Below are 57671 nucleotides of genomic sequence, written 5' to 3'. Positions count from 1 at the left end.
GAACGGCACGGCGTCGCTGCGGCTGCCATGCACCAGCAGGCCGGCCAGCGCGCCCACCAGCGGCTGATGGGTGACCAGCAGCAGGTTCTGCTCGTTGCGGCCGTCGAGGAAGCGCAGCACGTCCTTCGGATCGTCGTCCGGGGTCAGCCAGGGCGCGGTGCCGACGGCTCCCTCGAAACCCAGCGCCTCGCGGACCAGTTCGGCGGTTTCCTGGGCGCGCACGTAGGGGCTGGCGAGGATGCCGTCCAGCGGCTGGCCGGCGAGCTGGGCAGCACTTTTCAGCACTTCCTTGACGCCGTGTGCCGTCAGCCGGCGCTCGGAGTCGCGGCGGGCCTGGGGTTCGGCTTCACCATGACGGAGCAGCCAGAGCTTCAAAGCTTGGGCTCCTCGTCGCGCACCGGGTGCGGCGCCGGCGGCACATCGTGCGGGGCCTCGCCTTCGGGCGTATGGGCGGTCGGCCAGTCGGCGAACGGCCAGGGCTTCTCTTCGGTCTGGAAGGTGCCGAAGCGGCCGATCTGCGCGAAGTACTGGCTCAGGCTGTCACCGAAGCCCATCAGGCTGCCGCTGGGAGCGCCGTAGATGATGCGGTAGATCAGTTGGATGATCACCACGGCGCCGAGGATCATCTCGGCGACGAACCAGACCAGCGCGAAGACCAGCATCCAGACGACGCGCAGGACCAGGGATTCCTTTTCCTGACGTTGAGCGGACGGATGTTCAGCGGACATGAGCGATACCTCCTCAGAAACCGGTGGTGGGAATGAAATCGACGTCGGTCTTCGGCTCGCCGCTCATCAGCGCGCCGATGACCTGCTCCAGGGTGCGGCCACCGAACAGGATGGCGTTGAGGCCGGCCACCAGTGGCATGTAGACCTGCAGCTCGTCGGCCTTGGCCTTGAGCACCTTGAGGGTGTTCACGCCCTCGGCGGTCTCGCCCATGCGCGCCACGGCGTCTTCCAGGGTCAGGCCTTCGCCCAGGGCGAAACCCACCTGATAGTTACGGCTCTTGGGTGACGAACAGGTGACGATCAAATCGCCCACGCCGGCCAGGCCGAGGAAGGTCATGGGGTTGGCGCCGAGCTGGACGGCGAAGCGGGTCATCTCCGCCAGGGCGCGGGTAATCAGCATGCCCTTGGTGTTCTCTCCCATGCCCAGCGCGGCGGCCATGCCGGCAATAATGGCGTAGACGTTCTTCAGCGCGCCGCCCAGTTCGACGCCGAAGCGGTCGCCGCTGGCGTAGACGCGGAAGGTGCGGCCGTGCAGCGCATCCTGCACCTGGGCGCAGAGGTCTTCGTCCTCGCTGGCGACCACAGTGGCGGTCAGCTCATGCTCGGCGATCTCGCGCGCCAGGTTCGGACCGGAGATTACCGCGATGCGGGATTTCGGCGCGATCTCTTCGAGCACCTGGCTCATCAGCTTGAAGCTCTGCGCCTCGATCCCCTTGGTCAGGCTGACCAGCATCTTGCCCGCCAGCTCCTCGCTTCGGCCGTCGAGCACCTTGCGCAGGGCGCTGGAAGGCACCGCGACGAAGATCATCTCGCACTCTGCCAGAGTCGCGGCGAGGTCCGTGGTCGGCTCCACGCCGTCATGAATGCGCACGCCCTTGAGGTAGTTGGGGTTCTCCCGGCGGGAGCGGATCGCCTCGGCCTGTTCCTCGTCGCGCATCCACTGGCGAACGCGCTGTCCGTTTTCTGCCAGCAGGTTGGCGAAGGCGGTGCCGAAACTGCCACCACCGAGGACGGCGATCGGTTGCTGCTGTGTCATGTCTGTTCCATTGGTGACCGCTTAGGGGCGGCGATTGGGGCATTATAAGGCCGCATCGGCGACCGGCCAGTGCGGATCGCGGGACTGGCAATCAGCGCTGCCTCGTTTAACATCCGTCCTGTGGAAAACGTCTAGCCGTAGACATTGACCGAACCCATAAGAACCGAGAACAAGGTCGTTCCGTGCATCGTCCCGTCCGCGCTCCCCTGCCGCTTTCCCTGCTTGCCGCCTTGCTGGCAGGCGAGGCCGTGGCGGGCGACCTGTTCGTGGACAGTCTCGACGTCCCTGAAGTTCTGACTGCAACGCGGCTCAAACAATCCCCCGCCGAAGTCCCTGGCAGCATGACGGTGCTCGACCGCGACCTGATCAAGGCCTCCGGCGCCCGTGACATTCCCGAACTGATGCGCCTGGTGCCGGGCATGATGGTTGGCTACCTGTCGGGCAACCAGGCGACGGTGAACTACCACGGCACCAACGTCACCGAGGCGCGGCGCCTGCAGGTACTGGTGGACGGCCGCTCCGTGTACCGCCCAGGCCTGGCCACGGTGGACTGGAGCGACATCCCGGTGGCCATCGAGGACATCGACCGCATCGAGGTCTTCCGCGGCCCCAACGCCGTGAGCTACGGCGCCAATGCGCTGATGGGCGTGATCAACATCCTCACCCGCCACCCGGCCGACAGCCAGGGCACGCGACTGAAGTACACCGCCGGGCAGAACGGCGTGCGCGACTGGTACGCCAGCCAGGGCATCCATGACCGCTCCGGCGACTACCGGCTGTCACTCTCCGGGCAGGAAGACGACGGCTTCGACCACGACCAGTTTGGCCGCGACTACCGCGACGGCCGCCGCCTGAGTCGCTTCAACCTGACTGCCAGCCACAACCTCGACCTGCGCAACAGCCTGGACTGGCAGCTTGCGGCGAAGGAAGGCAGCAACCAGCGCCCCTACGACTACGAGCCGATCTTCGGCAACATCGCCGCCGGCGACGACAACTCCGACCTGACCGCGCGCGACTACGCCGGCTCCCTGCGCTGGACCTTCGACATCAACCCCGAGCACAGCCTCTACGTACAGGGTTATGCCGAACACTGGGAGCGCCTGCAGGACTTCGGCGCCTGCGAGGCACAGATCGCCTTCAGCCCGCAGCTCGCGCAGCTGTGGGATATGAATCCGAAGTACGTGCAGAACTTCGCCGACACCTTGCCGCGCATTCCCCGCGGCACCGCGCAGGAGCAGGCACTGGCCCGGCAGGTGGTCCAGCAACTGGCGGCCGGTGCCTACCTGCCGGTCTGCGGGCAGGTGAACCAGAACATCCGCGAAACCCGCTACGACCTCGAAGTCCAGGACACGCTGAGCCTCGCCGACGGCGTGCGGCTGGTCAGCGGCATGAGCTACCGCCACGACCAGGCCACCTCGGAAACCTACTTCGACGGCACGGTGAACAACGACATCTGGCGCCTGTTCAGTCAGCTGGAGTGGCACCTGACGCCGCACTGGCTGCTACAGGGCGGCGCAATGGTGGAGGACGACCAGCTCTCCGGCAGCTCGGTCAGCCCGCGCCTCGCCCTCAACTACCTGATCACCCCGCGCCACAGCCTGCGCGCGGTGTACTCCGAGGCGGTGCGCTCGCCGGACATGTACGAGAACGACGTGAACTGGAGCTACCGGGTGCGCAACCTCTCGGCGCCAGTCTACGGCCAGTCCAGCGCCTACTACTTCGCCCGCGCCCACGGTCCCGGCGATCTCGACCAGGAGCGCATGCGCTCGCGGGAAATCGGCTACAACGGCCAGTTCGACGAACTCGGGCTCGCGGTCGACATCAAAGCCTACTACGACGAAATCCACGGGCTGATCAGCGATCCCTTGAAGGTCTCCGACTTCGAACCGACCAACGACAACGACATCCGCTTCAGTGGCACGGAAGCCCAACTCGACTGGCGGCTGACGCGGCAGGACCGCGTGCGCCTGACCTACGCCTACGTCGACTACGACGCCAGCAGCCGCTACGACCAGCGCCTTACCGCGCGCAACAGCGGCTCGGCCGGCTGGATGCGCGACTGGGGGCGCGGCTGGTCGAGTTCGGTCTTCTACTACGGCGACGATGCACTGAACGAGCACCGCTTCGAGCGCGTCGACCTGCGCGTGGCCAAGCGCATTCCCCTGGGCCGTGCGGCGCTGGAACTGGCCGGCGTGCTGCAGCAGCGCCTGGACGACGAGCCGCTGACCTGGCCGGAAAACCGCTACGACAGCCGCCACCTGCTCTACTTCAGCGCCGAGGTGGACTTCTAGCATGTCTGCCCGCCGCTCATGGACGAGCCCCGGCCCCCTACTCAGCGCCCTGCTCCTCGGGCTGGCCTGCCTGTTCGTACTGCCGGCCCAGGCCCGTGACATCCTGCTGGTCAGCACCGAACAGAGCCAGGCCCTGCAGGACTTCGCCGAGGCCCTGGCGCAACGCCGCCCGCACGACCAGGTGCGCCTGGAATCCCCGGAGAACCTGCCGCCCGCCACCAGTCTCGATGGCGAAACCCGCCTGCTGCTGCTCGGCAGCGGCGCGCTGAACTGGCGCCTGGCCAGTGACGATGCACCGCCGGCGCTGACCCTGCTGGTCAGCCGTGTCGAGGCCCGGCAAGTGCTGGGCGAGCGCGAGCCGCCACACCTGAGCCTGCTATGGAGCGACCCGCCACCGGCACGCCAGCTGCAACTGGCGCTGCAACTCAGCCCACGTCCGCAACGCATTGGCGTGCTGATCGGCCCCAGCAGCGAGTTCCTCCTGGAAGAGCTTCAGCGCAGCGCGGATCAACTCGGCGTCGAACTGGTCAGCGAGCTGCAAACCCGCACCGAAGACAGCCGCCCGCTGCGAGAACTGCTCGGTCGCAGTGACCTGTTGCTCGGGTTGGACGACAAACAGCTTTATAACGCACAGACCATCAAGGGCATCCTCCTCAGCGCCTACGCCGAGAACCGGGCGCTGATCGGCCCCACCGCTGCCTTCGTCAAGGCCGGCAGCCTGGCCAGCACCTACAGCGACCAGAGCGACTGGCTGGAGACCCTCGACACCCTGCTCGACGAGCCGGCGGAGCAATGGCCCCGCAGCCTCTACCCCGAACGCTTCAAGGTGCAGAGCAACCGCCAGGTGGCGCGCTCGCTCGGCATCGACCTGCAAGGCGACGCGGAACTTGCGCGGCGCCTTGCCGAAGGAGAGAAACCATGAGCTCCCGCAAGAGCTGGAACATCCAGACGCGCATGCTGGCCATCAGCCTCGGCCCGGCGCTGCTGCTCACCGTCCTGCTGACCGCCTACTTCACGTATTCGCGTCTGCAGGACCTGCGCCTGGAGTCCAACCACACCGGCCAACTGATCGCCAACCAACTTGCCCCGGCGGCGGAATACGGAGTGATCTCCGGCAACCTGCCGGTGCTGCAGAGCCTGCTGCGGGCGACCTTGAGCACCGCCCACGTGCGCTTCATCGAAGTGCGCGATCGCGGCGATAACATCCTCGTCTATGTCGAGCACGCCGCCGATCCCGCGCAGGCGAGCACCAAGGTGGAAATCTTCCACGCCTCGATCCAGCGCGAGAACATCGCCCTCGACGGCAGCGACCTGGCCAGCTCCAACGACATGCTGCCGACCGCCGCACCGCCCAGCGGGGATTACCTCGGCCGCGTGGTAGTCGGGATGGCCAGCGACGCCTTCAGCGAACGGCAACAGGAGATCCTCCTCAAGGCCAGCCTGCTTGCGCTGTTCGCGCTGATCCTCACCTACCTGCTGGCGCGTCGCCTCGCCCGCCGCCTGGCCGCACCGATCCGCACCATGGGCCGCGCGGTGCAGGCGATCCAGACCGGCGACTACCACACCACCCTGCCGGTGCCGGATGACGGCGAAGTCGGCGACCTCGCCCGGCACATCAACAACCTGGCCCGTGGCCTGCAGCAAGCCAGCCTGGAACAGGAACGCAGCATCGCCCAACTGGTGGCGGCGCGGGAGGAGGCCGAAGAGGCCAACCGCGCCAAGTCCGATTTCCTTGCGATGATGAGCCACGAGCTGCGCACCCCGATGAACGGCGTGCTGGGCATGCTGCAGCTGCTGGAAACCACCGAGCTGAACCAGGAGCAGGCCGAGTACAGCGCGCTGGCCACCGAATCCACCGAGCACCTGCTCAAGGTGATCAACGACATCCTCGACTTCTCCCGCGTCGAGCGCGGCGCACTGGAACTGGAGCGCATCCCGTTCAACCTGCTGGAGCTGATCCAGAGCTCGATCCAGGTCTTCCAGCACAGCGCCCAGCAACGCGGCCTGGAACTGGCAATGAACGTGCAGGACGGCCTCGACAACCTCGAGGTGCAGGGCGACCCGACGCGCATCCGGCAGATCCTGGTCAACCTGCTGGGCAACGCCCTGAAGTTCACCGAGGAAGGCGGCGTGCGCCTGGAAGCCACCTGGCAGGCGCTGGACGACGAAGTGCTGTGGCTCAGCTGCTCGGTGCAGGACAGCGGCATCGGCATCTCCCGCGAGCGCCTGGAGCACATGTTCGAGGCCTTCCAGCAGGCCGACTCGTCGACCTCGCGGCGCTACGGCGGCACGGGGCTGGGGCTGTCAATTGCACGCACCCTGGCCGAACGGATGGGCGGCACCCTGGGTGCGGTCAGCGAAGAAGGGGGCGGCTCGACCTTCACTCTGGAGATTCCCCTGCCCTTCCGGGAGCGTCAGAGTGCCGCAGACGACGGGACGAACGGCGGCGACGCGCTTGCCACTGGTCAGTCCGTGCTGCTGGTGGAGGACAACCCGGTGAATCAAACGGTCATAGAAGCTATGTTGCGCAGCCTGGGTTATCGCGTCACGCTGGTGGGTGACGGCGCCCAGGCAGTGCGTACCTCGGAGCGCAGCGAGTTCGCGGCGATCCTGATGGATTGCCGCCTGCCGGTGCTCAACGGCTACGAAGCCACCCGGCAGATTCGTGCGAAACCGGGTGGCGAACAGGTACCGATCATCGCCCTCACCGCCAACGCGCTGCAGGGCGACCGCGAGGCTTGCCTTGAAGCAGGTATGAACGACTACCTCGCCAAGCCGTTCAAACGCGCGGAGCTGCAGCGGATTCTGCAGCGCTGGGTTGCTCCAGGTCGTTGATCGACGGAGCGCTTGCCCGCAAACTGCGGACCGGCCCGGGGCCTGCGTCCCGACGGGGAAACCTGGCATCGGCGAAAAGTGAACAAGCGTTCGCCGATTGCTGTGACTTTCACTTAAAGGCAATAGTCTATGACTAGGCTGCCGCATGACACCGTGACAAGAACAACGGAACGCGGCGCCGCAGGCACAAGCCAAACAACGCCTGCTATCCAGGATTTTTGAGGAGCTCGCATGACCAAACAAAACGCCTTCACCCGAGAAGACCTGCTGCGCTGCAGCCGCGGCGAGCTCTTCGGCCCGGGTAATGCGCAACTGCCCGCCCCGAACATGCTGATGATCGACCGCATCACCCACATCAGTGATGTCGGCGGCAAGTATGGCAAGGGCGAACTGGTCGCCGAGCTGGATATCAACCCGGACCTGTGGTTCTTCGCCTGCCACTTCGAGGGCGACCCTGTCATGCCGGGCTGCCTCGGCCTCGATGCCATGTGGCAGCTGGTAGGCTTCCACCTCGGCTGGCAGGGCAACCCCGGCCGCGGCCGCGCCCTGGGTTCGGGCGAAGTGAAGTTCTTCGGCCAGGTCCTGCCGACCGCCAAGAAAGTCACCTACAACATTCACATCAAGCGTACGATCAATCGTTCGCTGATCCTGGCCATCGCCGACGGCACCGTCAGCGTCGATGGCCGCGAAATCTACAGCGCCGAAGGCCTCCGCGTCGGCCTGTTCACTTCCACTGACAGCTTCTAAGGGTATCCGCATGCGTCGCGTCGTGATCACCGGTCTGGGCATCGTTTCCTGCCTGGGCAATGACAAAGACACCGTCTCCGCCAACCTGCGTGCAGGCCGTGCTGGCATCCGCCACAACCCCAGCTACGCCGAGATGGGCCTGCGCAGCCACGTTTCCGGTTCGGTCAACCTGAACCTGGAAGAGCTGATTGACCGCAAGGTCTTCCGCTTCATGGGCGACGCCGCCGCTTATGCCTACCTCGCAATGGAACAGGCGATCAAGGACTCCGGCCTCACCCCCGAGCAGATCTCCAACCCGCGCACCGGCCTGATCGCCGGCTCCGGCGGTGCTTCCACCCTGAACCAGATGGAAGCCATCGACACCCTGCGCGAGAAGGGCGTCAAGCGCATCGGCCCATACCGCGTCACCCGCACCATGGGCAGCACCGTTTCCGCGTGCCTGGCCACGCCCTTCCAGATCAAGGGCGTGAACTACTCCATTTCCTCGGCCTGCGCCACCAGCGCGCATTGCATCGGCCAGGCCATGGAGCAAATCCAGTTGGGCAAGCAGGACGTCGTCTTCGCTGGCGGCGGCGAGGAAGAACACTGGAGCCAGAGCTGCCTGTTCGACGCCATGGGCGCCCTCTCCACCCAGTACAACGACACCCCGGAAAAGGCCTCCCGCGCCTACGACGCCAAGCGTGACGGTTTCGTCATCGCCGGCGGCGGCGGCATGGTCGTGGTCGAAGAGCTGGAACACGCCCTCAAGCGTGGCGCCAAGATCTACGCCGAAATCGTTGGCTACGGTGCGACTTCCGATGGCTACGACATGGTTGCCCCGAGCGGCGAAGGCGCCATCCGCTGCATGCAGCAGGCCCTGTCGACCGTGGATACCCCGATCGACTACCTGAACACCCACGGCACCTCCACCCCGGTCGGCGACGTCGCTGAAATCCGCGGCGTGCGTGCAGTGTTCGGCGACAAGGCCCCGGCCATCAGCTCCACCAAGAGCCTGTCCGGCCACTCCCTGGGCGCCGCTGGCGTTCACGAAGCGATCTACTGCCTGCTGATGATGGAAGGCAACTTCATCGCCGGTTCGGCAAACATCGACGAGCTGGACCCGGAAGTCGCTGACCTGCCGATCCTGCGCGAGACCCGCGAAAACGCGAAGATCGACACCGTCATGAGCAACAGCTTCGGCTTCGGCGGCACCAACGCCACCCTGGTCCTGAAACGCCACAACGGCTGATCGTGACCCAGACAAGAAAGGCGCCCCAGGGCGCCTTTTTTGTTGCCTGCGATTCCGCCCTACCCTCGCGCTGCCTATGCCGTCAGGATGAGCAGGCGGATAAAAGGGAGCGCAGAGATGGAATTGACGATCAGACAAGCCCGCAGCGACGACGCCACGGCCATCAGCCAGGTGATCGTCGCGGCCGTCAGGGAAAGCAACGGCCAGGACTATCCAGCGAGTGTCATCGAATTGGTGGTGGCGAACTTCACGCCTGGGCGGGTGATTGAGCTGCTGGAGCAACGTCTGGTCTTCGTTGCCTTGCTGGGGAGCGAGATCGTCGGGACAGGCGCCCTGGATGGCAATACCGTGCGCAGCCTCTTCATAGCACCTCAGCAGCAGCGCAAGGGCATCGGCCAGGCGCTGATGCGGCGAGTCGAGAAAACTGCCCTGCAGCGCGGGATAGAAGTCCTGCTGGTCCCCTCGTCCCTCACCGCCGAAAGCTTCTACGCCCGCCTCGGCTATCGCCTGCTGCGCGAACAACTCCACGGCGAAGAGCGCACCCTCATCATGAACAAGCCCCTCACTCCCCTGTAGGAGCGGGCCATGCCCGCGAACCGCATCCCTCACGGACCTCCGGCAAACACCGGTCGTAGGGCGCATAACGCCTCAAGCGTTATCCGCCATCGCAACGAATAACCCGTCTCGGGTTACTCGCCCTGTATAGGGCTCCCGCATTGGCTTTTTCCGCCCCAAAAACAAAACCCCCGACCAGCTCTCGCTGATCAGGGGCTTTGGAATTGGAAGCTTGACGATGACCTACTCTCACATGGAGAAACTCCACACTACCATCGGCGATGCATCGTTTCACTACTGAGTTCGGGATGGGATCAGGTGGTTCCAATGCTCTATGGTCGTCAAGCAATTCGGCTGGATGCTCGCCTTGGCGCTCATCCGAATTCGGGTTGCTTACACTAATAAGCAAAACCCCCGGCCAGCGATGCTGACCAGGGGCTTTGGGATAGGAGCTTGACGATGACCTACTCTCACATGGAGAAACTCCACACTACCATCGGCGATGCGTCGTTTCACTACTGAGTTCGGGATGGGATCAGGTGGTTCCAACGCTCTATAGTCGTCAAGCAATTCTTTATGGACGCTCGTGGCAAGTGCACACGTTCATCCAGATTCGGGTATGTGACAGGTATTTGCGGTTCACACGAACTTTCGGTTCGTTACGTCTTCACCGTACAACACGCAAATTGTTTGGGTGTTATATGGTCAAGCCTCACGGGCAATTAGTATCGGTTAGCTCAACGCCTCACAGCGCTTACACACCCGACCTATCAACGTCGTAGTCTTCGACGGCCCTTCAGGGGAATCAAGTTCCCAGTGAGATCTCATCTTGAGGCTAGTTTCCCGCTTAGATGCTTTCAGCGGTTATCTATTCCGAACATAGCTACCCGGCAATGCCACTGGCGTGACAACCGGAACACCAGAGGTTCGTCCACTCCGGTCCTCTCGTACTAGGAGCAGCCCCTCTCAAATCTCAAACGTCCACGGCAGATAGGGACCGAACTGTCTCACGACGTTCTAAACCCAGCTCGCGTACCACTTTAAATGGCGAACAGCCATACCCTTGGGACCGGCTTCAGCCCCAGGATGTGATGAGCCGACATCGAGGTGCCAAACACCGCCGTCGATATGAACTCTTGGGCGGTATCAGCCTGTTATCCCCGGAGTACCTTTTATCCGTTGAGCGATGGCCCTTCCATACAGAACCACCGGATCACTAAGACCTACTTTCGTACCTGCTCGACGTGTCTGTCTCGCAGTCAAGCGCGCTTTTGCCTTTATACTCTACGACCGATTTCCGACCGGTCTGAGCGCACCTTCGTACTCCTCCGTTACTCTTTAGGAGGAGACCGCCCCAGTCAAACTGCCCACCATACACTGTCCTCGATCCGGATAACGGACCAGAGTTAGAACCTCAAGCATGCCAGGGTGGTATTTCAAGGATGGCTCCACGCAGACTGGCGTCCACGCTTCAAAGCCTCCCACCTATCCTACACAAGCAGGCTCAAAGTCCAGTGCAAAGCTACAGTAAAGGTTCACGGGGTCTTTCCGTCTAGCCGCGGATACACTGCATCTTCACAGCGATTTCAATTTCACTGAGTCTCGGGTGGAGACAGCGCCGCCATCGTTACGCCATTCGTGCAGGTCGGAACTTACCCGACAAGGAATTTCGCTACCTTAGGACCGTTATAGTTACGGCCGCCGTTTACCGGGGCTTCGATCAAGAGCTTCGCTTTCGCTAACCCCATCAATTAACCTTCCGGCACCGGGCAGGCGTCACACCCTATACGTCCACTTTCGTGTTTGCAGAGTGCTGTGTTTTTAATAAACAGTCGCAGCGGCCTGGTATCTTCGACCGGCATGGGCTTACGGAGTAAATCCTTAACCCTCGCCGGCGCACCTTCTCCCGAAGTTACGGTGCCATTTTGCCTAGTTCCTTCACCCGAGTTCTCTCAAGCGCCTTGGTATTCTCTACCCAACCACCTGTGTCGGTTTGGGGTACGGTTCCTAGTTACCTGAAGCTTAGAAGCTTTTCCTGGAAGCATGGCATCAACCACTTCATCATCTAAAAGATGACTCGTCATCAGCTCTCGGCATTAAGACCCCGGATTTACCTAAGATCTCTGCCTACCACCTTAAACTTGGACAACCAACGCCAAGCTGGCCTAGCCTTCTCCGTCCCTCCATCGCAGTAACTAGAAGTACAGGAATATTAACCTGTTTCCCATCGACTACGCTCTTCAGCCTCGCCTTAGGGACCGACTAACCCTGCGTCGATTAACGTTGCGCAGGAACCCTTGGTCTTTCGGCGTGGGAGTTTTTCACTCCCATTGTCGTTACTCATGTCAGCATTCGCACTTCTGATACCTCCAGCAAGCTTCTCAACTCACCTTCACAGGCTTACAGAACGCTCCTCTACCGCGCATCTTGCGATGCACCCGTAGCTTCGGTGTATGGTTTGAGCCCCGTTACATCTTCCGCGCAGGCCGACTCGACTAGTGAGCTATTACGCTTTCTTTAAAGGGTGGCTGCTTCTAAGCCAACCTCCTAGCTGTCTAAGCCTTCCCACATCGTTTACCACTTAACCATAACTTTGGGACCTTAGCTGACGGTCTGGGTTGTTTCCCTTTTCACGACGGACGTTAGCACCCGCCGTGTGTCTCCCACGCTGACACTTCCAGGTATTCGGAGTTTGCATCGGTTTGGTAAGTCGGGATGACCCCCTAGCCGAAACAGTGCTCTACCCCCTGGAGTGATACGTGAGGCGCTACCTAAATAGCTTTCGAGGAGAACCAGCTATCTCCGAGCTTGATTAGCCTTTCACTCCGATCCACAAGTCATCCCCTACCTTTTCAACGGGAGTGGGTTCGGTCCTCCAGTCAGTGTTACCTAACCTTCAACCTGCTCATGGATAGATCGCCCGGTTTCGGGTCTATACCCAGCGACTAAAACGCCCTATTAAGACTCGCTTTCGCTACGCCTTCCCTATACGGTTAAGCTCGCCACTGAATATAAGTCGCTGACCCATTATACAAAAGGTACGCAGTCACCTAACAAAGTAGGCTCCCACTGCTTGTACGCATACGGTTTCAGGTTCTATTTCACTCCCCTCTCCGGGGTTCTTTTCGCCTTTCCCTCACGGTACTGGTTCACTATCGGTCAGTCAGTAGTATTTAGCCTTGGAGGATGGTCCCCCCATATTCAGACAAAGTTTCTCGTGCTCCGTCCTACTCGATTTCACTTCAAAGAACCTTTCACATACGGGGCTATCACCCACTATGGCCGCACTTTCCAGAGCGTTCTGTTAGATTCAAAGAAGCTTAAGGGCTAATCCCCGTTCGCTCGCCACTACTAAGGGAATCTCGGTTGATTTCTTTTCCTCAGGGTACTTAGATGTTTCAGTTCCCCTGGTTCGCCTCTTACACCTATGTATTCAGTGCAAGATACCTAACTTATGCTAGGTGGGTTTCCCCATTCAGAGATCTCCGGATCAAAGTCTGTTTGCCGACTCCCCGAAGCTTATCGCAGGCTACCACGTCTTTCATCGCCTCTGACTGCCAAGGCATCCACCGTATGCGCTTCTTCACTTGACCATATAACCCCAAGCAATCTGGTTATTGTCTCGAACGTGAAGACGACATTCGCCGAAAATTCGCGCTTGAACTCGCAAATTTTACCTTGACTTGAATAATCACCAGTGAAAGAGATTATTCAGTCTACTTCTATCACATACCCAAATTTTTAAAGAACAGTTCTGGCACAAAGACCAGACATCAATGTTCGTTCATCCTGAACATTCATGTCTGAGCTTTCGACGATTAATGGTGGAGCCAAGGAGGATCGAACTCCTGACCTCCTGCGTGCAAAGCAGGCGCTCTCCCAGCTGAGCTATGGCCCCATTCGGATCAGCAGCACACCACAACAATTGGTGGGTCTGGGCAGATTCGAACTGCCGACCTCACCCTTATCAGGGGTGCGCTCTAACCAACTGAGCTACAGACCCAATCGTCTAACCAGTGAATCAAGCAATTCGTGTGGGAGCTTATGAAGAAGCTGAGATCTTCGATTAAGGAGGTGATCCAGCCGCAGGTTCCCCTACGGCTACCTTGTTACGACTTCACCCCAGTCATGAATCACTCCGTGGTAACCGTCCCCCTTGCGGTTAGACTAGCTACTTCTGGAGCAACCCACTCCCATGGTGTGACGGGCGGTGTGTACAAGGCCCGGGAACGTATTCACCGTGACATTCTGATTCACGATTACTAGCGATTCCGACTTCACGCAGTCGAGTTGCAGACTGCGATCCGGACTACGATCGGTTTTATGGGATTAGCTCCACCTCGCGGCTTGGCAACCCTCTGTACCGACCATTGTAGCACGTGTGTAGCCCTGGCCGTAAGGGCCATGATGACTTGACGTCATCCCCACCTTCCTCCGGTTTGTCACCGGCAGTCTCCTTAGAGTGCCCACCATAACGTGCTGGTAACTAAGGACAAGGGTTGCGCTCGTTACGGGACTTAACCCAACATCTCACGACACGAGCTGACGACAGCCATGCAGCACCTGTGTTCCGATTCCCGAAGGCACTCTCGCATCTCTGCAAGATTCCGGACATGTCAAGGCCAGGTAAGGTTCTTCGCGTTGCTTCGAATTAAACCACATGCTCCACCGCTTGTGCGGGCCCCCGTCAATTCATTTGAGTTTTAACCTTGCGGCCGTACTCCCCAGGCGGTCGACTTATCGCGTTAGCTGCGCCACTAAGATCTCAAGGATCCCAACGGCTAGTCGACATCGTTTACGGCGTGGACTACCAGGGTATCTAATCCTGTTTGCTCCCCACGCTTTCGCACCTCAGTGTCAGTATCAGTCCAGGTGGTCGCCTTCGCCACTGGTGTTCCTTCCTATATCTACGCATTTCACCGCTACACAGGAAATTCCACCACCCTCTACCGTACTCTAGTCAGGCAGTTATGGATGCAGTTCCCAGGTTGAGCCCGGGGATTTCACATCCATCTTACCAAACCACCTACGCGCGCTTTACGCCCAGTAATTCCGATTAACGCTTGCACCCTTCGTATTACCGCGGCTGCTGGCACGAAGTTAGCCGGTGCTTATTCTGTTGGTAACGTCAAAACAGCAAGGTATTAACTTACTGCCCTTCCTCCCAACTTAAAGTGCTTTACAATCCGAAGACCTTCTTCACACACGCGGCATGGCTGGATCAGGCTTTCGCCCATTGTCCAATATTCCCCACTGCTGCCTCCCGTAGGAGTCTGGACCGTGTCTCAGTTCCAGTGTGACTGATCATCCTCTCAGACCAGTTACGGATCGTCGCCTTGGTAGGCCTTTACCCCACCAACTAGCTAATCCGACCTAGGCTCATCTGATAGCGCAAGGCCCGAAGGTCCCCTGCTTTCTCCCGTAGGACGTATGCGGTATTAGCGTTCCTTTCGAAACGTTGTCCCCCACTACCAGGCAGATTCCTAGGCATTACTCACCCGTCCGCCGCTGAATCCGGGAGCAAGCCCCCATCATCCGCTCGACTTGCATGTGTTAGGCCTGCCGCCAGCGTTCAATCTGAGCCATGATCAAACTCTTCAGTTCAATACTGCTTGGGTTTTGAGAAAACCCTAAACTTGGCTCAGCAATCGCATGCTCTATTTAAAGAGCTAAAACTCTCGAATTCACGAGTGTTACTTGCGCTGCTGATAATCAGTCGATCATCAGTCTTACATCACAAGCACCCACACGAATTGCTTGATTCAACTTGTTAAAGAACGTTTGGCTGAGGCTTTCGTCTCAACCGAGGCGCGCATTCTACGCTAACCTCATCTTTCGTCAAGCTTTATTTTTCGAAAATTTCTTTTCTACTCAATCGCTTGTGCTTCAGCGAAGGAAACCCTCTCATCAGCGGGAGGCGCATTCTACAGCGATCAAACTCGCTGTCAACCACCTCGGCAATCTTCTTTTCAGCTCGCTGCCGGAGCAGCTAATGAAGAGCGGCAAGTGAATCACCTGCCTGACCACCACCCTCAACTTCGAATCTCTGTAAGTACTTGATTTTCAAGTTCTTTCAGCGCTTCGTCGCTGGGAGTGGTGCGCATTATAGGGAGTTTAAATCGGCCGTCAACGACTTTTTGCAGAAAGATGACAAAGGGCCTCTCCCCTCCTCCTGCCTATAGAAGCAGCACCTTCCTGCCCCACCACACCGGCGCATCAGCAGCGTCCTGCCGCCTATATAAAGAAGGCACCGCTGAACCTCACCTCCCCACTTCCCGGATCCTTACGCGCTTTGCAGGTTGCCGCCCCGGAAAACCCTCCGCCATCCTCCTCCCGTCACGGTCAATCCCGTGACCTGGCTTGACGACCGGAACAGAGATGGCGCGAAAGCGCTGAAAGCGTATGCGGGAAACGACGATGGTTTCCTGTAGGTCCTTTCATGCCTGTAGTATTTGCCACTGGCTCTATGGCGGATCGCGCGGGAGACCCTCGGGTCTGCCGGTTCCATCTCCCGGTTCGTCAACCCTGCGCGGTCCGCCACCCTTCGCTTGATGACGACGCGTGGCGACTCCTCAACCTCGTAGATGGAGTTCCACCATGCAAAACACCTATCGGCCAGTCGTTTTCCAACGCCACTCCCACCTATTACGCGCCGTCCTGATCAACGCCCACCACCCCTACCGCCCCCCCCAGCGCATGGACCCGGAACAGAAACGTGCCGTCATCCTGGAATACGCCAGCGGCCTGCGCGAAGAAGTCGAAGCCATCAGCGAATCCCGCGCCTATAAAGCCCTCTACCGTTTCTGGCGCCCCGCACACCGCAACATCACCCGCTGGCTCAGCGCCGAAGTCCTCCCCACCCTCCACGACGCCCAACACACCCCGAACACCCATCCGCACCGCGCCTTCATGACCTGGGCCAACCAGCGCATCGGCGTCATCAAATGGCAAGGCGAAATCTGGATAGCGCGACGGGACCTGCCGACTTTCCTGGCAGCGCATGATGATTGGGCAATGAGGGATGCGCCGAACTGACGATCGATCTAGGTAATCCTTGCGGAAAGAGAAATGCAAAAAGGCCGGTTCATTGCTGAACCGGCCTTTTCAAATTTGGTCGGAACGGAGTGATTCGAACACTCTACCCCTTGCACCCCATGCAGCGGCTCACCAAATCACAACCTATTGATTCAAAAAGGATAACTAGGTGATCAGGTGAGTCAAAAGGCTGCGCGATTCGGGGTTTCGCAAAGCGTAGCCATGCGGGTTCTAGGAGTGGTTTTGCGCAGCCAATCGTGTGGGATCTATCAGCTATCAGTCCCTACTGAGTAGCTCCAATGGCCGGCGCGCTTGCCTTGAAGAAATTCAGAGCATCGATGAACCTCTCAGCCTTCACTCGGTTAGTCAGATAGAAGTCGCGGTACTTGTACCCCTCTGTATTACGCACCTGCACGATGTAACGCTGTCGCTTTGTCCAGAGCTGAATTGTGCCGATTGAGTTGAAGTAGATGCGGTCACTCAACTCCTTGGTGATCACCCTAGTGCTGCCGGCACCTATAGCGGTAGTTGGGGTGATTGCGACGGCAGATCCAAAGCTGTCGGCATCAGATCGGACGCCATTGCCGTAGCCAATGAAGTCATCCGTCACGATTACCTGCTGCGGCCGGACCGACTGAGGCTGCTCCATAGATACCTGCTCGATCACAGCTACCGCCGTACGCTTGTCGATGGGCTGAGCCTGGTATTGAACCGGGGTTGAGTGACAGCCGATTAGAAGAAGGCTGAGCACCGCAAGAATCATCCAACGCATTTTTCCCTCCTGTAAGCGGCTGGGCGCGCCGAGCGCACCGCCAATTCTAACCATCACCTTGCCAGCACGCTGCACTCGCAGCGCGGCGGCGTTCGACCTGGAGAAAGCCATGACAATCCCCGCTCTAACCTGCTCCGACCTGACAGCAGAAGCCTATGCCGGCGCTCTCTTGCAGTTGCCTCGTCGAATCATGGGAGGGAGCGCCAGCCTTGGGGCTGAGCTGGACAACCAGAAAGGCGTGCGCCTCATCGAGGAGAAGACCAAGCCGCCGACGATATTGGGAGGCTCATTGTGATTCGCTGCCTAGTCCCCCTCAGCGGTGGGAAGGACTCTCAAGCCACACTGAAACTTGCCCTGGAGCGGTTCCATCGAAACGAAATCCTTGGGCTGTTCTGCGATACGCAATTTGAACACCCTAAAACCTACGCCCACGTTGCTTGGATGGCGCAGTTCTACAGAGTGAAGATCGAGACAATCTGCGCTGGCGACGTGCTGGAGAAGTCCAGAAAGCACAAGCGGTTCCCCGGAGGCGGCGCGCGCCACTGCACAGAGGAGCTAAAGATCGTTCCTACCAAGAAGTTCTGCAAAGCCCTGGCGGAGCAGCAAGGCGCTGGTTTCGAGGTTTACTACGGGATGCGCATTCAGGAGAGCGCTGACAGAGCCAAGCGATATCGTTTCAAGGTAAGTGAAGAGCTTTACGCCCCCCACGAGGTCATGCCCTCAAAGTACCCGAAGTATCTGGCAAAGCTTGGAGTGATGTTCAGGATGGCTGTGCTGGAGTGGAGCACGCAGGAGGTGGTCGAGTACGTCGGGTGGGACAATCTAAACCCGCTGTACCACGATGATTTCGATCGAGTCGGTTGCTTTCCCTGTCTTGCTGCCGGGGACAAGCACAAAGAAAAAGCATTCAACTACGACGATTTTGGCCAACTCCAGCTAATCCGAGTTCGCCAAGTCGCCGATGAGATAGCCAAGACAATATTTACCAGCAAAGGCGGTAGAGAGAGAAACGGAGAGGCACCGCCATGTGCTGTATGCGCCATCTGACACAGGTCTCCGCAGAGATTCCTTAAGAATGCCCCTGCAAGACCGCAAATGGATCTTCTGTAAGAACTCGGCCAGCTAGGCCGCCGCCATCCTTGCCCAATGCAGGCAACCTCGCTGACCGAACCCCGGCCTGCAGGATAACGCAGCCCTGCCAAGGGCAATTCACTCAACTACTCGATGCCGGTACTCACTGGCGGCGCCGCCGTGCGCCCGAAAAAGGAGGTTCCTCTAATGGAACGACGTAAGACGTCAACACCTACTCAGCTCCACGTCGGCGCCGCTCGTGCCGCCGAGGTCGCGACCAGAGCTACATCGGTGGCCTATCACACCAAACGGCAGTGCAAGCCAACTGACTTCATCAGGGCTCTGATCGATCGCTATGCCGCTCGCCTGGAGACTGAGATGGTCATTGAAGCGACGAACCCTTCGCAGTCTGACCAGACCGCCCAGGCTCCACAGCCAGAGCATCAACCCGAGGACTGACATGGCACTTGCTACCAGCGCCTTTTTGGCTCTGGCCGCGCAATGCGCCCCTGCTGTCGCCCCCCTCACTCTCCATCGTCTCGCTTCGCATGAATCTGCCTTGAACCCCTACGCCATTGCGGTCGTGGGTCAGGTTCTGCCGCGCCAGCCGCAGAGCTTGGATGAGGCATTGGTGATCGCAAAGCGGCTTGCGAAGGAGGGAGTGAGCTTCAGCGTGGGACTCGGCCAAATCAACAGCCAGCACTTCAAGGCCAAAGACCCTAACGAGCTGCAACGACTCTTCGAGCCGTGCAAGAACCTACAGCTCACTGAGTACTACCTGCAGGACTGCTATTCGCGTGCGCTGGACGTTGATCCAGATCCTCAAGGAGCCCTACGCAAAGCTCTGTCCTGCTACTACAGCGGAAATTTCACCCGCGGCCTCAGGCCGGAAGCCGAATTTGGCAACACGAGTTATGTCGAGCGAGTGCTAGCCCAGTCCGACGGACCTGTCGTTCCCGCTCCAGCAAGCGCCTCTGTCCCGCTTCGGGCATCAACGCCACCTCCCTCACAACCACAACCGACCTACGAGCGCTGGGACGTATTGCGCCAGTTCCCGCGCTTCCACTCGGCTTCGCAGCCGACGGCGCAGACCCTACCCAATGGTGTCCTGGCTCATCTTCGACCTGGACCACGCGAATGCTTTGATCTGGGAAGAGGCAGGTCTGCCTCCTCCCAACCTGGTCGTGCGCAATCGCAAGAACGGACACTCGCACGTCTATTACGCGATCGTTCCCGTGTGCACCACTGAGAACGGGCGCTCTGCGCCCATCAGCTACATGAAGGCCGTTTACGAAGCATTTGCTCTACAGCTAAAAGCTGACATCGAGTATGGCGGTGGTCCGGTAGCCAAAACGCCTGGCCATCCTTGGTGGGACACGAGCGAGTACCACGACCACGTTTACGACCTGGGGGAGCTGGCGGAGACGGTTGAATTGCCTCAGGCGAAGCCTTGGAGCAGGGGCCCACGGCTTGATGATGCGGCACATTCGCGCCACTGCATTTTGTTTGAGCGGTTGCGCTACTACGCGTACTCGATCGTGAACGAGGAACGCGCTGCCGGCACGTTCCAGCACTTCGTTCGTCGCCTTGAGGCCTTCGCCTTCAACAACAACGATTTCAAAGCGTATGGCTTTGCCGAGAGCCTGCCGCTCTCGTCTCTGAGGGCAACCGTTAAATCCATCTCACGCTGGACCTGGGACCGTTATAGGGGCAGTGCTCGCTGCCATCGAGGAGCGATGGTTCTGCCGGCAGAAATGCCGCTCCACGAGAAGCAGCGCCTCGCCGCGCTTCGTACCCATGGCATACGCCAGAAATCCACCGAGTCCAAGGTACGCGCCGCTTGCCGACGTATGGTTGCAGCAGGCGAACAACTGCGCGCAACCGCTCTTGCCCGCATGGCAGGTATCACCAGGCAAACCATTGCTGCCTACAAACATGTCATGCATGAGGTGCTGGGTGCCGCGGTAGCAAGCTCAGCCAGCGCCGCGAAACTGGATGTCAAATATGGTGTACATCAGATACCTGCGGCGCTTAGCGTCTGTATCGCTGCTATGAAGCGCACAGGGCAGACCATCTCAACAAACATCAAACTTTGCGTGGCCCGATCGCAAAGTCAGTCTCATGCTCCAAAGAATGAAGCGTCGCCAACCAAGATGCCGGACAGACTGCGCTAGTCCACCATCTTCGCTGGCCCAATCAATGACGGCTATGCAAGTCGGACCGTTTGATGTCAGCTACCTGCGCGGCGCTAAACTCGCAGTAACTCTTGACAACCTCTCCACCAGATCCACGATATCTAAGTACCGCCTGATGATTAAAGACCCGCCCGATTCAAGCGGGTTCTCTGCTGCGCTCCTTGGTGTTTCGGCTCGCAGTCAGCATTTTCTGGCCACGAAAGGCTGCTATTGAGCTCATTCCATCTGTAGGATTCCTTTGCATAATCGTGCATGAAATTACCGACATGGCTTCCTTCTGAAAAAGACCTCCCTCTATGGCGCCAGTGAAATCATCTAGCAAGCTAGAACTCCGCATTCAGCGCACCTTCCGGGATCTTTCTCAAAAGGACGTCGCCGATCATGAGCAGGCATTGATACTGACCCGGATGGGCTGGGCAGGCGCTATCGGTTGGGACAAATTACTCGAATCGCTGCGTGTTCTTATCATTTCGGAAGCCGGTGCAGGAAAAACCTATGAGTGCCGAGCCCAACAACAAGCTCTGTGGAATCTAGGTGACCCTGCCTTCTACCTCGAATTGGCTCAGCTTTCGACACAGAACCTGCGGGACTTACTTTCAGCAGATGAGGAGACAAGACTAGACAAATGGCTAGCAGCCCAGTCCGATATCGCTACCTTTTTTCTCGATTCGATTGATGAGCTCAAGCTAACCCTTGGCTCCTTTGAGGCCGCCCTCAAACGCTTGAGCAAAGCTATTGCCGGCCAGCTCAGCCGCGTAAGAATTATCATAACGACGCGCCCGATCGCTGTTGATCAGCAACTCATTCAACAGCATTTGCCAGTACCAGAACCACTTGAGCTAATCGCAAGTGGAGACTCCTTTGCCGACATCGCAATGGGCCGTCAGAGAAAGAGCTCTGGACAGCGAGAGAAGGAAGCAGCGCCCGTCTGGCGCAACGTAGCCTTAATGCCCTTGTCCGACGAGCAAATCCGGGAGATGGCAACAATTGAAGGTATCGACGATGCCGACGCGCTGCTCTCTGATATTCGTACACGCAACGCGGAAGATTTCGCACGCCGTCCCCAGGACCTCATAGAGCTTTGTGCAGACTGGCGTGAACATCGTCGAGTTCGTACTCACTACGATCAGGTGGCAAACAATATTCGTGTCAAGCTAAAGCCGCGTACCGACAGGCAGGAACCTGCCCAGTTGTCGTCCGACAAGGCATTTGAGGGAGCAAGTCGTCTAGCACTCGCCTCCCTGCTGACCCGCAAACTGACTATTCGGCTCAGCGTGGAGGCCGACCGGAATGGTGAGCCGGGAACTGTCCTCGATCCAGCGTTAGTACTGCATGATTGGACGCCCAAGGAGCGCGAAACCTTACTTGAGCGTGCCTTGTTTGGGTTCGCGAGTTATGGCCGTATTCGGTTCCATCATCGCTCAGTCATCGAATTCCTCGCCGCGCAATGCCTGAAGGATCGATTGGGGCAAGGGATGCCGATCAAGGCGGTGAAGCGGTTGCTGTTTGCCGAGCTTCCGCAGGGTGGCAGAGTAATGCGACCAACGATGCGTCCGGTTGCGGCCTGGCTGGCAGCATCGCAGACAAGCATTTTTGCAGAAATTCGTGACCATGAACCCGAAGTGTTGCTTGACCATGCAGACCCAGAATCGCTTCCGCTCCCGCAACGCGTCGACGCGTTGCAGTTCTACGTGCAGCGTTATGGCCAAGGTGGATGGCGTGGGCTACATGTCCCCCGGGTTCAGGTGTACCGCTTCGCGTCGCAGGATCTGGAAGGCCACGTACAGAACTTGTGGCAGACAGGTATTGAGAATCATGAAGTTCGCGGGCTGTTACTCCAACTAATCGGCGCAGGACAGATGTCCACATGTGCAGATATTGCTCATCGCGTTGCGATCGATATGACAGCAAAACACAGAGAGCGCCTTGATGCGATTGAGGCGCTGGTCGAACTCAACGATCAGCGGCTCGAGCCACTGACAATGGCGATGGCGGACACACCGGCACTCTGGCCAGATACTCTTGTGCGTGGCGCCATCATCCGACTATTCCCTCACCACATAGCACCTGATCAGTTCTGCGGGATCCTGAAGCGTATCCAGGAAACGGAAAACACAATCGACGAGCTTAGATGGATGTTGCCTCGCAACATTATCGCTGAACCAAGGTTCGCTCCGGGGTACCTGGAAGCGCTGCGCTCGGGTTTGACGGACTTGATTACCAATGGCCTCGTCTGGAAGAAGGAATGGCCGCATCTCGTGAGTTGCTGTTCTCACCTTATTCCGATGTTGGCCGCAGTCTGCCTCAGACTGATTCATGGGCGCGAAATGGAAGCAGCTATCCTGCGCTCTACAGTAATAGCGCTGCGCCTCGAACACGAAAATCACGGCCGTGATGACCCTGTGCAGAGCCTACGCTCTGCGCTAGCCAATCTGTCGTCGCAACTGCGCGAGGCAATCTTCTGGGCCGACGATGCATTCAGCCAAAGCCTGCATCTAGAAGACGACCCTTGGCGACGGCTACACCAGGCATCGTTCAACGGCCCGCTCAATCTAAATGGCGCACAGGACGGCATTTGGGTACAGCGTACTCTTGCCGATATAGACCGTCCGCTTACTGAGCGGACTATGATGCTCTATGCCTCGCTGCATGGCATTAGGGATGACACCAGCGATCCAAGCAATCATATTGAAGGCCTCAAACAATTTGTGGCCGACCAACCAGAGTTGTTCAACCTGCTCGAGCGCCACCTCGCTCCACCATCTGTAGATCCCGAAACGGCAAAGCTTAACGCTAGGATCGAGCAGCAGCGCGTGGCCAGCGAAAAACGCGAAGCAAAGCGTCACAAAGACTGGGTGAAGTTCTGGCAAGAGGTTGCCGACCATCCCGAGACCGCCTTCAGCCCAGACCACGAAGGTAGCACCACCTGGAACCTTTGGCAGGTAATGCAACTCTCCGGCAACGAAAGCCGCTCGTCGGGCTGGGATCGCCGCTTTATCGAAAACTATTTCGGTAAAGAGATTGCCGATCAGTTACGCGTCAGCATGCGTTCGATCTGGCGCAACGATCGTCCAACACTTCGCTACGAGAGGCCTGCAGATAAAAGAGGAACATTTCTAATTCGTTGGCAACTCGGTCTGGCCGCAATTGCAGCTGAAGCTGAAGACCCCGGTTGGGCAAGCAAGCTATCCGTCGAAGAAGCCGAGCTTGCTGCGCGCTATGCGCCGATTGAGTCGAGCGGCTTTCCGACGTGGCTCGAAGCACTCGCCCGTGAGCATTCTGTATCAATCGAACGGACGCTCGGACCTGATCTTACTGCCGAACTTGAAGAGATCGCGGCGCCGCGCACATTTGCCATCATGCTTCAGAATGTTAGCCATGCGCCCGCCACGGTCGCACAGCTGTTCCTGCCTCGTCTGCGCGCCTGGCTAGATGCCCATACATGCAGTCTGCGCGGCAACGAGGACGAAGTGACTGCAGCCGGGCGGCTTGAGCGAGTACTCAAAATCCTCCTTGAGCATGCCGATGATGGAACAGCGAACCACGTATGCCTCAAAGCTGAAGACCAGCTGAAGGCCAGTACGCCGAATGCGTTTACACAGACGTGGCTGACGACGCTAATGCGATGCGATCCGGCCAAGGGTAGCGAAGCCCTCGAGCGCTTGTTGGCACCGTTTGAACCCGCAGCGACCGGTACTGCGATAGACATCTTCGGTACACTGCTCGGCGATCGCCACAACAGTCTGCGTGTTGACCTTACAAGACTCAGCTTTACCCCTCAGTTGCTCCTACGCCTTGCCAGGCTAGCTTATCGGTATGTACGCCCCTGCGACGATATCGTCCACGAAGGAGTCTTTTCACCAGGCTCCCGTGACGCGGCGCAGGAGGGAAGAAATGCAGTATTGAGCGCACTTCTCGGTGCCAGAGGGAGTGAAGCTTGGGCAGTCAAACTCGAAATGACTGCAGACCCCCTGTTTGCCCACTTCAGAGACCGGTTAGCAATGCTTGCCCGGGAGAAGGAGGCTGAAGGGGCCGACAATGCTGCTTTCACTGAGCTCGAACTAGATCAGTTCAGCCGCTACGGTGAACTGCCTCCGACGACTAGAGACGATATGTTTGCGGTGCTTGTCGACCGGCTCGATGATCTTGAAGACTTGCTACTTCAGGATGTCTCGCCACGTGAGGCGTGGGCCTTGATCAAAGATGAGAAAGTGATGCGCCGGGAAATCGCTCGTGCCTTGCAGCATGCGTCCAATCACGTCTACCAGGTCGATCAAGAGGCGGTCACCGCCGATGAGAAGGAGACGGATATCAGGCTGCGCTCATTATCGGGCCAGCAAAGCACAATTGAGCTCAAGCTTGGCGAAAATTGGTCAGGTCGGGAGCTGCGCGACACGATTAAATGCCAGCTTGTTACCAAGTACATGGCAGCTGAAAACAGTCGTTCAGGCTGCTTACTCGTTACGGTAGCTAGTGACCGGAAATGGGAGCATCCAGATACGACGGATAGACTTGATATCGACGGTCTAAAAACGATGCTCGCAGTTGAAGCCGAGCGAGTCGCTGATGAGATGAGTGATTGCATGCGACTTACGGTCAAAGTGCTCGACCTCAGACCTCGACTCTCATCGAGCCGAACGGGTAAACCATAGGTATCCTCGCAGCCGCTCCTGCAACAGGGTAGTCAAGGTGAAGCGCGCCTGAAGCACTAGGCAGAAGCAGGTCACGAGCTCAAATCCTACTACAGCAAAACCGCCCCATTGCGGCCTGCTGTGGAGGGCAGCGAACGGCCAAGAGCGGACTGTTTTGTGGTGGACCAGTTTCCCGCGTTGAGATTCGCAGTTGTCTAGGACATCCTGGGCCTATTCAGCCCTTCTCCGATAGGCCAGCCTCTCTCGCACCATCAAGCCGTTCACGTGAACTGCACTAGCTTGCTAAGCCGCCTTGCTTTCTGCTCTGCTTGTTCGCTGTCTGATAGAGTCTTTCGTTTTGAGTAACTGTCGGTGTCTGATGAGACCGGCTCTGACGCTCATCCTTGGGAGTGGTACATGTATCTGCGCAAACTGGATCTAACGGACTTCCGCGCCTTCTCTTCCTTGCGGTGGGAGCTCAACGAGGGAGAGGAGGCAGGCTGGCATGTGCTAATCGGCCCTAACGGGGCTGGCAAGTCCGGATTCCTGCGGGCTGCTGCTATCGCATTTACCGGCGATATCGAATTCACCGCCTCTCGCCGCACTACACGGGACTTCATTCGCAAAGCGGATGGCGTGGAGAAGGCGATAATTCAAGTAGAAGTCGCACCAACTATTGGTTGGGATAAGACCGGCCGGAAAGGCCCCATGTCACCAAAGCCAGTTAAAGGCTCCATAACGCTGCACAACGATGGATCGGTTAAATCCTCGCCTCCAAAAAACGTTAACTTTTGGGGGGAAGGTCTGGGCTGGTTCTCTGCAGCATTCGGCCCCATGCGACGCTTCACAGGCGGTAATCCCGAGAATGTTAGGCTCTTCACCGGATTTCCACGACTTGCCAGGCACCTAAGCATTTTCGATGAAGGCGTCGCCTTGACTGAAGCGCTCGAATGGCTGCAGAAGCTGAGGTTTAGGCAGCTTGAAAAAGCCTCTAGTGACAGTGCAGAGATTGGCCTGCTTGAGAAGATTCGGCAATTTGTGAATCAATCAGGATTCCTACCCCACGGAGCCAAGCTGACCGAGGTCACATCCGATGGCGTCAAGTTTGAGGACGGCAACGGTGTAGAAGTCCCCATTGTTGAAATGAGCGACGGTTACAGAGCAGTGCTATCGATGACCTTCGAACTCCTGCGCTTGATGGCCCTTCGTTATGATGAAAACACCCTTTTCTCAGACGACGCTTCCACAATCTTGGCCCCGGGCGTGGTCTTGATAGACGAGATCGATGCCCACCTTCACCCTTCGTGGCAGCGAGAGATCGGTCCATGGCTGACAAGACTGTTTCCGGCTATCCAATTCATTGTGACGACACACTCTCCCTACGTGTGTCAGACGGCGCTGAGGGGCTCGGTGTGGACTTTGCCCGCACCTGGCTCTGGAGAGACGGTGCGCCGGATCGCAGGCGAGCAGCTGACTCGCGTTCTGTATGGCGACGTGCTGCACGTCCTGAACAGTGACGCCTTTGGAGGGCTTCCAGGTCGATCCGAAGATGCCGTCCACATGCTGGATCGCCTGGCACAACTCAACCGCAAGCTTGATAAAGGCACACTTTCCGCACCTGAAGTATCTGAGCGTGCAGATCTGAAGCAAACCCTAGGGCCTGTCGTAGAAGGTGATGAGCAGTGATATCAATCACAGCAGCCGCCCTTGATAAGCGTGCGGTGGATCGCCTGCAGGGTCTTCAAGATGATGTAAACAATCTTCCCGACTATGCAGCTCAGGTGGACTATGCAAAGAGCAGCTGGAGCAAAAAGCCTTCCTCCTTGTTCGATGGCCTAAAACTAATATTGGCGGACATGTGCAGCGGCAATCGAAGGTGTGTCTACTGCGAAGATTCGTTTGCAGATGAAATTGAGCATATGCGGCCTAAGGATTTGTATCCAGAGCAGGCATACGTCTGGAGCAATTACGTCCTTGCTTGCGGTCCCTGCAATGGTCCGAAGAACAACCAGTTCGCCGTACTAACCGACCCGCTCGCATTGATTGATGTCACCCGGAAACGTAATGCACCAGTAATCCAACCGCTGGCTGGTCGACCCGCCCTCATCGATCCTAGAGTTGAAAGCCCTGTCGACTTCTTGTGGCTCGACTTTCGCACATGGCGCTATGTACCGAATTCAGACGACGAGACCTCTGAAATTTGGCTTCGCGCCGACTACACAATAAATGTATTAGGGCTCAACAAACGAGAGGCTCTCGTTCGAGGGCGCAAAAGTGCATTTTCTGGCTTCAGCTCAAGGCTGACTACTTGGCTGGAAAGGCGAGAGCACTGGAGCCCCGAAGAACAACAGGACTTTCTGGATGATTTCAGGGTAGAACGTTATCGAGGTGTTTGGGAGCGAATGAAGCTGTATCGGGATCAAGTACCTGCCCTTCATGATGTTGCACAGCTAATTCAGGCAGCACCAGAAGCTCTTCAGTGGTGAACCTAGTACTTCTGTGACTGAGGGTGGTCTGGTCTGTCCCGGGCTGAGTGGACACTGACTTAAGGTGGATAATGTCCACCGCAAGGAGTGTTCATGACCCAGACCCGACGACGTTTTCCCGAATCCTTCAAACGCGAGGCAGTAGACCAGGTACTTGCCGGCACGCCGCTTCGTCATGTAGCCGAGACGCTCGGCATCGCTGAAAGCCTGCTGGGCAAATGGAAGCGCCAGTACGAGCAGCAAGGTGACGATGCCTTTCCAGGCAACGGCAAGCAGCGTGGTGAGAGTGCGGAGTTGCGTCGTCTACGCCAGCAACTGGCTCAGGTCACCATGGAGCGCGATGTTTTAAAAAAGGCGCTCGCCATCCTCTCGCAGCCCGCGAAGTGAAGTTCCGCGCCATCGAGGCGTTGGCTGGTCGCTATCCCGTAGCGCCAATGTGCCGGCTGCTGCGGGTATCCCGCAGCGGCTTCTATGCCTGGCAGCAGCGGCCACCTTCGGCGAGAGAGATGGCGAATCGGCGTCTGAGCAAGGAGATCCGCACTATTCACCACGAGGTGAATGGAATCTATGGCCATCGCCGAATCAAGGCCGAGCTGGCGGCCATGGGGCATGCGTGTGGTCGACACCGGGTTGCTCGACCGATGCGCGAAGCCGGTCTGCGCGTTCGCTCGCGCAAGCGCTGGCGGCTGGTTTCCAGCAGTCGTCATGCTCTGCCGATTGCCCCGAACCACCTGGATCGCCAGTTCGCCTCGGATCGCGCCAATCGGCACTGGGTCTCGGAAATGACCTACGTGCGGACGGCCCAAGGCTGGCTGTATCTGGCAGTCGTGCTCGATCTCAATTCACGAGCCGTCGTCGGTTGGGCGATGCACCACCGCATGCAGCAGGCCTTGGTACACGCCGCGCTGGAGATGGCCATTGCACGCCGACAGCCGAAAGAAGTGCTGCTGCACTCGGATCGAGGCAGCCAATACTGCGCGTACGACTACCAGGCCTTACTTCGGCGACATCGAATCGTGCCCAGCCATTCACGTCCCGGGAACTGCTGGGACAACGCCGCGATGGAGAGCTTCTTGCGTTCGCTGAAGGCTGAGCGGGTGTACCTGACGCGCTATGCCAGCTACCACGAGGCGGAAACCGACCTGTTCGACTACATCCGCTTTTACAATCACCGTCGCCGCCACTCGACGCTGGGCTATCTCAGCCCGATGGAGTTTGAGCGGCGCTATGCGAGCAGTAACTCTTAACTACCTGTCAACAAGCTCCGGGGCAGACCACACCTTGCATGGTTTGATAGACATACCCAGCGGCGGGGACAGCCGATCTCTTGATATCCGTGCTCATATGAAAGCCTCAAATATCTCTAACATTTTATTTTCAATTGCATCAATCTCTCGCGAGAGCCATCTATCACATCATAGTATTATTAATATTTAGCACAGATCGGACAGATCACTCCGATGAGTGTAGATCAGCAAAAGCTGAAGAAAGCCCCCAAAAATCACCTCCCCCAAGCAATGTCATATAAATCGCGCTTCACAGCTCCCAGCCATTCATTTTTATAATTTGAACGGGAAAAGTCTAGTGCAACCTCTGGAGTCAAGACTAAAGGAAGCCCAGAGAAAACCTTATCATTCACCTCTTTTAAACGATCTTCGCTGTATATCAACAAAGACTCTACAAAACGATCTACTTCCAGCCTACAAACATCCAGGCGTTCCTTTACAAGAAAAGTCTCGAGTGAACGCTGCACTTTCTTGGAAAGCGAATGCGCAGATTTAACAGGCCTAATAGTTATTACAGGAGGTACAATTGACCCTGCCAATCCACGAACTTCCATGTACGACTCAAAATCCCAGTCATACTTTATAATCTCCTGAATCGCCCCTAGTTTCGTAGACACCTCCAAGCCTCATAATGAGGCCCATCAGGAGGTGCCATGAGCAACCAGCGTTACCCCGAAGAATTCAAAATCGAAGCGGTCAGACAAGTTACCGCGCGCGGCCTGCGTGTAGCGGATGTGGCGGAGCGTTTGGGTGTGTCGGTGCATAGCCTCTATGTCTGGATCAGGCGCTATAGCAAGCCCCAGGAACAGCGGCAGCAAGAAGGTGATCAGCAAGCCGAACTGCGTCGTTTGCGCGCCGAACTCAAGCGGGTGACCGAAGAGCGAGACATCCTAAAAAAGGCCGCCGCGTACTTTGCCAAGGAGTCCGGCTGAAGTACGCCTTCATCAGCAAGCTGTCGGTGGAGTACCCGGTTCGACGTCTCTGCCAGACCCTCAGGGTGCATCCCAGCGGTTACTACGCCTGGCTGGCCGAGCCGAAATCCGTACGCGCTAAGGAAGATCAGCGCCTGCTCGGATTGATCAAACATGCCTGGCTGGAAAGCGGTGGGGTCTACGGCTATCGCAAGATCCACGACGACCTGCGTGAGCTGGGAGAGTCCTGTGGCCGGCATCGCGTAGCCCGCCTGATGCGGGGGGAAGGGTTGCGCTCGCAGACCGGCTATCGTCGTCGGCCCGGCTACTACGGCGGCAAGCCCACGGTGGCTTCGCCCAACCGTCTGGAGCGGCAATTCACCGTCAGCGAGCCGAACAAGGTCTGGGTCACTGACATCACTTACATCCGCACTTATGAAGGCTGGTTGTACTTGGCGGTGGTGCTGGATCTGTTTTCGCGCCAGGTGATCGGCTGGTCGATGAAACCTCGGATGTGCAGCGACTTAGCTATCGATGCCTTATTGATGGCGGTTTGGCGACGCAAGCCCAAGCAGGAAGTGATGATCCACTCCGACCAGGGCAGCCAGTTCAGCAGCTCGGACTGGCAGAGTTTCCTCAAGGCCAACAATCTGATCAGCAGCATGAGCCGACGCGGTAACTGTCACGATAACGCCGTGGCAGAAAGCTTTTTCCAGTTGCTGAAGCGCGAACGCATCCGACGAAAAACCTATGCCACTCGCGAAGAAGCTCGCAGTGATGTGTTCGATTACATCGAGATGTTTTATAACCCCAAACGCCGGCACAGCAGCGCTATGCAGCTATCGCCAGTGGAGTTTGAGAAACGCTATTTCCAGAGCTTGGAAAGTGTCTAGGAAAGCCGGGGCGATTCATAGAGCCCTTGGCCGTGAAGCGCCCGTAATCCAAAACAAGGTGACAGTCTCGAATAAAATCGGCCTTTTCCTGCTTGCTAGATTTCCTTCTTATCAGCTCAACATCCTTTATAATCCCTCGCAATACGTCAGGTCGCCCCGCCCCTATCACCCCGGAATATTTCATTATAAAGTATTTGAATATTACACCTCGCGAAGAAATATGTTGTGAAACACCTGCCTGAAGATACTTGCAGTGTTCTTCTTCGACCTCCTTCCCCCAAATATCAGAAATATTAACTTGCATCCTGCCCTCCCACCACTCTAGAGCCTCGCCCCTGTAGCATCCTAGACATCTGCCGTTTAATAACAGGATCCCCAATCATGTCTATACGACGAACATCAACTTCAGATCCTCTAGAAATATCCTTAGCCAGCTCTCGAATAATTCGAGTCGCAAACAGCCCCATTGTTCCGGACTGCGCGACATGTCGGACTACCGCGTCCAATGGCGCGCCAAAAGAAGGCAAAATTACTGTATTTGAATCACCTTCGAGAAAATTCTCCACCCAGTCTTGCCCGCTCAAAATAGCAATATTCTCACTTGGAAAGTCAGACATCAAAAATGGAGAGTGAGACGTCATCACAACTTGAACTGACTTAAATCTCTGCTTTAGCCTCTGAACAACCCTATCCAGATAATCTACATACTTCTGCTGCCAACCTAGATGCAAGAACGCATCTCCCTCATCTATAAGCAGCAGCAGGCTAGACTTATCTCCTTCTTTGAGCAGCTCTTCACAAGCAATGTTAATACTGGAGAACTGATGAATAAGCGCTGCAGCACCTGAGCTTACCCCTCTTAATGAAATTTTAAAACTCTCAGCGAGCGACAGTGCATTCAGCTGATCTACTTGACGCTCATCCACCTCGTAAGCTCGTCTCGCCAAACCTGAATCATTTACAATATCAGCTATGAGATTCAGCTGAGAAAGCACTGCTTCAAATTTCTTCCTTGGAACAGTTGGACTTCCCTCCTTATAAGAACTCAGGGTAAAACCAAGCTTTTCCAGCAACTCTTTTTCGGCTCGCTCTGAAGGAGCACGCCCTGACCGTGCAGATTGATATGCCCTCAGTTTTAATGAGAACCCCTCATTCAAATTTCTGCGTAACCCTACGGCAAAATCTTTCCGTAACTCATCAAACTCGGCGGATATCGCCTTATACTCAGGCGATCTGTAGTACCCCTCTCGCCTACGCATCTCACTAACTCTTTCATGATATTCAGAATAACGCGCTCGCAATGGGGCAACCCATTGATCAATAACATTGTAGCGCGAGGACAGAGCACGCCCCATCAGCTCACTTACAACAGTTCCCGATAGCGCCGGAAGTTCAAGAACGCGGCGTGCATCCAAGCCAAAGTCATGCTCTAGGTCCTTTGCAACTTCGTAATACCTATCGGCCCGAAGGTGCTCCGATGCATAAGTTGGCTGAACCGCGCGGAGGCTACTTCCTTTTTTTGGAACGTCCACCTGAAAAGGCACTGGCGTATAATATATTACACACGTCTCGTCAAAATCAGTATCACAATCCCACTCGACCTTTATTTCCGCATCACCTCTTTTACCCTCCTGAAACAGTGAAGCTAACGATGCTAATGCTCGTGTTTTTCCTGCGCCATTTTGCCCTACAATAAGCGTCATAGAGTCAGAATTAAACAAGTTAGCACCGGAGGAATTAAGTATATCTGAACGCGCCAGACAAATCGTACGCCCTAAAAAATCAAACGACCTAATCATGATTACACACCATCAACACATGGACCAACCATAACAACAAGATCCTCATTATATATACACCACCAAACAACCTTAGCGAGGAACATATTTCAAACCCCCGACAGACACGCCCCTTAAACCATCCGTACTTATACAACCTTTAAACCAAGTATATTAGGTACAATCAGCTCCCACTGAACGGCGCGATGAGTAGACCTATAACTCACGTCACAACTATCCGAACGGCGCACCAGCACAGCTGCCACCACGCAACTTTCTAATTCAAGGGGAAGCTGAAACGATTTGGCGGTGCGGCCTACGACTTCACCCTTGTAGTCGAGAATCAGATAGCGACCGTCGCTGGGTTTGAGCTGGAGCTGATCGCCAGGCTTGAGGTTGGCGAGCGCTCTGTGAATGCTTGCTTCCGCTGGCTGACGTCCGGCGAAATCGAGATCTATGTCCTTGAGCGAGAGCTGCAGATAGCGCTTTTCAAGCGCCGGCAGCGGTTCGCTGTGGAAGACTTTGCTTGTCGTTGAGCTGTTCAGGTGCGAGCTGAAGGGATTGCCGGCAGCGAACTCGCATACGGTGAGGGTTTGCTCAGCCCGGGTCATACCTACGTAGTAGAGCCTGCGCTCATCGCTGAGCGTGTCAGGGCGATTGCTCCATCCGCCGTCGAGGAGAACGACGTGCCGGAACTCCAAGCCTTTGGCCGAGTGCACGGTGCCCAGGTAGAGACCTTGAGCAGGCTGCTGTCGCAGTTCGCGAGCGTAGTCGTACAGCCAGTCGACAACCGCTTGGCTCCCCAGCTCGCAATCTCCTAGTTCGGCCAGCAACTCAGCAAAGGCCAGACTCATGAAGGTGTGCCATTCAGGCTGTAAGGACGTCTGATCGAGTCGACGCCACCAGTGCGCCGGTGACAATGACTCGCCGGAGGCACGCAGGTATTCAATTACTGCAACAAATCCGCGCTGTGCAGTGATTGGCAGTACGCCATCTTTATCTGCAGCCAGGTAGTACGGCACCCCGTGTTGTTCGCACCATGCTTGAATCGGCCAGAGGTATTGGTGGTTGCGAGCAAGTACGGCACAACCCTGCCATTCACCGGACTCGACGCCGATCAAACGCTGTAGCTCTGCGGTTGCAGCCTGAGCTTGGAGGTTGCTGTACGTAGATTCGTCGCCACCGATGAGTAGGCGGAGGACCTGCCCTCTCCGCTGGGGATCTTTCTCCTCCCAAAGACCGCCACGGGGATTCTCAGTCCGTTTCACGTCAATCTTGATCGGGTGCTGGCTCTTGAGGCGCTGGGGGTTTCGCTCAATCACCTGGTTGGCGGCTTCGATGATGTTGCGGCTCGAGCGGTAGTTATCGACGAGGTAACTGCTAGACGCTGAGTAGTCTTCTCGGAATTGCTCGATGAAGCGATTGCTGGTGTCGCGCCAAGCATAGATATTCTGGTCATCGTCACCTACAGCCAGGATGCAAAGCCGGCCCTCCTCCTCTGCCTTGCGGCCGGCCAACGCGCTAATCAGCCGGTACTGGACATCGTCAATGTCCTGATACTCATCCACCAAAATGTAGCGGTAGCCACGTAGCAGCTGCTCACGCAGGTCGTCTTCACCTTCGACCTGGCGTTTACCTTCCAGGAGCTCCACTGCGTCCGAGAGTACGAGTGATAGGCGCCCTTCTTCCACGGTTTCACCACGCTCGAAGCGAGTGCCGGTGAGTCGCATGGCCATGCGGTGGTAGGTCATGACGTTCACGCCATACGCATCAGCGCCAACCAGCCGGAGTAGGCGCTGCTTAATCTCATTCGCTGCGTGGCGGTTGAACGTGAGCGCGACAATGCATCGAGCTGGTACCCGCCGTACCCGCAGGAGATAGGCAATACGGTGCACGATCACCCGGGTCTTTCCGGAGCCTGGGCCTGCAAGCACGAGGCGGTTCTGGTCTTCGTTGTCTTCGACGATGACGCGCTGTGCAACGCTCAGATTCTCAACGATCGCCCGCCAAGACTCTTCGCTGGTGGCGAGTTTTAGGACCTCTTCGCGACCAGCGAAGTAGCGTTCAATGAACTCGTCTTTGGGATCGTTGAAGTAGTGCATCACCAGGCGCAGCGCTGCAGCCATTTCTTCACAGGCGACTTCAGCGTACTCACGCATTACGTGCACCTGAATGCGCTTCTCTCGGTAGTGCTCATCGAGTTTCAGGTAGTCATCCTTGAGATAGCCCGATTTCTTCTCAGGGTTGATTTCTACAGTCATCGCCCGGCGCATGACTGTCATACCGTGGTTCAGCGTGAGGACTTCCTGCTTGTGCATGTAGAGCAGCACATGCTCTACGGCACGACGACGCTCGGACTCGGGAATACGGGCACGGAGCTCCAGGTCTTGATCGATGAGAGTAGCCAGCTCGCCAAAGGTGGTGTCGACGAGCAAGTCTTTACTTCGCTCGCCGGGCGCTAGCTTTCCGAGTATGAACTTCAGCATCACACCGGCCAAAGCGCGCCGCTTTTCGCCCAGCTTTTGAATGCCGCGCCACGTATGGCCACCTCGGATACGAAGCTTGAGGTAGTCCTGATTGATCTGGCGGATCTCGAAGCTGCTTCGTTGCTGACTATCATCGTCACGATCCTGAGCCAAGCTTCGCAGCAAGCGCAGGACATGCAGAGGAATAAGCTGGGCGTCGCCAGTGGCAGTTTTCAGTGCCGCGGTTAGTGGTGCCAGATGAAGGTCCTGCCAACCACCCTGCTCTGCATCAGGTGCCATTTCCTGCAGCTGGTCAATCAACGCAGACTCCAGCTCTAGGGTCGCCACAAGTCGCTGATTTGAAGCTCCTACAACGCCATGGCGAACGTAGAGGGTCAGCTTGGAGTCGTTGACCAACAGACCTAGATCTTCCATCTGCCGCAACGTGGCGGCCACTTCTTCAGATGTCGAGCTGGTGAGAGCCATCAAAGCATCGGTGTCGATTCGCTGATCGGCACTGGCTCCGTACAGGTAGTCCAGTATGGCTTTGAACTCCTCGAGCCGTCGGGGCGGGAGCTGAGCAGTGGCGAGTCGCTTATCTGCGTCCTCCTTTTTCAGCTTCAGGCTGGCTGGGAAGATCTGCGTTTGGTTTTCCTCGCGCTTGAGGAACTGACCTCGCTCCAACCAAGCCACTGCAGTCACCACTTTGGTTTCCGCGTCACGCTCACCTGCTTCAAAGCTGGTATCAACCTGCTCATCCATGAGGACTTCGCCAGCAGTGATTACGAGCTTTCCGCCCTTGCGACGTTTGTACTCCTTCCGGAGCTTGTGCAGGATTTGTTGGATGTCCCGCAAGGTGAGCTTCGAGCCCTCACACATACCGAACTGGGTCTCGATATCCTGCGCGTCGTAGAGCAAGACACATCGTGCCTGCCCTTGATCACGACCAGCACGCCCAGCCTCCTGGAGGTAGTTCTCGAGCGAGCCCGGGATGTCTGCGTGTACGACTAGGCGGATGTCGGCCTTATCCACCCCCATACCGAAGGCGTTTGTGGCGACGATGACGCGAAGGCTGCTGGCTTTGAACTCGTCCTGGATGTCCTTCTTCTCATGGGGCTCTAAGCCAGCATGGAAGTGCTTGCACGACCAGGACTGCCCTATGAGGAAGTCAGAGAGCTCCTCGGCACCTTTTCGGCTGGAAACGAACACAACCGCCCCTCCGTCCTGGCCATTCAGTTCGTCCTGGAGCATCTGATGGGTGCGGCGCCATTTCTCCGCGCGCGTGCACGGAAAGACTTCGAATGAGAGGTTGGTGCGCTCATGGGTGCCCAAGAAGGACTTGAACTCAATGCCCAACTGCTCCCGGAAGTGCTGACAGATGTCTTCAATCACATCGGGCTTTGCAGTCGCGGTGAAGCAACCAATAGCCGCAAGCGGACCGTCATCCGTGAACTCTTTGATGAATCGGGAAACGTATTGGTAGTCAGGGCGGAAGTCGTTACCCCACTTCGAAAGGCAGTGAGCCTCATCGAAAATCCATGCACCGATCTGTCGTTGGGCGATGGCTCGCCGGAAGGCTTTGTTGCGGAACTGTTCTGGGGAGACGAGCAATATCCCGACGTCACCAAGCTGGACTTTTTCCAGAACGTCGGCGCGTTCGGGCATTGTCAGGAGGCCGTTTAGCGTTGCTGCGCATTGGACGTTTCGAGCCAGTAGTCCGTCGACCTGGTCCTTCATCAGGGACTGAAGCGGGGAAATGATGATGGTCAGGCTACCGTTGCGGTGGAATCGGTTCAGGGCTGGCAATTGGTAGCACAGGGACTTGCCACCACCGGTCGCCAAGATAGCCAGCACGTGCTCGCTACGCATGCCTGCTAGCACCACGTCGTGCTGCAAGGTTCGGCCATCTGGCTCCCGGCGGAAATCATCGAATCCAAAGTATCGTTTGAGCTCGTGCCGCGGATCGTGAGTCGTGTGGCAGTAGTCGCAGTCGGATTGGCCGCAAGGGGTATCTCGTAGCTCGGCGATCAGTCGCCCTACATCTGGGAACTGGTGCCGCACCCAGGGCGCAAGCACGGAGTTGCCGCCAGAGACACGCAGCCAAGCTAAGGCGTATGCCAGTGGAAGGTGTAGGTCGGAATCGAGGAGGTCGACGTCGAGGAGCTGGGAGAGGCGGGTTGAGCAGACCTTCAGGGCCCGGCTCAATGTGGGGTCATTCTCTTGGAGCAGCTCAACGAGTCGTCCGCGGAGCTTGGGCACATCCAGCGGTAGCTGTCCGGTCAAACTGTAGAAGAAGTGCCCCAGGTCGGCGTCCATCGAGGGAGCGAGCAGAGCCTGGTAGCAGAGCAACTCTGCCTGCCGTGACGTGTTGAGCTGAGCAAATGCAGCTTGTTGGTCTTTGAACAGAGTCAGCGTCGCGCGGCAGTCCGACAGCGGTGAGTTGAGGCTATCGCGAATGAGTTTGTAGTCTTTGACGAGCCGGTGATAGGGGTTTTGCGGGAACGCCAACGGTGACAACCGTAGGGTGTCGATCACAGGTAGCTGGTGAAGTTTGAGCTGTGGTGCCTGCTGCCGAAGGATCGCTAGGTCATGCTCAATGACGTTGTGTCCGAGCACAAAGCTGGCCCCGCTTCCCATCGTATCGAGCCGGCCCAGCGTCTCGCTAAGATTGCCGGCGATCGTTACCTCGAGCACGTCTTCAGTGTCTGGACGCAGAGCACCAACCATTAAAATGCGGTCAGGCTTCTCTCCCTTTCCGGGGGCGACCTCCAGGTCAAAGATCAGGCTCTTGGGTTGAGGTGATAAAGCCATCCGAACGGCAATCCTTGCTTCTGACTACGGGGGCCTCTGCACTGTAACGGCAACAGCTGCAAAGTCGATAGATGCGTTAGGTCGCGGGTGCTAAACCTGGCATCCCAATTACGGCTAGCCTGCGGAGCTTTCAGCGACCAAATCGCCAGACAGCTCATCCTTTGCGGCAAGTGACACGGATCGATGACCACCAGGCTCCTGGATCACGCACAGGAGGTCATAGGTCTTGATCATGTCGAGCAAGCCAGAGTGACCGTATGTCTTGGGGGAAAAGGCTGGATCAGTTCGTTTGAGGTACTGACCCAAAGCGCCCATGGCGACCTTCCCTTCGCTGGTATCGCTGGCAAGCAGTGAAACCGCATCAACGACGAACCGAGGCCGGCGCTTCACGGGCGATTTCACCGGCTCCTGCTTTGCGGGATCGGTCTTGGTGCAGACATCGGTTTTGGCAGCGGCCTTACCGGCGACGTCAGCGTTCGGCTCCGCAACAGGCTCAAGGGGACGTACCCACTCGAAAAACTGGTCGCTGGCATTTCGCAAAGCGTCTGGCGTCTTGGGCTCACCAACGATGCAAACCGTGGCTCCACGCTCCCTGAGCTTGCGACAGAGATAGGCGAAGTCGGAGTCGCTGGTGACGAGGCAGAAGGTGTCAGCTCGGCTGTCGAACAGCGCCTCGAGCGCATCCAACGCCAGGGCGATATCTGCGGTGTTCTTTCCGGCGGCGTACTGGTACTGCAGACACGGAGTGAAAGCCTGGCGTACCAAGGCTTCCTGCCAGCGATGGCTTAGCGTTGCGTGGTTTCCATATCCGCGGCGTAAGACGACGCGTCCGAATTGCGCTACTACACGCAGCGCATGCTCCAAGATGTCTGGGGAAACGTTGTCGCAGTCGACCAGTACGGCGACGCGTGTTTCGTGCGTCGAGTGGCTTGAGCTCATCCTTGTCCTCCTTCGCCAGCACCTGAAACGAGCTAGCGGTCTTTCTTATTTTGTTCGTTACCAACTACCACTTACCTGATCCGGCGCAAATCAGCAGCCAAGACTTAAGTCGTAACCCACGCCCAATGGCTACGCTCGGTGGCGGAATTTGTAGTCGATGACTCCCTCGGCGAGATTGCCAACCGAATGACTACAAAGTGCGAGGCATATGCACAGCCATCCGCAAAGCAGCGCGGTCTGAAGGTGCCCTGCCGGTGCGAGAAACGTGGCACCGAGCATAACTAGGCACATAGAAAAGAGACTGGCAGCCCAGTTTTTTAGCCCGCCCGAGAGATTCTCCAGTAACGCCGCGAGTGCTGGTCGAGTTGATTGGGATCTCTTGGAAGCTACCCAAAGCAATCCGAGCCAGATGATGGCCACGGTAAGCGTCGCCATAGATGCCCAACCAGGGAGGCCCGCAAGCCGCCACAGCCGTCTAGATACCTGGTCGGTACCCACCCCGCAATCCCCAACCCGACGATGAATCCTTTGAGCATCTAGCAGCCTACGAAAGCATCCAACTCGATCGACAACGATTTGCGCCTTACTGATTCGGCCGCAGGCTAGGTTGATGTTCGGCCTCGCTTGCTGGGAGCCTGTGCCCAACTCCATGGACTAGGAACTGCCTCATGATGGACTCCAGTATCCACACAAATAGCCCGGGCGAGGATCAGGTTCTCCGCCCGTCCACTCGCTCGATGAACACAGCAGCATATATTCGAATTGCAGTACCGTACTTCACGCCCGCGCAGGAGGCCCTCCAGGCGACTGACCGAGGTGCACAGATCGAGCTACTGGTGTGCCTTAGCTCCGCGACTAATTCCATGACACTCGCTCAAGCATTGTCGGTCACTGCCTGCAAAAGCCTACACCAGCCACTATGACACCCCGACTAAAATTCGAGCGCTGCCATCAAAAGGGATTTTTCCAACATAACCTTAAAACTCAGACGTGAATCTCTCAAAGAACTCCTGGACTACCCTGGCGCTGGTGAACGCTGCGTACTTCTGATATATATCATTCTTCTGATTGTCAGCATAATCACATACTGATTTCACAGCAAAAAAAGTAGGCCTAGGCTCTGGGGCACTATTCGCAGCACAATAAACACCATAAATCTCCATTTCGATGCCAAGCAACGTTCGCTGCTGCTTTTCAATAATATCTTTGACTATTGCATAGTCAGCAAGAACAGCAGACCCACATCCAACAGGGCCAGATAGAAGACGAAGTTCAGTTAAAGGCCTCTCCCCTCTCCACTCCTCTTTAATCTTGGTAAGAAGCCCAGGCTCTCGTGAAATCTGCAACATTCGAGACTCAACAGTTTCGCTGACATGGATTTGATGCGGCGCAATAAAAAATTGTGATTCATCGTCATTTGTAATTCGCTTGCCACACTGATAGTCCCAGCTTGGATTTGCTAAAATAACATCCCCATAACTTGTTTTATTGGGAACCCCAGCGCAAATCCCCGGCATAACGATGAATCTTGGCTTGCACAAAGAAATAAGCTTAGTAGCCAATATAGTAGCCGCCACCATACCCATTCTTAGACAATGAGCAGCAACGACAGAATAGGTCTTCCTCCCGGAAACAAAACTTCCTCTCCTAATAGAGGTACAGTGATCCAGCAGCTCCGGATCCCCCCACTTCCACGGCAAGTCCAAAACCGCTGTATATTCAGGACTATAAAGAGCAGTGATAACACATAGATCAACAGACTCTGCTTCTTCTTTCTTTCCTGCTTCAATGTTCAGCATATACCGAACACAATTAATAATACCACTCAACCAATCATCTGTTTTCTCATCATACCGATGGAAAACCATCGAGCTAAAAATCTGAAGGCTCTGAAATTGCGAAATATACTCTTCGTACGCAGAAAATCCGACAATCAATTTTGGCTGGAGTAGATCAGAGTCTTCACTTTGTAAATCATCGAGCAAATTCCTTACCACATCTAACGACGGATCACTTTCTAGAACATCTGGAAGGCAAAGATCCAGGACTACTAAGTCGTAAAGCTCTCCTCTAAGTTTCAAGCGAGCATCTGAAGCAGTTTCCGCAGTATGAATGTTTTCTCTGGGAATATCTAACGCAACCATACCTTTTATCAGAGGAAAAATCTTTGCTCGGTTATCATCAATGATCAGAATTTTCAAAACAACCCCTCAATATCCCCAATGCTTTCAAGTAACTGAGCCTGCCATTCGTCAGTGAAGGTATCATACTTAATTAGCTCAATGAATATCTCAGAGAATTCTAAGCAAAGCTCATCCCTCAGCTCTTTTATAGTGGATTCCTTGCCATGAGCCAATTCTTCATCACCATCGGCAATAAAGTGCTCATATGCGGTAACCACTATGACAGGCGTACGCACTTCATAGTTGATCATATCTCGCATAACCTCGACCCCACCGAACCCTTGTGGGCGACCGCCATGTTCGTCTTCACTCACGTCAAAAGTTGGCAGCGACATATCAAGAACAACAAGATCATATGGTATCTGATCAAGCCTCTTGAGAGCAGAGCGAACGGACTTGGCAACATGAATATCCGGTTCATCTAACCCACGCAAGAGACAAGATACTATTTTCTCAGCTTTAGGCCCCTCATCTTCAACAAGTAGCAACCTCATCACTCAACTCCGATGCATAAGGATTAAGATCGATACTTTCGACCCTTAACGCCAGATCCAAATCCAGAATGAAACATGATGGAGAATCAAAACCAAACTCAATTCTCCCCCCCGCCTCAGGCTGGACTATTGACGCAACCTTAAACAAACCACTACGACGATCCTGGGCCATTTTCTCCAAATATTCACCTGATTTTATATCTGCTCGCGTAGCCTCTATTAACTCAAGGCTCTTCTCATTATATGCTTCCGGCCCAGCCAAACTCTCAAATCTAAAATTAATCAAATCATGTTCTTCGTCCATTCGGGCAAAAATCTTTAATTTTGCACTTTCTCTACACCCGGAGTGATCGGAAATATTTCCAATAACGACGAGCAAGATATCAGCAATAACCACCAGCGCATCAGCACGTAGCTCGATTGTCTGAATAACTTCCTTTTCTATTTCGATCTTACAACTGCGATGCCTGGTCAAGGCAGACTGCACAGATATATCAACAACCTCTGTGAGAGTATATGCATACTTGCTTAATTCCCCCTGACGCTTATTAAACCAGTCAGCAGCCCGATCAATCAAATTCTGAAGTTCTATAGATGCATCATTCAGCGCGGTATTTAACTCATAGCACTGCCTGTCCCGTCCGAGCTGAGTGACCAACTCAGCCCGAAGATTGTCAAACAAAATAACGACCTTACTCTTATAATCTTTAGACAAAGCTTCTCTTACGCGAAACAGTGAGGGCTCGAGTCGTAGCCAGAACATTGCCATGCTGACCTCGATCCATGAGCCCAAGTCATACTTAGATGACTGCAATGCAGATCGTGCCACGTAAATCAGAGCTGGAAGCAATGGTAGATCAATCAATCCATGCGGATATTCAGGTCTCTTAATATGAAGCAGGGCGTCTTTCAGATGCGATGTTAAAGCATCGAACTTTGAACCAAAGTCCCTGAGAAGTCCAAGAGCAACCGCAACCTCAGTAGTAGAATATCCATGATTGCTTAAAATTTCTCTCCAATGAACATTTTCACGATACTTGCCGCCGAATATCTGGGTAATTAAAGAGTCCTTATCTAAGGCTCCTCGAAGATACCCAGCTATAGAGTTATGACGCACTCGTTTGCTAAGATAGCTGTTCAGCCCATGCGGCTTATCAAACAGGAACCTCTCACGAAGCTGCCAGAGCATCGATACTACTATATCGTCTGCCTCACTTTTCGGCGCATCTAGATAAGCCTTTGGTCCAGACTGAAGCATAAAGTCTTTAATCACATCGTCCAAGTCATCCGCGATGCCAACCCCTGCTTCCACTAGACCTCTATAACGCGAAAGGCTTTCCTGAAGCTCTGCATGCGCCCATCGTGAAATCCCCTCAATATCAACATGTATCCTGCTGCCATCTACGACTTTCAACCCCTCTCTAATTCGAAGGCTACTTGAGAGAGTTAGAATTTCCGATTCATATAACTCCGCACCCTCAGGATCAAGTTCCGACAGGACACCAAGGATTCGCAAACGCTCCTCATCTACAGCTTTTGTTCCCTCCAGGCACTTGCACATATCCAGGATTGCAGGCGCACAAAGATTCCGCATAAAGAAAACCACGTTCTCTTCGCCAAACCTATTAAGGTGTTCCGATAAGCTGGACGGTCTTTCCAAATCGTTGCTTCGAAGGAACGAATCTACCGCCGTACGACGAAGTGTTGCCAAGCCGTTATTCGGATCGTACTTGTATATTTGATGTAAAATTATTGGCAACGCTATTTCATCAGAATACTGGCGCAAGTCCGCCCACCGAGTACTCTTACTTATTAATGCAGAGAAAGGGAGTAGATCTGCGTAGCTCTTTCCAGAAGCGATCGCTTCTCCAAATATCCGAATAGCACTACGAATTTCCCCGAGTGAAATAAGCGCATCCACTTCAACAGACGAAAAGCGAGACTCAATAAGTTGATAATCATCGGAAATCCGCTGTTCATTCAGAGCGTCCACCAACAACTTATGATCAGATCGCTGAAACGCACCAGTTACTTTAGCACTTGCAACCGCTATCGCTGGCAACGCAGAGTTACCGACCGCACCAGATCTTCTAATATCAATAAAACTCCTCACAGCATGCGTTAGATCATCGTTACCACGATAAAGTAAACTCTCTATCACAGAGCCCAATGGCGCATCGAATGGGGAAAATTTCGAATTATTCAAAAGAAAATATAACTTACCCTTCTCGGATTTAAACGAGAGGGGATCATATGTTCTCCGGACTATATCCAAAAAGGCTTTGCATGACGGGAATATTTGAAAATTCCGCAAAGTCTTTTCAAGAAAGTCATATGACCTAGCAGAGTTAGAATTTTTCTCTATAACATCTGCAAGAAAACGTATATAATCGTGCTCAGGTCTTTTCTCCTTTATGCGCTTTGTTACTTGTTGCTTATGAGAGTACGAAATCGCCTCCGCAGCTATATATATCTGAAAAACATCTTTCGGAGACGATGTACGAAATTCTCGAGCCGCCGCTTTGATAGAGCTTTTATTCCTACCTGTTAACAGCATCCCTGCTGGCGAAACATTGCAAACATTTTCAATACCAGGCTGCCGATGACCATAAAGCATTTCAAGCTTAGCAATGCGCTCGTCATGTACACCGACTCTGAGAAGAGCCCCGTAGAGGATCCGAAGTAAGTCTTTGCTCTCATCAACCCCAACTAACTCTTGTACAATACTGACCAACCCTTCATAGCAGTCAATTATTGAATGATTCTGCTGAAACCTGATTATTGAACATATATCAGACTCATTTACCGGAACCTCATGGCATAACTTGAAGCGCAAATACTTTGCAGCATCCGGTTTTAAGGTAGACCTCGAAGCGATATATGAATTTAGATTCAAAGCAAATCGCTGCGTTGTCACAGCCATTTCATTTCGCATACTTATTCTATGTGAAAGAAAACGAATAAACCCCCTACCAGCCTCCCTTTTAATCTCTTCAAGTATTTTCTTTTGGCTTTCCAACCCCTTGAACGCCTGCTCAACTGACAGCCGGGCCTCAACTAACCATACTGACTGGCCTAGCTGTGTCGCCAGCTCGTCAAAAAGCTTATAAAGCTCTTGCAGGTTGCCTGACCAAAAATTTTCTTCAATTTTTCTTTTGTATTTGAGAAACTCCGAAATTGTTTCACTGGCCCTCTGCAACCTGTGAGACAACCAGAACGCTTCAGAAATTAGCGAAATTTCCTTTGTTTCACGTGTAAAGCTTAAGCTAGAAAGTGTGGGCTTAACTTCCTTGAACGACTGAGGAAGCAACTTATCCTGCTGGCTATCAGCCCATCCTAAGAACTCGTTATAATCATTGAAAGGGAGTTCCTGCCTGGCCAACAGGAGATTGACGTTCAATGATTGGGCAAAAGACGATTTCCGCAAAGAAAAATCGTAGCTATGAGATCCTCTAACATTATAAGTTGTCGCATTGCGAGCGGCAGCGATCACCCCTCTTAATTTAGCTTTTGCTTGATTGACAGGTTTCAGCTTATTTTTGTTTGGATCTCGCTTCGCCATGGGTCCATTCCGGGAAGAAGTAAACACGTAATTTTGTATTTAACTGCAGGTTAAATTCCGCAGCCTCAACTATCAGGCATAGAGTCATTTTGATATCACACTTAGCTCACCATGTCGAGCGAGATTTAAGATCTAGACATATCGTAATGGGTAAGCCACGCCTCGTGTATCAAAGTAACTATTTATCACCAATGAAGACCGCCTCTGCTAAGCCTTCTGCTAGCTCTCCGCCAACCCTAGGCACATGCCAATGGATGGAGCAGATCGGTGCCGGGGGCATCAACGAAGCCCCTGAACACACGTCTTTGTATGGGCTAGAGCTTAATGAAAGACGCAACGCTCTCCCCCATCACCGAGATCGCAAAATGGCCTTTAGCGAACCAGGCAAAACCGGTAACACCGCAGGGAAAGCAAGCAGCGCTCACGATAGTATCAGTCCAACTTCTCAATGTTGGCGCGTAACATGCCGAGCTCAATGGTGATCTGACGAGCTCCAAGCATGCGTGTCGGATCAGGGAAGCATTTTGCAACCGGTGCATAATCAGCGACTTGATAGACTCGCCACAACTCGTAGCGCTCTCGTTCGCACAACGCCTTCTCGAACTCCTTTCGCGACCATTCGAATCTGCCATCAACGCCCATAGTTGACTTTACTTCGAGCCAACGCGGCCGCCCTTCGGCGTCAATCGAACGAATGTCGTGGTCGGCGCCAGGCTCGCTCCGTGATGTCCAGATGACGTAGCGCTCGGGCTCGTCATAGCCCATATCGCGGACTTTTTGCAGCTCCATGCGATAGATGAGCTCCTCCCCTCGCCGCCCCAGGATCGCAAACCGTTCATTATCATCAGCGGTCGGTGGAAGCCAACCAGCGGAGGATCCTCCACCACCTCCATAGCCTCCCTGCACAGGACGATCCCCAATCTTTGTACCCTTGGCTGCCTCAACCGTCAGCGACACATCATCGAGGTTTGGTAGCTCAAAGGGCTGAGCCGCTGGCGGGGCGGACGGTGGCGTGGGACTTGTTGGGGTTGGGGCTGGTGCCGGCGTGCCGGCTGGGCCGACTACCGCTGTACTCGTCGGGCCTCTCGTATCAAGCTTTTCAAAGACCTGAAGCAAAAGAAGTTCTTCTGGGTCATCGTCACTTTCTGCGCTGTCATCCAGATCAACGTCTTCTTCGTCGCCATCCCAGTGAACTCCATGCGGAATTCCCATTCGATTGAGATACTCCGTCAGATCTCTGCGGGTATCACAGAGAAGAAGCGGAAGGAACGAATTGGCGATACTGCGCATTGTCGCGACACTGGTAGCCCCCGCGATCTCTGCTAGCGCTTCGGCGAGCAGCAGTCGGAAGTTATTTCTTGAACTAGGGGAAATGACTCCGATCTGCTCTCTACTGACAGCCACTTCCGCGGCTACACGAATGCTCGTGCCACCGACGCTGTAACGCCGCTCCATGCTCTGGAAGAAAGCAATTTCCTGGATAGCGCTAAGGTGCTCTGTGATCTTAGCCAGCGACGAAGGCTCAAAGCCTTGAAGACCATGCCGATTTCGATAGGCAATCTCATACAGCGCCCGAGCAAAAAGTGGTCGTCGCAACATAGCGATTGTCTGCTCGCATTGCTTGGCATACCAGGCCAGTACTTTGCCCGGGGGACCGAACACTGGCTCGCCAGCGCCTGCGATCGCAGACAATGGACGAATACGGAGTGATGCAAAGAATGCTCGAGAACTCTCCGATCGCTCAATGACTCCTATCTTACTGCCGGCACGACGCAGTGCCTCCTCGAGAGCTTGGAAGTCTGGCTCAACAAGCTTTCCATTGCGTAGCTCATCAAGTGTAAAGAGCCTCGCTTGGTCGTCGATTAGACAACGAACACCCTCGAGCTCGTTTGGCAACCCAAGACCTCGGCGCGCCTTGTAGGCCTCGAGCAGCATGCGTTGACGGTGACGAGGCAACGGTGATTCTTTGACCCACTCGGCTCCTACATGTCGAAAGAAGCGCGCCCAGTGACTCTCGTTTGCTTGGGCCGGTGCGCCGAGATCTTGATACGCTCGGCTAACCGCTCCAGGAGAGTAGTAAGTCGGGATCGCCTCCATTAACGGTTTTGGAATCCGATCGCCGGCAAGGATCTCAGAAGGTGCATGGTAGGCACCATACACCCAACAAATCGGCATCTTGGCAATATCAGACATAGCACGGCGTTCGCGCTCCATTGCCAAGACAAGGCTGGGATAGAGCAGATCTGGCCGATTGGGCATCAAGCCCTCAGCCCTCTTGCTTTTGATGATATCCAGTAGCGTTTCGGAGTCAGGCGAAACCTTGAGCTTCAACTTGCGATAGAGAAGCTCGTTTTTCCCACCAACAATGCGATCGTTGTCGTCGATGCAAACCCGATTTGCTTGAGTATCGAAATGCAGCATTTTGGGCGCGGAAAGCTGTCCTGACCGCGCCCGAAGCCAAGGAATCTCCTGTAACTCCTCGATAATTGGACGGCTCAACAACTTAAGATTGTTGGTGAGCAGCTTCTCGAACCGCTCTGAAGACTCGGGTCGCTCAATCAACACTCGTGCGTAGCGCACCAGGTCTTCGCCCTTCAGCGAGTCACGGATCCGTAGGCGCGCCATTAAACCGGGAGCGCTTAAAATCTCTTTCGACGGAGCATCGATCGCAGGGTCAAGCAGGCGTGCGATGGGCTTCTTGAGGTGCACCATGGCTTCTGGCGTGACCCACTCACCACGCTGATTCTTAACTACCGGATTGCTACGGAGCGTTGATAAAGCCTGCCGGCTGATCGGCGCCTCGCGTGTCAGGAGTTTTCGGTAAAGGGTTTCGCGCTCCCGATCATTAGGAGCGGCCTTGGCGGCCCGTTCCGCGGCATCGATTAGCCACTTCTCCTCATTGAATATTCGGCAATGACCTGAAATCGCTTTGTAGGGTACGAGCTCTGGATGAAGCCTGTTAGCTTCTGGCTCTGGGCAATCGTCCCACAGATCTGAGCTAACGATCATAAGCCGGGATGCAGGCGTAAGCATCCCTAACGCGTTCAGAGTCGACGCCGTACCACTAAGATCAGCCTTATGCTGCTTTGTAAGTCGCCGTTGATACACGGACAACACCTCAGCCTGGTGCTTCTGCCTGTGTATGCTAGTAAGAGCTGCGGTGTAATCCGTAAAGTGAAGATTGGCATCGCTGCCCAGTTTAGTCTCGAGAACTCTTTCGTTCTGACCGGCGCATCGCAGCCGAACCAAGGACGATATTGTGAATCTCATCGCACCTCTTTCGGCAGCTAGACCACACACCATCTCATCGTCGGCAAGCGTCGGTGCAAGATAGTGCTCACGATTGAGTAATCCGAAAAGCTCGGGGCCCTCGGGAAGAACAATATCCCTTACACGGGCGAATGGTGCTCGAGCCAGATCTCCTGTAGGCCAGCAAGCGTCGCTTGAAAGACGCTCCTTGATTTTTCTGAGAAAGTGACTCGGATTGCCGTTTCCATTGCTGATCAGTGCCTTAAAGGCATCCGCGCCATAACGGTCGAACCAGTCTGCTTTAAGCAGATCGATTGTCAGGTCTAGAGCCTGATCGATGAGCCAGTCGTTCCAGGTGAGGTCATTGATCCCACTGCGGTCAGTGTTAAGCTCGAACGGTGCACTGATACTGACAGCGCAGCCGGTGAGCGACGAAGGTGCCTTCAGCGGATAATAGAAGTGCCCCGTCTGGGCGAGGTCGATCCGTTTACGAGCAATGGGGACTGAGATTGCTACAGTCACCCGACCACGAGAAACCTTGTAGTAGGCCGGGAAGAGACGTCCTGCGTGATCAGCCGGGATCTCCACTGATCGCGAGAATTCCGCCTCTTGGAACGTGACTCTTTTGTCATTGCTGTCCAACAGCCTCCCGGTCCGCATCACCATAGTGACGCCGGCAGCCCGACAGCGTTCCGACTTTGCGTCCTGCTTCCAGTGTAGGGTCCGCCCCGTTCGAATCGAGTGAATACTGACTTCGCGCAGGCCTCGCTTTTTGCCGCTGAGCGCAAGCTTGACCAATGTGTCCGGCATACCCCTCGCCATCAGCTCAATGGCATGCTCCTCGCGCTCGACCGTGAAGGCCTCGAGCCTCTCGGTCGACTTTTGCCGATAGGGCACATGGACACGAACACCTTTGACTTTGAGTGATGCAGGATCCCGTTCGAGCCCCGTTTCCTGTGTCTGAAGATCAAGCAGCGCTACCTGTCCGGCAGAGCGCACGTGGATTTCATCACCAAAACGAAAGAGAGAGCGCAGGCCAAAATTCTTAGAGCCAATCCCGTTTTCTTTTGGAGCTACCACTTCTGCTTGCTGGCTCCCCATTACGTTGCCGGTGCCAACAATGACCGAAAGCCGCTCCCATCCATTGCGGTCGATGTTTCGGCCAGTGCCGGTTACCTCGAGAGAGCGGCTCCCAAAGGTGAGCGTGAGCTTTTCACCGCCGCCGTCATATTCATTCTGGACCAGCTCACGCAGGACATCGCTCGCATCGTGGCCAGCAACGAACTGCTCTATGAAGCTCGATCCGATTCGGGTCCGCCGGCTGCCACTGAAGTCAGGAGGTACGTAATCGGGCTCTTTGACAGAAGAGGATGGCAAGCCAGCCTTTGCCAGGCTCGGGGTTGATTGGCCTTGCGGCTTGGCAGCGGCTACATCTCCCTGCTCTTCTGATCCTTCAGTTGCCAGTATCTCGTCCATGCGTCACACCCATCCTTAGCAAGGTTCGTCAAATCTAATGCGCCGGCGACGCTCTCGTAAACGCCTACCTTTTCATTGGAGGAAGCAGACGCCATCGATGCAGCCCATGCTCCCTAGCCAAGCACTGGCTACCCGTACCCGCCCTTTACGCTTGCTCAAAAAGCGCCTCGTTGCGAGGCCAGAATATGTTTATTGAAATAGGGGGTAGCCTACGTACGAATTCCAGTACGTGAGCAGTCCACACGGTATCCACCCGGTCAGCTCGCCATCCTCGAACTTGATCAGTCCAGGTAATCAAAAGGGCGATCGGTGTCCTGTTATTCGCGGGATTGATTCACTTCCCGGGACTCCCGCTATATCCGGCGGCGTAAGCTGTTTCGCTGGAGCGCAGGTCCTTGCCTCTTAGTCGCCCGGTTCATCGGTGCTTGGAGAGAGCGTCTTCCTCAAATCGCCGGCCAGGAATAAAGCTGCATTCGCAAAACTCTCCAGTCGATCGATTCGATCGAGCATGGCTTGTTGTTTGGCCTGATCTTGGCTCTTCAGTAGAGCTCCTGCGATGAATATTAAGACCCGCAGTTCCGCGGTGGCTTCAAATCTGCTCTTGACTGCCTCCTCAAGCCAGGGTTTAACCACGTCGGCTGACCGTTCGGCGGCAACGCTGAGTACGTAACGGATCAGTTCCCTGGCCGCGTGATCGATCCCGATAGCGAACTCAAAGACCTTCTTCTCTTCCTCCGGTGCACCTTCAGGCTCTTCGCCGCCAGGCGGACGCAAGAAAAACCTGAGTTCGTCGCCCTCATTCATGCACAAGGAATTCAGAGTGCGCAGCAGCGGGTAAAGCCCCTCAGCGGTCGCATGTACGGCGGCAACGTGCACCTGTGTGCCCAGAGTTTCTCGATGACATCAACACACTCCGCTGCCGTTGACTATCCAACGGCCAGTTCATCACTGCAAACATTGTGGAGCCGCTTTCGGACGTGGAGTTTGGCAAAGTGAAGAACCTTACTCGCTACATAGCGAACATAGACCTCGGCGGCTCGACCGTTCGCAATTAACCGGCTTCTATCGTTCATGACAAGCAGAGTTCGGCTGTGAACTCAACCCATACCACTATCAATACCCGATAGAAGCCAGCCACCACCTGTCTTAGGCGTAACAAATGATGGCTGAGGGATTAGTATATCATTTTCAATGTTTTCTTAAGAGCCTCATCACTAGCTGAATCAGATAAAGACTTGATAATCTCCTTATCAGAGCTGTCCAGCCGAATTTGATCCTTAGACCGAGCCAATGCCGTAGAGACCCCTATCTTGTATCGGTACGAACCTCCCTCCATGCTCTTTACTAAATCTGAAACCTTATTCTGCGGAAGTTCACTACTTACCAAATCCGCCAATCGAACGCGAGCATCTCTACGCGAAAAAGTGTCATCGGACTCTAAATCAACCAATGCCCTTTCAATTAGATCATCTCGCTTATTTACGGGGACCGCACTAGCTAGAGGCCTAATGGCTGCCGTTGAAAGGGCCGCGTCTTTAGATAAGACCAAATCACTAACTGGAGGATAAATTTTCGCTACAATATCCTTATCCAGGTCGGAGATCTCATAATTCTTAGCCATTGCACATTTACTTTTTGGATCTTTAAATATATCAGCCGGCAACTGATACATCATAATTGACTTAGCATCACCCACGCCGGCCACAAACCCCGGATCAGTCTGACCTATGAACCCTAAATTTCTATCAACTTGATCCTTGCCCCAGTTATTTGGCGGACCACCAAAATACTCATACACATTTCCTTTACCATTCCATTTAATTTCGCCATAGCAATTAAGCTTTGTATTCTGATGCTCATGCAAAAGGCCTAGCGCATGTCCAAATTCATGCCTAATCACAGCCTTATGGTAGGTATCGGCCTTGCTTACTACTTCCTTAGAAGAGTACCGACCCTCTGAGTACTGCCTATTAAATCGCTCTAGATTCATTGACGGCGCAAGAGGGTCAATTAGTGTTTCGCTATCCTTCCCCACCACAGACCAGTACCCCCTATCCTGGAAGCCTATCCTTATCTGAAAATAACCTAACTGGCGATCCAAACAATTATAACCGCCTGGCAAATTTCCAAAGTCCAATTTAACACTAGAGTAATTATTCCACTCCCCAGCAACATCTTTAACCAAGGAAGCAACAGTCTTATTTCCACCAAACATACATACCCGCAGCACACGCCCCGGCTCCCATCTACGAGAGCCGTCATAAAGTTGCTGCAAAGCTGAAGCTGGGTCACCAGCTACCTCATGGGATGTATACATGTAAATAATATGCTCTGGCAGCCCCTCTACAACAGGAAGATCTTCTGCATGCAAATCAAAGGCCGCCATCGGCATTAACGCAATAGGAAACGCAAGCACCTTCCAATTCATAACCCACCCACCCAGTCATTCACTAATTAAATAATCCAATTAAATCCACCATTCGTTCTAAAATTTACATCACAACGCCGCGACACTAACAAATTTCACACACAAAATGAGGTCGCGCAACTTCTAAAAAATCACCCATACCGCCTCCGCAAAGAATACGAAATTATCAATCCGACCCACCTAAATCCTAATAATTACACTTGTTAAAAGAATCCAAGGGAGTAAGCATCAGTCCTATCGATGCCGGCCTGCGACCAAGACTGCTTTTGAACCGCCTCCTAGCGCCATCGAGGCTCCAGTCACTAGCCAATAAATCGACGGAAGCCGCTCTAGAACAATGCCTCCGAAGAATTTTCACATCCTTCCTGGACATCTATGCATGGCAATCTAGCATCATAGGCTAGTGCAAAATGCAATGGATGGCTGCCATGCGAAAAAAAAATCATAGCTATTTTTCCCGCAATTTCACTTTTAACCTCCTGCGCAGTGTTTAACCCATATATTCCAACTGCGGATATGGAGTCCACTGCATCCGAGGCTGACACGCGTCCCATCAAAAAGCTATCTCAGAGCTATCGCAAAAAATTTGAATCTAATGCGTCTGAGCTTTCACGGGTATCAAAAAGCACAACTGTAATTCTAGCTGGGCTATTGGGGTTTGGCGGTTACAAAGGTATTACTGGGGGAGGAGGCCACCAGATTGCAGCGTTAGGAGCAGGCGCCGGGGTAACATATGGGCTACATAGCGCACTATACAAGCCCACTCGAGAGCAAATATACCTAAGCGGCGCAAGCTCCTTAATCTGCATTGACAGGCTATATGAAGGTTTTGACTCCCAGACAGGGAAGAATATTGCGAGGCGCTATCTTTCCTCTAGGGACTGGCCAACCATTTCAGACCGCTACTACGCGACGCTATCGATGGTTCAACAGTATGAAAATGAATATAAATATCGCGTCCTAACTGTACCAACCACAATCAATAAAATGCTATCTGCAGAGCAGCCCTCGGCAGAGCAAAGCTACGCATTCATCTCCAGCGCAATATCTTCAAATATACCGCCGACAAAATCACCCGCACCATCAGGGAACAATGCAGTTCAAGCTATGCCAGCAGAAGGCACAGATACCATGCAAACATTCCCCGACCTTGAAGACTGGATTTCCCAGTCCCTGCAACTAGATTCGGCTTTTAAATCAAACCCTAACAAGGACTGCCCAACTTCCGGAAATCTTTCCCCTATTATAATACGACAAAACAACGAGCCAATTACGACACTAGAAGCCGGATCAAAGACTCAATTCCCAATTCAGAATACGAGCGGCTCACTTGCGAGCTCTAGTACCCCACAGGACTCGAATGATAAAAACTCTGTTGAAACAAAGATCATCGCAGATAAAGGTGTATTTTCTTTAGAAATTGAAGCTAAAGCACCGACAAGTTCTGGGAAACCAGTATGGATTTCAGTCATAGACTATGGAAATGGTGGGGTTTCAAGTGGGTTCTGGGTATCAATAAAGAAACCCTAAAAAAATTCACACCACCCTCCTCGTCCGCTCCTCTTGGGCCAGCGAGCTTCACCAGATCGGAGGTGGGGATCATTGAGGCGCCTCAACAACCTAATAATCGAGCTGAATCGCCCCGGCTTTCCTAGACACTTTCCAAGCTCTGGAAATAGCGTTTCTCAAACTCCACTGGCGATAGCTGCATAGCGCTGCTGTGCCGGCGTTTGGGGTTATAAAACATCTCGATGTAATCGAACACATCACTGCGAGCTTCTTCGCGAGTGGCATAGGTTTTTCGTCGGATGCGTTCGCGCTTCAGCAACTGGAAAAAGCTTTCTGCCACGGCGTTATCGTGACAGTTACCGCGTCGGCTCATGCTGCTGATCAGATTGTTGGCCTTGAGGAAACTCTGCCAGTCCGAGCTGCTGAACTGGCTGCCCTGGTCGGAGTGGATCATCACTTCCTGCTTGGGCTTGCGTCGCCAAACCGCCATCAATAAGGCATCGATAGCTAAGTCGCTGCACATCCGAGGTTTCATCGACCAGCCGATCACCTGGCGCGAAAACAGATCCAGCACCACCGCCAAGTACAACCAGCCTTCATAAGTGCGGATGTAAGTGATGTCAGTGACCCAGACCTTGTTCGGCTCGCTGACGGTGAATTGCCGCTCCAGACGGTTGGGCGAAGCCACCGTGGGCTTGCCGCCGTAGTAGCCGGGCCGACGACGATAGCCGGTCTGCGAGCGCAACCCTTCCCCCCGCATCAGGCGGGCTACGCGATGCCGGCCACAGGACTCTCCCAGCTCACGCAGGTCGTCGTGGATCTTGCGATAGCCGTAGACCCCACCGCTTTCCAGCCAGGCATGTTTGATCAATCCGAGCAGGCGCTGATCTTCCTTAGCGCGTACGGATTTCGGCTCGGCCAGCCAGGCGTAGTAACCGCTGGGATGCACCCTGAGGGTCTGGCAGAGACGTCGAACCGGGTACTCCACCGACAGCTTGCTGATGAAGGCGTACTTCAGCCGGACTCCTTGGCAAAGTACGCGGCGGCCTTTTTTAGGATGTCTCGCTCTTCGGTCACCCGCTTGAGTTCGGCGCGCAAACGACGCAGTTCGGCTTGCTGATCACCTTCTTGCTGCCGCTGTTCCTGGGGCTTGCTATAGCGCCTGATCCAGACATAGAGGCTATGCACCGACACACCCAAACGCTCCGCCACATCCGCTACACGCAGGCCGCGCGCGGTAACTTGTCTGACCGCTTCGATTTTGAATTCTTCGGGGTAACGCTGGTTGCTCATGGCACCTCCTGATGGGCCTCATTATGAGGCTTGGAGGTGTCTACGAAACTAGGGGCGATTCAAGCCTAGGTAACGTCTGCTTCTAGCCGGAAGCGAACTTTGGCGAGGAAAGTCCCGCATCGGAGCACATCAGGTTAGGGGGTACGCCGTGGTAATGGGGTAAGTTGTCGCCATTCCCTCCAGGCTGAGCTTTCTTTCCCGCGTGAGTATTCGATGCTGATTTCTACCCTTATCAACGGCCAATCGATATCACCACCCTTGCAGGGCGAACCCCTGGTGCCCTGGTGGAGTTTCACGAAAACGGTGTTGGCCGCGACCGCTCTGACATTGGTGCGCGACGGTAGGCTCGATCTGGACGCCTCGCTTCCCGAAGGTGCCTTCACTCTGCGTCAGCTTCTGCGTCACGAAGCAGGCCTTGCGGACTATGGCGAACTTGCCGAGTACCACGCTGCCGTAGCCAACCAAGAACCTGCATGGCCCGCAGACGAAATGATGCGGCGCCTGGATGGCCACCGTCTCCGATACAGTCCCGGAACGGGTTGGCGCTACTCGAATGTTGGTTTCATGCTGGTAGCCCAAATCATCGAGCGTGCCGCCGATTTGCCGCTCGCAGACGCGCTCAGGCAGCAAATCCTGAGGCCGCTCGACATATCGACGGTTCGCTTGGCAATGGAGCGTGCTGAACTGAATGGGGATTACCTGGACAATTCGTTGAGTTACGACCCCGGCTGGGTCTATCACGGATTGCTGACTGGCCCTGTCTCGCAAGCTGCCCGGCTGCTGGATGGTGTGCTCGCTGGAGACCTGCTACCCGCCAATCTGCTTCAGGAAATGCAGGCGACGCGAGTGCTGGGTGGCCCAATGGCAGGCCGGCCCTGGTTGGCGCCCGGGTACGCGCTCGGCCTAATGCGAGGAGGGATCGAGGGTGACCTGACGTTGGCTGGTCATACCGGGTGCGGGCCAGGAAGCGTTATTGCGGTCTATCGATGCGCTGTTGGTGAATCCGCTGCGTGCTGTGCAGTTCACTCGATTGGGGCGGATGAAGCAGGTATCGAAAAGCTGGTAGTTCAAGAAATACGAGAGGTGCTGGAAGCGGCACGCTGAAGCTGCGCGTGCCCCTCGGGGCGCCCTATCTCCTCGATGTCAGCTATGAGTCGGAAGCTGTCTCAATGAAGATGGAACAGCCTCATGATCAAGCGCGAAGCTTTCTCACCGTCAGCCTCGTAAAGGCCCTGCAATGAAGCCTGATCGGCGAGTTTGTGGAGGTTGAAGTGGTTATAGAACGCTTGCCCCAGTCGCTGATGCTCGAAGCGCCCCTCGGCCCAAAGCCGGAAAAACTCATCATGTGCGGCGCGCTCGATCTGCAACGATAGATTGCTTTCCATGCTTCTTCAGACAACCTCAATAAAGGGGTTCATGCGTGCAACGGGTCGATAGCTGCCTCTCAGCAGGGGCAGCCAATTTCAGGTCTTAGCAGATGGTTTGAGCCGGCTAGGCCAATCCGTTTGGGGAGGAGTAAGAATATGTCTGTTCCCTTTACAACCGGAGCGCATAGAGTCCACCCAAAGGTCCGCCAGGATATCGGGGCGGGGAAAATTTCAGAAGTTAAGCGAGCGTAGGAGGAATGATGGGATCGTACGGGGGGTACATCGAGAGGTTGGCCAAGAAGGTTGAGGCCCGCTTGCAGGATATCGAAGCGATCTATAATTTCGACTTGGGAGACGAGTTCGAGCTCGCTATTTGCGCCTTGCTGGAAGACGTGCTTCCTGCCAAGTACGGGGTGTGTCGTGGCTTTGTTGTCACAGAGGATGGCAGGACGGCCGGGGATGACGTCATCATCTACGACAAGATGTCCGGCCCAACACTGCGTTCGAGCTCGAGCCGGCAATTTCCCGTTAAGGAGCAGATCCCGATTGACGCGGTATATGCATACATCGAATGCAAGCACTCCATTTCGAGTGATGCGGTGCTGGCAAAAGCGATCGATCAGGCTGAAGCAGTAAAAAAGCTTGTGCTCACCCGTCGTACCCTTGACAACCCTGGCTATGAAGTAGATGGGCCGGTTTACAACGGCAGGCCCAGGGATTGGCCCCGCACATTTCCGCCACGTAAGAACCAGCCCTTCTGCGCAGTATTTGCACGAAAATATTCACCGGACGTTGTCGTACCCGGCAGGCACGGCGAGTACACGCCTGACCTGTTAATCCTGGGCAGTAACTACATCGCGACTCAGACGGTGAACCTGGGTCCGGACGGCGTCAAATCGTCACTCTTTTTCGACACCAAGTACGCGGCGGGTCTGTGCCCAGAACAGGTTCCCGAGCGCGCCTACGGCCTAGGCCTGGTTACGCTGCTCGGGGCCCTAAGCTGGATTGAGCTGCTACCTATCGACTGGACGCGAACGCTGAACAGCACATTTTCCGAAAGCCTGCGAAAGGGAACTACCGACCCTCAGCCCTAACAACCCTTCAGCCTCCACGCCTCTACCTCTGAGCCCCTGTCCTCCAAGGCTCCGCCAACAAAGATACCGGGCAGACTTCGCTAGCCCACCATCTTTGTCGGCTCATTAAACAACTGTGGCACGAGCCGGGCGATTTTATGCCCGTTAAGGAGCAATTGTTGCTCCTTAACGGGCAGTTAACGGCAAGACGCGGACGTCCAACGCCACTACGTACTGAGACGAGATACGCCCTCAATCAAAGAGGGCGCTTTGCCAGTGATGTTCACTGACTATGGCGAGCGGGCTACCTGCTTCTCTCAGCTCAACGGCCTTTTTGATCTTGG

36 protein-coding genes, 2 tRNA genes, 4 rRNA genes and 2 pseudogenes (2 of these 44 cut by a window edge) are annotated in these 57671 nt (G+C 55.3%); 21 read left to right on the top strand and 23 right to left on the bottom strand.

Annotated features, from left to right (window positions below; all coding sequences use genetic code 11):
- The 3 genes in view from sixA to IB275_RS09990 are tightly spaced (at most 13 nt apart) and all read right to left on the bottom strand, a layout consistent with a single transcriptional unit that may run on beyond the window.
- Positions 1 to 375 carry the 5' portion of a phosphohistidine phosphatase SixA gene (gene sixA, locus IB275_RS10000; RefSeq protein WP_192295339.1) on the bottom strand. Its footprint begins 90 nt before the window's first position, so 375 of the gene's 465 nt are visible here — the first part of the coding sequence; it begins with the start codon at positions 373 to 375; its stop codon lies off the left edge, out of view.
- The gene (locus tag IB275_RS09995) at positions 372 to 728 is read right to left on the bottom strand and encodes a DUF4389 domain-containing protein (protein WP_138216445.1); all 357 of its coding nucleotides are present in this window, start codon (positions 726 to 728) and stop codon (positions 372 to 374) included. The genes sixA and IB275_RS09995 overlap by 4 nt, the downstream gene beginning before the upstream one ends.
- A 13-nt stretch (positions 729 to 741) precedes the next feature.
- Positions 742 to 1764, bottom strand: a complete 1023-nt coding sequence (locus tag IB275_RS09990; protein WP_192295338.1) for an NAD(P)H-dependent glycerol-3-phosphate dehydrogenase — start codon at positions 1762 to 1764, stop codon at positions 742 to 744.
- Between the two features lie 182 nt (positions 1765 to 1946).
- Here IB275_RS09990 and IB275_RS09985 point away from each other — a divergent pair, with 182 nt between their 5' ends.
- From IB275_RS09985 to IB275_RS09960, 6 genes are all read left to right on the top strand, one after another.
- Positions 1947 to 4055, top strand: a complete 2109-nt coding sequence (locus IB275_RS09985) for a TonB-dependent receptor plug domain-containing protein (RefSeq protein WP_318652563.1) — start codon at positions 1947 to 1949, stop codon at positions 4053 to 4055.
- Position 4056: 1 nt separating this feature from the next.
- Positions 4057 to 4977 (top strand): ABC transporter substrate-binding protein, encoded by a 921-nt coding sequence (locus IB275_RS09980; RefSeq protein WP_192295337.1) that lies wholly within the window; start codon positions 4057 to 4059, stop codon positions 4975 to 4977.
- Positions 4974 to 6890 carry an ATP-binding protein gene (locus tag IB275_RS09975; protein ID WP_192295336.1) on the top strand — a complete coding sequence of 639 codons (1917 nt, stop codon included), beginning with the start codon at positions 4974 to 4976 and terminating at the stop codon, positions 6888 to 6890. Before IB275_RS09980 ends, IB275_RS09975 begins: the two co-directional genes overlap by 4 nt.
- A 231-nt stretch (positions 6891 to 7121) precedes the next feature.
- Positions 7122 to 7637 (top strand): 3-hydroxyacyl-[acyl-carrier-protein] dehydratase FabA, encoded by a 516-nt coding sequence (fabA, locus tag IB275_RS09970; protein ID WP_017517389.1) that lies wholly within the window; start codon positions 7122 to 7124, stop codon positions 7635 to 7637.
- 10 nt (positions 7638 to 7647) lie between these two features.
- Positions 7648 to 8865: a beta-ketoacyl-ACP synthase I gene (fabB, locus tag IB275_RS09965; protein ID WP_045208787.1), complete on the top strand. Its 1218-nt coding sequence runs from the start codon at positions 7648 to 7650 to the stop codon at positions 8863 to 8865.
- Between the two features lie 117 nt (positions 8866 to 8982).
- Positions 8983 to 9441, top strand: a complete 459-nt coding sequence (locus tag IB275_RS09960) for a GNAT family N-acetyltransferase (protein WP_192295335.1) — start codon at positions 8983 to 8985, stop codon at positions 9439 to 9441.
- A gap of 209 nt (positions 9442 to 9650) precedes the next feature.
- On the opposite strand, the gene rrf (IB275_RS09955) is transcribed toward IB275_RS09960, so the two are convergent.
- The 6 genes from rrf (IB275_RS09955) to IB275_RS09930 form a co-directional block, all read right to left on the bottom strand.
- A 5S ribosomal RNA gene (gene rrf / locus IB275_RS09955) occupies positions 9651 to 9766 on the bottom strand.
- A gap of 105 nt (positions 9767 to 9871) precedes the next feature.
- Positions 9872 to 9987 (bottom strand): 5S ribosomal RNA (gene rrf, locus IB275_RS09950).
- A gap of 134 nt (positions 9988 to 10121) precedes the next feature.
- A 23S ribosomal RNA gene (locus tag IB275_RS09945) occupies positions 10122 to 13013 on the bottom strand.
- A gap of 229 nt (positions 13014 to 13242) precedes the next feature.
- Positions 13243 to 13318, bottom strand: a tRNA-Ala gene (locus IB275_RS09940).
- Positions 13319 to 13346: 28 nt separating this feature from the next.
- Positions 13347 to 13423: transfer RNA gene (locus IB275_RS09935), tRNA-Ile, on the bottom strand.
- 64 nt (positions 13424 to 13487) lie between these two features.
- A 16S ribosomal RNA gene (locus IB275_RS09930) occupies positions 13488 to 15024 on the bottom strand.
- The 16S, 23S and 5S rRNA genes sit together here with 2 tRNA genes alongside, the layout of an rRNA operon.
- 993 nt (positions 15025 to 16017) lie before the next feature.
- Here IB275_RS09930 and IB275_RS09925 point away from each other — a divergent pair.
- Positions 16018 to 16455 (top strand): BRO-N domain-containing protein, encoded by a 438-nt coding sequence (locus IB275_RS09925; RefSeq protein ID WP_192288856.1) that lies wholly within the window; start codon positions 16018 to 16020, stop codon positions 16453 to 16455.
- A 283-nt stretch (positions 16456 to 16738) separates the two neighbouring features.
- On the opposite strand, the gene IB275_RS09920 is transcribed toward IB275_RS09925, so the two are convergent.
- A complete protein-coding gene (locus IB275_RS09920) occupies positions 16739 to 17338 on the bottom strand; it encodes a hypothetical protein (RefSeq protein ID WP_192288858.1) in 600 nt (199 codons plus the stop codon).
- Between IB275_RS09920 and IB275_RS09915 the strand changes: the two genes are divergently transcribed.
- The 10 genes and pseudogenes from IB275_RS09915 to IB275_RS09870 all read left to right on the top strand — a co-directional run bounded on the left by IB275_RS09915 (position 17337) and on the right by IB275_RS09870 (position 28857).
- Positions 17337 to 17522: a hypothetical protein gene (locus IB275_RS09915; protein ID WP_192288860.1), complete on the top strand. Its 186-nt coding sequence runs from the start codon at positions 17337 to 17339 to the stop codon at positions 17520 to 17522. The two genes, IB275_RS09920 and IB275_RS09915, sit on opposite strands and share 2 nt — an antisense overlap.
- On the top strand, positions 17519 to 18274 hold the full coding sequence (locus IB275_RS09910; RefSeq protein WP_318652544.1) for a phosphoadenosine phosphosulfate reductase domain-containing protein: 756 nt from the start codon (positions 17519 to 17521) through the stop codon (positions 18272 to 18274). Before IB275_RS09915 ends, IB275_RS09910 begins: the two co-directional genes overlap by 4 nt.
- Before the next feature lie 231 nt (positions 18275 to 18505).
- Positions 18506 to 18757, top strand: a complete 252-nt coding sequence (locus IB275_RS09905; RefSeq protein ID WP_192319276.1) for a hypothetical protein — start codon at positions 18506 to 18508, stop codon at positions 18755 to 18757.
- Positions 18654 to 19106, top strand: a pseudogene (locus tag IB275_RS09900) (transglycosylase SLT domain-containing protein); the annotation flags it as partial. The gene IB275_RS09905 and the pseudogene IB275_RS09900, both read left to right, overlap by 104 nt.
- 235 nt (positions 19107 to 19341) lie before the next feature.
- Positions 19342 to 20472 (top strand): annotated as a pseudogene (locus tag IB275_RS09895) (replication initiation protein); the annotation flags it as partial.
- Between the two features lie 317 nt (positions 20473 to 20789).
- Complete coding sequence (hyoA, locus tag IB275_RS09890) at positions 20790 to 25145, top strand: NACHT domain-containing antiphage protein HyoA (protein WP_225607908.1); 4356 nt, start codon at positions 20790 to 20792, stop codon at positions 25143 to 25145.
- A 396-nt stretch (positions 25146 to 25541) separates the two neighbouring features.
- Positions 25542 to 26810 (top strand): AAA family ATPase, encoded by a 1269-nt coding sequence (locus IB275_RS09885; protein ID WP_192288864.1) that lies wholly within the window; start codon positions 25542 to 25544, stop codon positions 26808 to 26810.
- Positions 26807 to 27610, top strand: a complete 804-nt coding sequence (locus tag IB275_RS09880; RefSeq protein WP_192288865.1) for an HNH endonuclease — start codon at positions 26807 to 26809, stop codon at positions 27608 to 27610. Before IB275_RS09885 ends, IB275_RS09880 begins: the two co-directional genes overlap by 4 nt.
- 93 nt (positions 27611 to 27703) lie before the next feature.
- Positions 27704 to 27997, top strand: coding sequence for a transposase (locus IB275_RS09875; protein ID WP_192288867.1), 294 nt, complete (start codon positions 27704 to 27706; stop codon positions 27995 to 27997).
- The gene (locus tag IB275_RS09870) at positions 27994 to 28857 is read left to right on the top strand and encodes an IS3 family transposase (protein WP_192288869.1); all 864 of its coding nucleotides are present in this window, start codon (positions 27994 to 27996) and stop codon (positions 28855 to 28857) included. Before IB275_RS09875 ends, IB275_RS09870 begins: the two co-directional genes overlap by 4 nt.
- 254 nt (positions 28858 to 29111) lie before the next feature.
- Here the strand turns inward: IB275_RS09870 and IB275_RS09865 are convergent, their stop codons facing one another.
- Positions 29112 to 29450, bottom strand: coding sequence for a hypothetical protein (locus IB275_RS09865; protein ID WP_192319279.1), 339 nt, complete (start codon positions 29448 to 29450; stop codon positions 29112 to 29114).
- 99 nt (positions 29451 to 29549) lie between these two features.
- On the opposite strand from IB275_RS09865, the gene IB275_RS09860 reads away from it, so the two are divergent.
- A protein-coding gene (locus IB275_RS09860) for an IS3 family transposase (protein ID WP_192319282.1) occupies positions 29550 to 30700 on the top strand; the annotation gives its coding sequence in 2 pieces (ribosomal slippage) (positions 29550 to 29787 and positions 29787 to 30700; 1152 coding nt in all).
- Positions 30701 to 30993: 293 nt separating this feature from the next.
- Here the strand turns inward: IB275_RS09860 and IB275_RS09855 are convergent.
- From IB275_RS09855 to IB275_RS09815, 9 genes are all read right to left on the bottom strand, one after another.
- Positions 30994 to 32499 (bottom strand): AAA family ATPase, encoded by a 1506-nt coding sequence (locus tag IB275_RS09855; protein ID WP_192288873.1) that lies wholly within the window; start codon positions 32497 to 32499, stop codon positions 30994 to 30996.
- A 128-nt stretch (positions 32500 to 32627) separates the two neighbouring features.
- A complete protein-coding gene (locus IB275_RS09850; RefSeq protein ID WP_192288875.1) occupies positions 32628 to 37754 on the bottom strand; it encodes a RecQ family ATP-dependent DNA helicase in 5127 nt (1708 codons plus the stop codon).
- A gap of 114 nt (positions 37755 to 37868) precedes the next feature.
- Positions 37869 to 38693: an NYN domain-containing protein gene (locus IB275_RS09845; RefSeq protein WP_192288877.1), complete on the bottom strand. Its 825-nt coding sequence runs from the start codon at positions 38691 to 38693 to the stop codon at positions 37869 to 37871.
- 977 nt (positions 38694 to 39670) lie between these two features.
- The gene (locus IB275_RS09840) at positions 39671 to 40894 is read right to left on the bottom strand and encodes a phosphorylase family protein (protein WP_192288879.1); all 1224 of its coding nucleotides are present in this window, start codon (positions 40892 to 40894) and stop codon (positions 39671 to 39673) included.
- Complete coding sequence (locus IB275_RS09835) at positions 40891 to 41370, bottom strand: DNA-binding transcriptional response regulator (protein ID WP_192288881.1); 480 nt, start codon at positions 41368 to 41370, stop codon at positions 40891 to 40893. Before IB275_RS09835 ends, IB275_RS09840 begins: the two co-directional genes overlap by 4 nt.
- Complete coding sequence (locus IB275_RS09830; protein WP_192288883.1) at positions 41351 to 44932, bottom strand: hypothetical protein; 3582 nt, start codon at positions 44930 to 44932, stop codon at positions 41351 to 41353. Before IB275_RS09830 ends, IB275_RS09835 begins: the two co-directional genes overlap by 20 nt.
- A gap of 432 nt (positions 44933 to 45364) precedes the next feature.
- A complete protein-coding gene (locus tag IB275_RS09825) occupies positions 45365 to 49657 on the bottom strand; it encodes a protein NO VEIN domain-containing protein (protein WP_192288885.1) in 4293 nt (1430 codons plus the stop codon).
- Between the two features lie 402 nt (positions 49658 to 50059).
- A complete protein-coding gene (locus IB275_RS09820; RefSeq protein WP_192288887.1) occupies positions 50060 to 50461 on the bottom strand; it encodes a ubiquitin family protein in 402 nt (133 codons plus the stop codon).
- A gap of 370 nt (positions 50462 to 50831) precedes the next feature.
- On the bottom strand, positions 50832 to 52085 hold the full coding sequence (locus IB275_RS09815) for a zinc metalloprotease (protein ID WP_192288889.1): 1254 nt from the start codon (positions 52083 to 52085) through the stop codon (positions 50832 to 50834).
- Positions 52086 to 53006: 921 nt separating this feature from the next.
- Here IB275_RS09815 and IB275_RS09810 point away from each other — a divergent pair.
- Positions 53007 to 53615 carry a hypothetical protein gene (locus IB275_RS09810; RefSeq protein WP_192288891.1) on the top strand — a complete coding sequence of 203 codons (609 nt, stop codon included), beginning with the start codon at positions 53007 to 53009 and terminating at the stop codon, positions 53613 to 53615.
- A 121-nt stretch (positions 53616 to 53736) separates the two neighbouring features.
- On the opposite strand, the gene IB275_RS09805 is transcribed toward IB275_RS09810, so the two are convergent.
- Positions 53737 to 54887, bottom strand: a protein-coding gene (locus tag IB275_RS09805; protein ID WP_192319282.1) for an IS3 family transposase whose coding sequence is annotated in 2 segments (ribosomal slippage) — positions 53737 to 54650 and positions 54650 to 54887 — 1152 coding nt in all. Because the reading frame shifts where the segments join, the coding sequence is not laid out codon by codon here.
- A 213-nt stretch (positions 54888 to 55100) separates the two neighbouring features.
- On the opposite strand from IB275_RS09805, the gene IB275_RS09800 reads away from it, so the two are divergent.
- Positions 55101 to 55991 (top strand): serine hydrolase domain-containing protein, encoded by an 891-nt coding sequence (locus IB275_RS09800; RefSeq protein WP_192288893.1) that lies wholly within the window; start codon positions 55101 to 55103, stop codon positions 55989 to 55991.
- 62 nt (positions 55992 to 56053) lie between these two features.
- On the opposite strand, the gene IB275_RS09795 is transcribed toward IB275_RS09800, so the two are convergent.
- The gene (locus IB275_RS09795; protein ID WP_192288895.1) at positions 56054 to 56272 is read right to left on the bottom strand and encodes a hypothetical protein; all 219 of its coding nucleotides are present in this window, start codon (positions 56270 to 56272) and stop codon (positions 56054 to 56056) included.
- A 296-nt stretch (positions 56273 to 56568) separates the two neighbouring features.
- Here IB275_RS09795 and IB275_RS09790 point away from each other — a divergent pair, with 296 nt between their 5' ends.
- Positions 56569 to 57348: a DUF6602 domain-containing protein gene (locus tag IB275_RS09790; protein ID WP_225607752.1), complete on the top strand. Its 780-nt coding sequence runs from the start codon at positions 56569 to 56571 to the stop codon at positions 57346 to 57348.
- A 231-nt stretch (positions 57349 to 57579) separates the two neighbouring features.
- Here the strand turns inward: IB275_RS09790 and IB275_RS09785 are convergent, their stop codons facing one another.
- On the bottom strand, positions 57580 to 57671 hold the end of the coding sequence (locus tag IB275_RS09785) for a BRCT domain-containing protein (RefSeq protein WP_192288899.1). It continues 553 nt past the right edge of the window; 92 of the gene's 645 nt are visible here — the last part of the coding sequence; its start codon lies beyond the right edge, outside the window; its stop codon occupies positions 57580 to 57582.

Origin of the sequence: Pseudomonas sp. PDM21 (assembly GCF_014852505.2) — a bacterium.
GTDB lineage: Bacteria > Pseudomonadota > Gammaproteobacteria > Pseudomonadales > Pseudomonadaceae > Pseudomonas.
Note: the sequence above shows the minus strand (reverse complement) of the source record. Positions and strands in the feature narration are given on the sequence as shown.

What these genes read in the sequence shown, in the direction of transcription:
- IB275_RS09995 (WP_138216445.1), bottom strand. Translation starts at nt 728, where the DNA reads ATGTCCGCTGAACATCCGTCCGCTCAACGTCAGGAAAAGGAATCCCTG.
- IB275_RS09990 (WP_192295338.1), bottom strand. Translation starts at nt 1,764, where the DNA reads ATGACACAGCAGCAACCGATCGCCGTCCTCGGTGGTGGCAGTTTCGGC.
- IB275_RS09980 (WP_192295337.1), top strand. Translation starts at nt 4,057, where the DNA reads ATGTCTGCCCGCCGCTCATGGACGAGCCCCGGCCCCCTACTCAGCGCC.
- IB275_RS09975 (WP_192295336.1), top strand. Translation starts at nt 4,974, where the DNA reads ATGAGCTCCCGCAAGAGCTGGAACATCCAGACGCGCATGCTGGCCATC.
- fabA (WP_017517389.1), top strand. Translation starts at nt 7,122, where the DNA reads ATGACCAAACAAAACGCCTTCACCCGAGAAGACCTGCTGCGCTGCAGC.
- fabB (WP_045208787.1), top strand. Translation starts at nt 7,648, where the DNA reads ATGCGTCGCGTCGTGATCACCGGTCTGGGCATCGTTTCCTGCCTGGGC.
- IB275_RS09960 (WP_192295335.1), top strand. Translation starts at nt 8,983, where the DNA reads ATGGAATTGACGATCAGACAAGCCCGCAGCGACGACGCCACGGCCATC.
- IB275_RS09925 (WP_192288856.1), top strand. Translation starts at nt 16,018, where the DNA reads ATGCAAAACACCTATCGGCCAGTCGTTTTCCAACGCCACTCCCACCTA.
- IB275_RS09915 (WP_192288860.1), top strand. Translation starts at nt 17,337, where the DNA reads ATGACAATCCCCGCTCTAACCTGCTCCGACCTGACAGCAGAAGCCTAT.
- IB275_RS09920 (WP_192288858.1), bottom strand. Translation starts at nt 17,338, where the DNA reads ATGGCTTTCTCCAGGTCGAACGCCGCCGCGCTGCGAGTGCAGCGTGCT.
- IB275_RS09905 (WP_192319276.1), top strand. Translation starts at nt 18,506, where the DNA reads ATGGAACGACGTAAGACGTCAACACCTACTCAGCTCCACGTCGGCGCC.
- hyoA (WP_225607908.1), top strand. Translation starts at nt 20,790, where the DNA reads ATGGCGCCAGTGAAATCATCTAGCAAGCTAGAACTCCGCATTCAGCGC.
- IB275_RS09885 (WP_192288864.1), top strand. Translation starts at nt 25,542, where the DNA reads ATGTATCTGCGCAAACTGGATCTAACGGACTTCCGCGCCTTCTCTTCC.
- IB275_RS09875 (WP_192288867.1), top strand. Translation starts at nt 27,704, where the DNA reads ATGACCCAGACCCGACGACGTTTTCCCGAATCCTTCAAACGCGAGGCA.
- IB275_RS09865 (WP_192319279.1), bottom strand. Translation starts at nt 29,450, where the DNA reads ATGGAAGTTCGTGGATTGGCAGGGTCAATTGTACCTCCTGTAATAACT.
- IB275_RS09855 (WP_192288873.1), bottom strand. Translation starts at nt 32,499, where the DNA reads ATGATTAGGTCGTTTGATTTTTTAGGGCGTACGATTTGTCTGGCGCGT.
- IB275_RS09850 (WP_192288875.1), bottom strand. Translation starts at nt 37,754, where the DNA reads ATGGCTTTATCACCTCAACCCAAGAGCCTGATCTTTGACCTGGAGGTC.
- IB275_RS09845 (WP_192288877.1), bottom strand. Translation starts at nt 38,693, where the DNA reads ATGAGCTCAAGCCACTCGACGCACGAAACACGCGTCGCCGTACTGGTC.
- IB275_RS09835 (WP_192288881.1), bottom strand. Translation starts at nt 41,370, where the DNA reads ATGAGGTTGCTACTTGTTGAAGATGAGGGGCCTAAAGCTGAGAAAATA.
- IB275_RS09830 (WP_192288883.1), bottom strand. Translation starts at nt 44,932, where the DNA reads ATGGCGAAGCGAGATCCAAACAAAAATAAGCTGAAACCTGTCAATCAA.
- IB275_RS09825 (WP_192288885.1), bottom strand. Translation starts at nt 49,657, where the DNA reads ATGGACGAGATACTGGCAACTGAAGGATCAGAAGAGCAGGGAGATGTA.
- IB275_RS09820 (WP_192288887.1), bottom strand. Translation starts at nt 50,461, where the DNA reads ATGAATGAGGGCGACGAACTCAGGTTTTTCTTGCGTCCGCCTGGCGGC.
- IB275_RS09815 (WP_192288889.1), bottom strand. Translation starts at nt 52,085, where the DNA reads ATGAATTGGAAGGTGCTTGCGTTTCCTATTGCGTTAATGCCGATGGCG.
- IB275_RS09810 (WP_192288891.1), top strand. Translation starts at nt 53,007, where the DNA reads ATGGTTCAACAGTATGAAAATGAATATAAATATCGCGTCCTAACTGTA.
- IB275_RS09800 (WP_192288893.1), top strand. Translation starts at nt 55,101, where the DNA reads ATGCTGATTTCTACCCTTATCAACGGCCAATCGATATCACCACCCTTG.
- IB275_RS09795 (WP_192288895.1), bottom strand. Translation starts at nt 56,272, where the DNA reads ATGGAAAGCAATCTATCGTTGCAGATCGAGCGCGCCGCACATGATGAG.